Annotated in this window: 59 protein-coding genes, 1 tRNA gene and 1 pseudogene (2 of these 61 only partly in view); 35 read left to right on the forward strand and 26 right to left on the reverse strand. The window is 61.0% G+C overall.

The window, feature by feature from the left end; translation table 11 throughout:
• The 4 genes from LB519_RS19515 to LB519_RS19530 form a co-directional block, all read left to right on the forward strand.
• Window positions 1-431: the 3' portion of a phosphoketolase gene (locus tag LB519_RS19515; RefSeq protein ID WP_024505216.1), read on the forward strand. The gene continues 1981 nt to the left of window position 1, outside the view; 431 of the gene's 2412 nt are visible here — the last part of the coding sequence; the start codon falls outside the window, past its left edge; the stop codon is at window positions 429-431.
• Window positions 428-1606 carry an acetate/propionate family kinase gene (locus LB519_RS19520; RefSeq protein ID WP_013531533.1) on the forward strand — a complete coding sequence of 393 codons (1179 nt, stop codon included), beginning with the start codon at window positions 428-430 and terminating at the stop codon, window positions 1604-1606. Before LB519_RS19515 ends, LB519_RS19520 begins: the two co-directional genes overlap by 4 nt.
• A 206-nt stretch (window positions 1607-1812) precedes the next feature.
• Complete coding sequence (locus LB519_RS19525) at window positions 1813-2052, forward strand: hypothetical protein (RefSeq protein WP_013531534.1); 240 nt, start codon at window positions 1813-1815, stop codon at window positions 2050-2052.
• A 49-nt stretch (window positions 2053-2101) separates the two neighbouring features.
• Window positions 2102-2356 (forward strand): DUF6894 family protein, encoded by a 255-nt coding sequence (locus LB519_RS19530; RefSeq protein ID WP_013531535.1) that lies wholly within the window; start codon window positions 2102-2104, stop codon window positions 2354-2356.
• A gap of 57 nt (window positions 2357-2413) precedes the next feature.
• Here the strand turns inward: LB519_RS19530 and LB519_RS19535 are convergent, their stop codons facing one another.
• The 4 genes from LB519_RS19535 to LB519_RS19550 all read right to left on the reverse strand — a co-directional run bounded on the left by LB519_RS19535 (window position 2414) and on the right by LB519_RS19550 (window position 3831).
• Window positions 2414-2578: a hypothetical protein gene (locus LB519_RS19535; protein ID WP_013531536.1), complete on the reverse strand. Its 165-nt coding sequence runs from the start codon at window positions 2576-2578 to the stop codon at window positions 2414-2416.
• Between the two features lie 164 nt (window positions 2579-2742).
• On the reverse strand, window positions 2743-2943 hold the full coding sequence (locus LB519_RS19540; RefSeq protein WP_013531537.1) for a KTSC domain-containing protein: 201 nt from the start codon (window positions 2941-2943) through the stop codon (window positions 2743-2745).
• A gap of 80 nt (window positions 2944-3023) precedes the next feature.
• A complete protein-coding gene (locus tag LB519_RS19545; RefSeq protein ID WP_013531538.1) occupies window positions 3024-3458 on the reverse strand; it encodes a GFA family protein in 435 nt (144 codons plus the stop codon).
• A gap of 73 nt (window positions 3459-3531) precedes the next feature.
• Window positions 3532-3831 carry a PRC-barrel domain-containing protein gene (locus LB519_RS19550; RefSeq protein ID WP_013531539.1) on the reverse strand — a complete coding sequence of 100 codons (300 nt, stop codon included), beginning with the start codon at window positions 3829-3831 and terminating at the stop codon, window positions 3532-3534.
• Between the two features lie 571 nt (window positions 3832-4402).
• Between LB519_RS19550 and LB519_RS19555 the strand changes: the two genes are divergently transcribed.
• The 4 genes from LB519_RS19555 (at window position 4403) to LB519_RS19570 (ending at window position 8070) form a co-directional block, all read left to right on the forward strand.
• Window positions 4403-5152, forward strand: coding sequence for a Crp/Fnr family transcriptional regulator (locus LB519_RS19555; protein ID WP_013531540.1), 750 nt, complete (start codon window positions 4403-4405; stop codon window positions 5150-5152).
• Between the two features lie 390 nt (window positions 5153-5542).
• Complete coding sequence (locus LB519_RS19560) at window positions 5543-6160, forward strand: alpha-ketoglutarate-dependent dioxygenase AlkB (RefSeq protein ID WP_024505220.1); 618 nt, start codon at window positions 5543-5545, stop codon at window positions 6158-6160.
• 132 nt (window positions 6161-6292) lie between these two features.
• A complete protein-coding gene (locus LB519_RS19565) occupies window positions 6293-6733 on the forward strand; it encodes a DUF2231 domain-containing protein (RefSeq protein WP_050580528.1) in 441 nt (146 codons plus the stop codon).
• Complete coding sequence (locus LB519_RS19570) at window positions 6730-8070, forward strand: PQQ-dependent sugar dehydrogenase (RefSeq protein ID WP_024505222.1); 1341 nt, start codon at window positions 6730-6732, stop codon at window positions 8068-8070. Before LB519_RS19565 ends, LB519_RS19570 begins: the two co-directional genes overlap by 4 nt.
• A 26-nt stretch (window positions 8071-8096) precedes the next feature.
• Here LB519_RS19570 and LB519_RS19575 read toward each other — a convergent pair whose 3' ends face one another.
• Window positions 8097-8933: an alpha/beta fold hydrolase gene (locus tag LB519_RS19575; protein WP_024505223.1), complete on the reverse strand. Its 837-nt coding sequence runs from the start codon at window positions 8931-8933 to the stop codon at window positions 8097-8099.
• A gap of 307 nt (window positions 8934-9240) precedes the next feature.
• Here LB519_RS19575 and LB519_RS19580 point away from each other — a divergent pair, with 307 nt between their 5' ends.
• On the forward strand, window positions 9241-9858 hold the full coding sequence (locus LB519_RS19580) for a flavodoxin family protein (protein WP_024505224.1): 618 nt from the start codon (window positions 9241-9243) through the stop codon (window positions 9856-9858).
• A 156-nt stretch (window positions 9859-10014) separates the two neighbouring features.
• Window positions 10015-10179: a DUF3309 family protein gene (locus LB519_RS19585; protein ID WP_013531546.1), complete on the forward strand. Its 165-nt coding sequence runs from the start codon at window positions 10015-10017 to the stop codon at window positions 10177-10179.
• Window positions 10180-10308: 129 nt separating this feature from the next.
• Here LB519_RS19585 and LB519_RS19590 read toward each other — a convergent pair whose 3' ends face one another.
• The gene (locus tag LB519_RS19590) at window positions 10309-11055 is read right to left on the reverse strand and encodes a DUF1236 domain-containing protein (RefSeq protein ID WP_224620909.1); all 747 of its coding nucleotides are present in this window, start codon (window positions 11053-11055) and stop codon (window positions 10309-10311) included.
• 193 nt (window positions 11056-11248) lie between these two features.
• On the opposite strand from LB519_RS19590, the gene LB519_RS19595 reads away from it, so the two are divergent.
• Window positions 11249-11701: a membrane protein gene (locus LB519_RS19595; protein WP_013531548.1), complete on the forward strand. Its 453-nt coding sequence runs from the start codon at window positions 11249-11251 to the stop codon at window positions 11699-11701.
• A gap of 91 nt (window positions 11702-11792) precedes the next feature.
• Window positions 11793-12029, forward strand: coding sequence for a DUF6894 family protein (locus tag LB519_RS19600; RefSeq protein WP_027161660.1), 237 nt, complete (start codon window positions 11793-11795; stop codon window positions 12027-12029).
• Window positions 12030-12039: 10 nt separating this feature from the next.
• Here LB519_RS19600 and LB519_RS19605 read toward each other — a convergent pair whose 3' ends face one another.
• Window positions 12040-12297, reverse strand: coding sequence for a hypothetical protein (locus LB519_RS19605; protein WP_013531550.1), 258 nt, complete (start codon window positions 12295-12297; stop codon window positions 12040-12042).
• A 294-nt stretch (window positions 12298-12591) separates the two neighbouring features.
• Here LB519_RS19605 and LB519_RS19610 point away from each other — a divergent pair, with 294 nt between their 5' ends.
• From LB519_RS19610 to LB519_RS19625, 4 genes are all read left to right on the forward strand, one after another.
• A complete protein-coding gene (locus tag LB519_RS19610) occupies window positions 12592-12786 on the forward strand; it encodes a DUF2934 domain-containing protein (protein ID WP_032808298.1) in 195 nt (64 codons plus the stop codon).
• A gap of 89 nt (window positions 12787-12875) precedes the next feature.
• Window positions 12876-13052 carry a hypothetical protein gene (locus LB519_RS19615; RefSeq protein WP_013531552.1) on the forward strand — a complete coding sequence of 59 codons (177 nt, stop codon included), beginning with the start codon at window positions 12876-12878 and terminating at the stop codon, window positions 13050-13052.
• Window positions 13049-13945: an alpha/beta fold hydrolase gene (locus tag LB519_RS19620; protein WP_224620910.1), complete on the forward strand. Its 897-nt coding sequence runs from the start codon at window positions 13049-13051 to the stop codon at window positions 13943-13945. Before LB519_RS19615 ends, LB519_RS19620 begins: the two co-directional genes overlap by 4 nt.
• 123 nt (window positions 13946-14068) lie before the next feature.
• On the forward strand, window positions 14069-14479 hold the full coding sequence (locus LB519_RS19625; protein ID WP_013531554.1) for a DUF427 domain-containing protein: 411 nt from the start codon (window positions 14069-14071) through the stop codon (window positions 14477-14479).
• Window positions 14480-14522: 43 nt separating this feature from the next.
• On the opposite strand, the gene LB519_RS19630 is transcribed toward LB519_RS19625, so the two are convergent.
• Together LB519_RS19630 and LB519_RS19635 are read right to left on the reverse strand one after the other, a co-directional pair.
• Window positions 14523-14942 carry an HD domain-containing protein gene (locus LB519_RS19630; protein ID WP_024505532.1) on the reverse strand — a complete coding sequence of 140 codons (420 nt, stop codon included), beginning with the start codon at window positions 14940-14942 and terminating at the stop codon, window positions 14523-14525.
• A 24-nt stretch (window positions 14943-14966) separates the two neighbouring features.
• Window positions 14967-15362 carry a GFA family protein gene (locus tag LB519_RS19635; protein WP_027161657.1) on the reverse strand — a complete coding sequence of 132 codons (396 nt, stop codon included), beginning with the start codon at window positions 15360-15362 and terminating at the stop codon, window positions 14967-14969.
• 201 nt (window positions 15363-15563) lie between these two features.
• Between LB519_RS19635 and LB519_RS19640 the strand changes: the two genes are divergently transcribed.
• Together LB519_RS19640 and LB519_RS19645 are read left to right on the forward strand one after the other, a co-directional pair.
• Window positions 15564-16172: a cysteine hydrolase family protein gene (locus tag LB519_RS19640; RefSeq protein WP_013531556.1), complete on the forward strand. Its 609-nt coding sequence runs from the start codon at window positions 15564-15566 to the stop codon at window positions 16170-16172.
• Between the two features lie 100 nt (window positions 16173-16272).
• Entirely contained in the window at window positions 16273-17547 is a 1275-nt protein-coding gene (locus LB519_RS19645; protein ID WP_224620911.1) for a DUF763 domain-containing protein, read from the forward strand.
• A 23-nt stretch (window positions 17548-17570) separates the two neighbouring features.
• On the opposite strand, the gene LB519_RS19650 is transcribed toward LB519_RS19645, so the two are convergent.
• The 5 genes from LB519_RS19650 to LB519_RS19670 all read right to left on the reverse strand — a co-directional run bounded on the left by LB519_RS19650 (window position 17571) and on the right by LB519_RS19670 (window position 21530).
• Window positions 17571-18014 carry a PPC domain-containing DNA-binding protein gene (locus LB519_RS19650; protein ID WP_024505528.1) on the reverse strand — a complete coding sequence of 148 codons (444 nt, stop codon included), beginning with the start codon at window positions 18012-18014 and terminating at the stop codon, window positions 17571-17573.
• 43 nt (window positions 18015-18057) lie between these two features.
• The gene (locus tag LB519_RS19655) at window positions 18058-18375 is read right to left on the reverse strand and encodes a hypothetical protein (RefSeq protein ID WP_013531559.1); all 318 of its coding nucleotides are present in this window, start codon (window positions 18373-18375) and stop codon (window positions 18058-18060) included.
• 117 nt (window positions 18376-18492) lie between these two features.
• Entirely contained in the window at window positions 18493-20088 is a 1596-nt protein-coding gene (locus LB519_RS19660; RefSeq protein WP_411909258.1) for a DHA2 family efflux MFS transporter permease subunit, read from the reverse strand.
• Complete coding sequence (locus LB519_RS19665; protein WP_224620912.1) at window positions 20085-21260, reverse strand: HlyD family secretion protein; 1176 nt, start codon at window positions 21258-21260, stop codon at window positions 20085-20087. Before LB519_RS19665 ends, LB519_RS19660 begins: the two co-directional genes overlap by 4 nt.
• A gap of 99 nt (window positions 21261-21359) precedes the next feature.
• Entirely contained in the window at window positions 21360-21530 is a 171-nt protein-coding gene (locus LB519_RS19670) for a hypothetical protein (RefSeq protein ID WP_082826673.1), read from the reverse strand.
• A gap of 182 nt (window positions 21531-21712) precedes the next feature.
• Here LB519_RS19670 and LB519_RS19675 point away from each other — a divergent pair, with 182 nt between their 5' ends.
• Genes LB519_RS19675 through LB519_RS19690 form a run of 4 tightly spaced genes read left to right on the forward strand, consistent with a single transcriptional unit; the run spans window position 21713 to window position 26122 of the window.
• Window positions 21713-22330, forward strand: a complete 618-nt coding sequence (locus tag LB519_RS19675; RefSeq protein WP_063172165.1) for a (2Fe-2S)-binding protein — start codon at window positions 21713-21715, stop codon at window positions 22328-22330.
• A gap of 1 nt (window position 22331) precedes the next feature.
• A complete protein-coding gene (locus LB519_RS19680) occupies window positions 22332-23354 on the forward strand; it encodes an FAD binding domain-containing protein (RefSeq protein WP_063172164.1) in 1023 nt (340 codons plus the stop codon).
• A gap of 3 nt (window positions 23355-23357) precedes the next feature.
• Complete coding sequence (locus LB519_RS19685; protein WP_063168018.1) at window positions 23358-25637, forward strand: xanthine dehydrogenase family protein molybdopterin-binding subunit; 2280 nt, start codon at window positions 23358-23360, stop codon at window positions 25635-25637.
• Window positions 25638-25660: 23 nt separating this feature from the next.
• Window positions 25661-26122: a RidA family protein gene (locus tag LB519_RS19690; protein ID WP_027161650.1), complete on the forward strand. Its 462-nt coding sequence runs from the start codon at window positions 25661-25663 to the stop codon at window positions 26120-26122.
• 46 nt (window positions 26123-26168) lie between these two features.
• Here the strand turns inward: LB519_RS19690 and LB519_RS19695 are convergent, their stop codons facing one another.
• Complete coding sequence (locus tag LB519_RS19695; protein WP_063168016.1) at window positions 26169-27878, reverse strand: HAD family hydrolase; 1710 nt, start codon at window positions 27876-27878, stop codon at window positions 26169-26171.
• 234 nt (window positions 27879-28112) lie between these two features.
• Between LB519_RS19695 and LB519_RS19700 the strand changes: the two are divergent.
• Window positions 28113-28629: pseudogene (locus LB519_RS19700) on the forward strand (ferritin-like domain-containing protein).
• A 59-nt stretch (window positions 28630-28688) separates the two neighbouring features.
• On the opposite strand, the gene LB519_RS19705 reads toward LB519_RS19700, so the two are convergent.
• The 3 genes from LB519_RS19705 to LB519_RS19715 all read right to left on the reverse strand — a co-directional run bounded on the left by LB519_RS19705 (window position 28689) and on the right by LB519_RS19715 (window position 30853).
• On the reverse strand, window positions 28689-28838 hold the full coding sequence (locus tag LB519_RS19705; RefSeq protein WP_013531568.1) for a hypothetical protein: 150 nt from the start codon (window positions 28836-28838) through the stop codon (window positions 28689-28691).
• Between the two features lie 40 nt (window positions 28839-28878).
• Window positions 28879-29850, reverse strand: a complete 972-nt coding sequence (locus tag LB519_RS19710; protein WP_024505521.1) for an SDR family oxidoreductase — start codon at window positions 29848-29850, stop codon at window positions 28879-28881.
• 307 nt (window positions 29851-30157) lie between these two features.
• A complete protein-coding gene (locus tag LB519_RS19715) occupies window positions 30158-30853 on the reverse strand; it encodes a TetR/AcrR family transcriptional regulator C-terminal domain-containing protein (protein ID WP_013531570.1) in 696 nt (231 codons plus the stop codon).
• A gap of 192 nt (window positions 30854-31045) precedes the next feature.
• Here LB519_RS19715 and LB519_RS19720 point away from each other — a divergent pair, with 192 nt between their 5' ends.
• Window positions 31046-31528 (forward strand): RidA family protein, encoded by a 483-nt coding sequence (locus LB519_RS19720; protein ID WP_027161647.1) that lies wholly within the window; start codon window positions 31046-31048, stop codon window positions 31526-31528.
• Window positions 31529-31946: 418 nt separating this feature from the next.
• The gene (locus LB519_RS19725; RefSeq protein WP_224620913.1) at window positions 31947-32591 is read left to right on the forward strand and encodes a GNAT family N-acetyltransferase; all 645 of its coding nucleotides are present in this window, start codon (window positions 31947-31949) and stop codon (window positions 32589-32591) included.
• A gap of 4 nt (window positions 32592-32595) precedes the next feature.
• Here LB519_RS19725 and LB519_RS19730 read toward each other — a convergent pair whose 3' ends face one another.
• From LB519_RS19730 to LB519_RS19760, 7 genes are all read right to left on the reverse strand, one after another.
• Window positions 32596-33423, reverse strand: a complete 828-nt coding sequence (locus tag LB519_RS19730; RefSeq protein ID WP_013531573.1) for an MBL fold metallo-hydrolase — start codon at window positions 33421-33423, stop codon at window positions 32596-32598.
• A gap of 3 nt (window positions 33424-33426) precedes the next feature.
• Complete coding sequence (locus LB519_RS19735) at window positions 33427-34221, reverse strand: TatD family hydrolase (protein ID WP_224620914.1); 795 nt, start codon at window positions 34219-34221, stop codon at window positions 33427-33429.
• Window positions 34221-35771, reverse strand: a complete 1551-nt coding sequence (gene metG, locus LB519_RS19740) for a methionine--tRNA ligase (RefSeq protein ID WP_224620915.1) — start codon at window positions 35769-35771, stop codon at window positions 34221-34223. Before metG ends, LB519_RS19735 begins: the two co-directional genes overlap by 1 nt.
• Before the next feature lie 90 nt (window positions 35772-35861).
• Entirely contained in the window at window positions 35862-36917 is a 1056-nt protein-coding gene (locus tag LB519_RS19745) for a DNA polymerase III subunit delta' (protein ID WP_063168013.1), read from the reverse strand.
• Window positions 36914-37588, reverse strand: a complete 675-nt coding sequence (gene tmk, locus LB519_RS19750; protein ID WP_027161641.1) for a dTMP kinase — start codon at window positions 37586-37588, stop codon at window positions 36914-36916. Before tmk ends, LB519_RS19745 begins: the two co-directional genes overlap by 4 nt.
• Before the next feature lie 140 nt (window positions 37589-37728).
• Complete coding sequence (locus LB519_RS19755) at window positions 37729-38895, reverse strand: D-alanyl-D-alanine carboxypeptidase family protein (protein WP_027161640.1); 1167 nt, start codon at window positions 38893-38895, stop codon at window positions 37729-37731.
• Between the two features lie 103 nt (window positions 38896-38998).
• The gene (locus LB519_RS19760) at window positions 38999-40231 is read right to left on the reverse strand and encodes a septal ring lytic transglycosylase RlpA family protein (protein WP_013531579.1); all 1233 of its coding nucleotides are present in this window, start codon (window positions 40229-40231) and stop codon (window positions 38999-39001) included.
• Window positions 40232-40608: 377 nt separating this feature from the next.
• Here LB519_RS19760 and LB519_RS19765 point away from each other — a divergent pair, with 377 nt between their 5' ends.
• From LB519_RS19765 to LB519_RS19810, 10 genes are all read left to right on the forward strand, one after another.
• Window positions 40609-40944 (forward strand): hypothetical protein, encoded by a 336-nt coding sequence (locus tag LB519_RS19765; protein WP_013531580.1) that lies wholly within the window; start codon window positions 40609-40611, stop codon window positions 40942-40944.
• A 474-nt stretch (window positions 40945-41418) separates the two neighbouring features.
• Window positions 41419-41508 (forward strand) — tRNA-Ser (locus LB519_RS19770).
• A 229-nt stretch (window positions 41509-41737) separates the two neighbouring features.
• The gene (locus LB519_RS19775) at window positions 41738-42862 is read left to right on the forward strand and encodes a helix-turn-helix transcriptional regulator (RefSeq protein ID WP_224620916.1); all 1125 of its coding nucleotides are present in this window, start codon (window positions 41738-41740) and stop codon (window positions 42860-42862) included.
• A gap of 227 nt (window positions 42863-43089) precedes the next feature.
• A complete protein-coding gene (locus LB519_RS19780) occupies window positions 43090-47700 on the forward strand; it encodes an autotransporter domain-containing protein (protein ID WP_224620917.1) in 4611 nt (1536 codons plus the stop codon).
• 177 nt (window positions 47701-47877) lie between these two features.
• Window positions 47878-48675 carry a sterol desaturase family protein gene (locus LB519_RS19785; RefSeq protein WP_224620918.1) on the forward strand — a complete coding sequence of 266 codons (798 nt, stop codon included), beginning with the start codon at window positions 47878-47880 and terminating at the stop codon, window positions 48673-48675.
• Between the two features lie 102 nt (window positions 48676-48777).
• Window positions 48778-49476 (forward strand): DUF2161 domain-containing phosphodiesterase, encoded by a 699-nt coding sequence (locus LB519_RS19790; protein ID WP_024503270.1) that lies wholly within the window; start codon window positions 48778-48780, stop codon window positions 49474-49476.
• Window positions 49477-49532: 56 nt separating this feature from the next.
• The gene (locus LB519_RS19795) at window positions 49533-49940 is read left to right on the forward strand and encodes a DUF930 domain-containing protein (protein ID WP_032808257.1); all 408 of its coding nucleotides are present in this window, start codon (window positions 49533-49535) and stop codon (window positions 49938-49940) included.
• Between the two features lie 181 nt (window positions 49941-50121).
• A complete protein-coding gene (locus tag LB519_RS19800; protein WP_013531644.1) occupies window positions 50122-50784 on the forward strand; it encodes a TerC family protein in 663 nt (220 codons plus the stop codon).
• A gap of 136 nt (window positions 50785-50920) precedes the next feature.
• Window positions 50921-52234, forward strand: coding sequence for a 30S ribosomal protein S12 methylthiotransferase RimO (gene rimO / locus LB519_RS19805; protein ID WP_224620919.1), 1314 nt, complete (start codon window positions 50921-50923; stop codon window positions 52232-52234).
• Between the two features lie 108 nt (window positions 52235-52342).
• Complete coding sequence (locus LB519_RS19810) at window positions 52343-53449, forward strand: acyltransferase family protein (protein WP_224620920.1); 1107 nt, start codon at window positions 52343-52345, stop codon at window positions 53447-53449.
• Window positions 53450-53496: 47 nt separating this feature from the next.
• Here LB519_RS19810 and LB519_RS19815 read toward each other — a convergent pair whose 3' ends face one another.
• Window positions 53497-54473 carry the 3' portion of a BMP family ABC transporter substrate-binding protein gene (locus LB519_RS19815; protein ID WP_013531647.1) on the reverse strand. The gene runs 91 nt beyond the window's last position, so the window shows 977 of its 1068 coding nt (coding positions 92-1068); its start codon lies off the right edge, out of view — the gene reads right to left on this strand; its stop codon occupies window positions 53497-53499.

Here is a 54473-nt window from a genome sequence, read left to right on the forward strand (position 1 = left end):
ATGTTGTCGACCTGATGACATTGCAGTCGAACACGGAGCATCCGCACGGCCTGCCCGACGGGGACTTCGACGCGTTGTTCACGAAAACACGGCCCGTCATCTTCGCCTATCACGGCTATCCCTATCTCATTCATCGCCTGACATACCGCCGCGCCAACCATGACAACATGCATGTGCATGGCTTCCGCGAGGAGGGCACCACGACGACGCCATTCGACATGGTGGTGCTCAATGAACTCGACCGCTACCATCTCGCGCTCGCCGCCATCGAACGCGTGCCGGGACTGGCCGAAAGGGCCGAAGGGCTTGCCGGCGAACTCCACGGCAGGTTGGCGAAGCACAAGGCCTATGTGCGCGAGCACGGCGAAGACATGCCCGAAATCCAGAAATGGAGCTGGCCCGACAAAGCCGCGACAAAGGGGCGCCAATGATGCGTCGGTCGATCCTGGCGCTGAATGCCGGCTCGTCCAGCATCAAGTTCGCGCTTTACGATCTTGTCTCATCACGGGATATGCAACTCGTTTCACGCGGCACGCTGGACCTGGGCGACAAACCCACACTGCGCGCAAAAGCGGCCGACGGAACGGTGCAGTGCGATCGGCCGCTCACCGCCGACAAGCGGCGTGACGCGGCCATAGGCGAGATGCTGAATTGGGTGCAGGGCGAAATTGGGGAAAGAAACCTGATCTGCGCCGGCCATCGCATCGTGCATGGCGGAAGCGAGTTCATCGAACCTGTCCGTCTGACCCCAGACATCATCGACGCCATCGACAAACTTACGCCGCTTGCTCCGCTGCATCAGCCTCGCAGTCTCGCGCCCGTCCGTGCAATAGCCGCCTTGCAACCGGACCTGCCACAGGTTGGCTGTTTCGACACCGCTTTCCACCAGACGATCGATCCGCTCGTGCGGCGCTTTGCCCTTCCGCGCCAGTATGAAGAGCAAGGCTTGCGCCGCTACGGGTTCCACGGTCTCTCCTATGAATACATCGCCGGGCGGCTCAGCGAGATATCGCCAATTTTCGCGGCGAAACACACGATCGTCGCCCATCTCGGCAATGGGGCAAGTCTTTGCGCCCTGCACGGGGGCAAAAGCATCGATACCACGATGGGTTTTTCGGCCCTGGATGGCCTCGTCATGGGCACGCGGTGCGGCGCCATCGATCCCGGCGTGCTGTTGTATTTCCTGCTGGAAAGAGGCATCGCGGCGGAAGAACTGCAGGCGATGCTCTACGAGAAGTCGGGCCTGCTCGGCGTATCCGGTATCTCCGGCGACATGAGGACGCTCGAAGCGAGCAATGATCCTCGCGCGCAAGAGGCGATGGCGCTTTTCGCCTTTCGCGCCGCGAGAGAGGCCGCGGCGCTTGCAAACACGATGGGTGGCCTTGAATGCCTGGTGTTCACCGCCGGCATCGGCGAACGGTCCGCGACCATCCGCAAGGCCATATGCGAAAAATTGACCTGGCTTGGCGTGGTGCTTGAAGATCGCGCCAACAACACCCACGCCGAGATCCTCAGTCGTCCCGAGAGCAAGGTGGAAGTACGGGTGATTGCGACCGATGAGGAAAGTGTCGTTGCACGTCACAGCCGCATGGTGATGCAAGCCTGAACGCTCGCCTCGGCATCGGAAAATCGGCTGTCGGTTCGGCCCGATGAAAGCGCGGGCAAGGGTATTCCCTGTACGAAAATTACCAAGCAAGCGGTCGGGGGAACCAACTGCCCATAGAAATATTGTGCGAGCAATCCCGGCTAACCCGAGATCGTCGGCCGATGATCAGGCCGACAGCCTTACTTCAGGCATTGGCTGAGGAATCCATGTTTACGGACGACGTTGCGGTGAGGCGCCTGAAAATCCTGGTCGAGCAATATGTCGAGACACGCAAGAAACGCCACGATGTGATCTCTACCGCCAAGGCCGGGACCGCAATTCGAGAGGTGATGCCAAGTTGCCCGCTTTCCGGAAAGGCCTTCGATGATCTGATAGCGGCCTGCGCCATCGAGCATGGCCTCGCTGTGCTATTCGACAATCCGGGGACATCAGGCACTGAAGTCTGAGGCTGGCGCTTCCGATGCCACCGTCGCGATGAGCAGGAGTTCAGTCGGCATGTCCAGGTACTTTTTCGACCTTCGAGATGAGAGCGGAAGCTTGCAGGAGGATCCCGAGGGCCAGGAATTTTCTGATCTCGCGAGCGCTGAGGAAAACGCGATGGCGTCGGCGAAGGAAATCCTTGCCGAAGAGCTGCTGCATGGCAGGCCGCTGCGTACCGGATTGACCTTCGAGATTTTTGACGAGAACCGCAACCTGGTGCTGCGCTTTCCTTTTGCGCTCGCGGCCGAAAAGGCCGGGGCACCCCCTTAATCCCGAATTTCCTGGCCGATCACCTGCAGGGGCCATACAGGTCGCCTCATGCGGATCCTATCCTTCCGCCTTGAAGTTTCTGGCTTCCTTCTCGACCTTGGGGTTGTCCTTGCCATGCTTTTGCATGAGCTCCTTGGCTTGCTTGGGTGAGACGTCGGTGGTCTCTGCCAAGCGCAATGCCTTCTTGTCCTTGCTTTCGGTCTTCTGCTTCTTGGCCGTCATGGCTCTTGAACTCCCTTGAAGCCTTTTCCGATCGATCTTTGCCGGTGCGAACACCTGAGCATGTCCAGATGAACACTGTCGTTGCCTGGCTTGCTTCGATGACGAGACGTCAACGAGACGATGCCGGTCAGGTTCCGTGCATCGCCTGCTCATGTCCAAACTTGTCACGCCACGCGGCGGTACCGATGGCGGTCGCGGATGAACTCATTGAAGAAGCGGCCTTTTGAGGAAGCTTTGGTGAAAGCGGCATAAGTTGCCGGTGCAACATCCTCATATTCGTAGCGTCTGCCGCTCGGCACAAACCAGACCGACAGGATCCTGGTGGCGGGATCGTATTGCGCATTTCGGATCACGGTCGATGGCATGGTCGCACCCGACAGGTCTGCCCGAATAACCCGTTAGCGATCGTCAGGTTCCGCCGATATCCTGGCGTCACGCACCCCGACTACCGGTCGCGCGGGTTGCCGAACTTCGGGTCGCGCTTCCTTGAATATCGGTCGATGCGTGGCAGGCTGTCATCAAACTCGATCCACGGCAGCCTCAGGTCCCAATAGGCATGGGCTTGCGGCCGAAACCCTTCAGGGTTGTCAAAGAAGCCGATCGTCACATAGAACTCGTCCGGCAGGCCTTCGTCGCTATAGCCTATCGAGCTTCCACAGTCTGGGCAGAACGTGCGGGTGACGCCTGGCGTTTGGGAAAAGGCCTTCGGCGTCCCTCTAAGGAGCTGAAATTGCTTCGGCCGGTAACCAACCCAGATCGTCAGCGGACTTCCGATGGCCCGGCGGCAATCGTCGTCGTGATCGTAGCATATCCAGAAAGGCTCTCCGTCCAGGGCTGCGGCGATCCCTCCGCAGAAGCAGGCTCCGGTTTCGCGCCGCATCGTCTGTCCACCCTGTTGCGCCTAAGAGAGAGCGGCCGAGTGGCCGCTCCCGTTCAAGGTGAAGTCCTTGAAATCATGCATCGTGATGCTCGGGCATGCTCTTGAGCTGATCCTTGGTCCAGTTCGTCACCGCGTGAACGTCGCCGTCTTCATCGCGCATGAATTCCAACTGGCTTGCGGGAACGGCCACCGGCTTGGCGCCAATGCCGAGAAAGCCGCCGACATCGATGACGACCTGACTGGCGGCTCCTGAGCCGTGCACATGCGAAACGCTGCCGACTTTGTTGTCGTCTGCGTCGTAAATCGTGGCGTCTTCGAGAATGTCTGGTGTCAGTTCGGTGCTTGTGAGGCGTACGTGGTTGGTGTGATCCATCTTTCGAGACTCCTGTTGGGTGGAATATTTGAACCTCTCAGCCGAGCAATCGTTCCGAACAATTCCGGGGGCGACGGACGGACGACGCAAGGACTCTAGAAGCCTCAACTCAGCCTCCGTCCGAATTGACTCGCAAAGCTCCGTACGGAAGCGTACAAAAGGAAATCGTCAGCAGCACAGTTGGGGCGCTGACGCTTGGGAGTGACCATCGCTCTTGCCCATCACGAGGCATGGTGTTGCACGGCGAAAGAGCCCGAGCACCCCGGTCTGCCAGTGGGCGCGATGACCGCGCTGGCGCGGGATACAGGCGCCACTGAACAACAGATACGCGAAATCATATCGCTCCTCGGGTTCGATCGCGCCTCTATCCTGCGGGAGGCTCGTTTGCTGGCGAAAGATAGTCAGCCAACAAGGCCTTCGAGTCTTCAGCAGTAACTGTCGGTTTCATACCAACGCGCCCGCCCGTCTAGTGCTGCGCGAGACGAAGTCTATGGTTCGTTACCGTCCGCTCGTTCGACGGGCGCGGCCGGCTAAGAGATCCCAGTGCTCTTGCCCAAGGGAAAAGAGTCTCGTGGATTACCAGACACTGCAAGCCAAGAGCGAATTGCTTCGCCGGATGAGCGCGGACGATTTCGCGCGGCTACGTCCGCATCTGGCGAGTGTTTTTCTTGAGTTGCGCGCGCCGCTGGAGACCGCGGGGCAGAAGATCGAAGCCGTCTATTTTCTGGAAAGCGGGCTGGCCTCGGTAGTGGCGAGGACTTCGCCTGCGACCGAAGCCGAAGTCGGAATCATCGGGTTCGAAGGAATGACCGGTTCGGCCCTGGTCATGGGGGACGACCAGGCCAACTTTGATTGTTACGTCCAGTCGACATGCGAGGCTCTCCGGATAGAGGCTGCCCCCTTCGTCGAAGCCCTGGAGGACAGCCCTACATTGCGGTCGTTCCTGTTGCGCTATGTCCAATATTTCCATGTTCAGACAAGCTATACGGCATCGATCAACGCGCGGCAGAGCCTGGAAGTTCGACTGGCGAGATGGCTTTTGATGTGCAGCGACCGCACTGTCGGCGACAGGCTTATGATAACCCATGAATTTCTGTCCATCATGCTTGGTGTGAGGCGTCCGGGGGTTACCGTCGGCCTCCAGATGATCGAAAGTTATGGTTATATCCGAGCGCGCCGCGGAGAGATTACGATCCGCGATCGAGACGGTCTCATGACGTTGGCGCGAGATTCTTACGGTCCACCCGAAACCCAGTACCGCCGGCTGGTCGGAGATTTGGGCTCGAAGCATCCCGCGAGGCAGGAGCGGCCTCTCGTTTGAGCGCGCCGGGCCAACGGAGGCTTCTCCGCCACTGAGCCGACAACAGGACATTTCGAGTGGCCGGCGCGATGATGCCGGTGAGACACCGTTGCCTAAACCCGCGCCGGCCACTGCGGCATGTTTTGGGGATGCCGCGTTGCCAATCTAGTTGCCGACAGGCAACTGGCAACGAAGGCTCACGGTTTGGTAAGAACCGTACGTACATGCACGCAACTCCCTCGGTCGCGTTCAAGGCATGCTCGCGAAATCCTGAGTTGAATACAGTCCCTCGATAAAGTCCGGATTGGCAGGCCCTGTCCGTCGTTGGGGTGACGTCCGCAGGGTGGGTGCAGATTGGCTGGCCAGGTTCCGATATTGCCAGGCGGGCTGGCCTTCACCATCTTAGCTGGGATGGCGACACCCAAATCGAAAACACTCGACTCCGGCTCATCCGGGCTTCAGCACGATCTCTTTGGTGCTGCCGACGACCTGCCGGAAGGTTTCTTCTATCAGCCCGAGTTGATCACGGCGCAAGAAGAAACGGAACTCGCCCGGCATCTGGAAGGCCTGCCGTTCGAGGCGTTCGATTTCCATGGCCATCTGGCAAACCGGCGCGTCGTCGGTTTTGGCCTGCGTTACGACTACGACAGACGCCAGGTCGTCGAGGCGCCGCCGATCCCTGACTTCCTGCTGTCCCTGCGCGACAAGATCGCAGCGTTGGCAGGCCGGCCCGCCAACGCCTTCGCGCAAGTGTTGATCAACGAATACCGGCCCGGCGCCGGCATCGGCTGGCATCGAGACAAGCCTCATTTCGAAGACGTTGCGGGTGTTTCGTTGCTGGCGCCTTGCAGCTTCCGGCTCCGGCGGAAGAATGGCACCAAATGGGACCGCCGGACCATCGTCGTCGAACCAAGGTCGGCGTATCTCATGACCGGACCATCGCGCATGGAATGGGAGCACAGCATTCCGGCGGTTGACCTGCACCGCTACTCGATCACCTTGAGGACATTGCGCGTCAACTCCGCATGAGCATCGCGCGCCGAGCCGTTCTGTGCCATTGCCAGCGCCATCACGAGTTCTTGAACGCAAAACGGTTCCGGGAACCTCCCAACCACAAGTTGGTTTGGAGGACAGGTACAGCTTCAAAGGTGGAGAATGTCCATGGCCCGTGCCCGATCCGTGTTGGTGGCAGCCAGGCGTCCGTTCCATAAAACGCCGATGGCGGTCGCAAACGCATGTTTCGTCGGCACATTGCTGACCGACGTTGCCTATTGGCGAAGCGCTGAAATGATGTGGGCAGATTTTTCCGCCTGGCTGCTCCTTGCCGGCCTGGTTGTAGGCGTGCTCGCGGTCCTTGCAGCACTTGTCGATTTGTCTACCGGCCGACTTGCCCGTCAAGCCGGGCCTGCATGGCCATATCTCCTTGGCAGCCTCGTCGTGCTCGTCATATCGCTCTTCAACGCACTGGTGCACAGCCGTGATGCCTGGACCTCGGTCGTGCCGACGGGGCTCATCCTGTCCGCCGTCGCCGTGATCGTTATCCTCTTGCTGGGACTGCTGGGATGGAGTTCCGGCCACACTCAAGTGGAGGTGGTCGAATGAATGTCTCCGCCAGACATATCCGGCGTATCGCGAGCCTCGGTCTGCTGTTCGGATCGATTTTGGCGCTGCCCGCATGCAGCGATAACGAACCGGATCCCACCGATCAGGTCGGAGCAAACCCGACGCTGCCTGAACCTATTCAGTATCTGGTGCCGCCCATGCATGTCGCGTCGGTCGTCGGTTGGAAACAAGACGAGGAGCCGACCGTCGCCAAGGGTTTGCAAATCCAGGCCTTTGCCAAGGGCTTGAGGCATCCGCGCTCGCTTTACACATTGCCGAATGGTGACGTCCTGGTGGTCGAATCCGTGGCGCCGCCCGGTGCCGCGATCAAGCGGCCGAAAGACCTGATCATGGGCTGGATCGAGTCGATGGCGACCTCGGGCGGCGGCACCGAAGGAAGCAACCGTATCACCCTGCTGCGGGATACGAACGGCGATGGTCTGCCCGATGTCCAGGAGGTCTTCCTCGATCATCTCAATTCGCCCTTTGGCGTGGCCCTGGTCGGCAACGATCTCTACGTCGCCAACACCGACGCCATCGTGCGTTATCCCTACACGTCGGGCGACACCAAGATCACCGCGCCGGGCGCCGTGCTGACGCCATTGCCCGGCGGACCTATCGATCACCACTGGACAAAGTCTCTCGTGGCCAGCCCCGACGGGTCTCGGCTGTATGTCGGCATCGGATCCAACAGCAACATCACCGAGAACGGCATCCAGGCGGAAAAGGACCGGGCCGCCATCTGGGAAGTCGACAGGGCCACTGGCCGCTATCGTATTTTCGCGAGCGGCCTGCGCAATCCCAACGGGCTGAGTTGGGAGCCGCAGAGCGGCGCGCTGTGGGCTGTGATCAACGAGCGCGACGAGCTCGGTCCTAACCTGGTTCCCGACTACATGACCTCGGTCAAGGACGGCGCGTTCTATGGTTGGCCGTACAGCTACTATGGTCAGCATGTCGACCCGCGCGTGATGCCGCAGCGGCCGGACCTCGTCGCCAAGGCGATCCCTCCCGACTATGCCTTGAGTTCCCACGTCGCACCTCTGGGCTTGACGTTCTACACTGGAACCAATCTGCCGGAGCTCTATCGCAACGGCGCCTTTGTTGGCGAGCATGGTAGCTGGAACCGCAAGAGCTTCAACGGCTACAAGGTCGTTTTCGTGCCGTTCAAAGACGGTCATCCAGATGGCAAGCCGCAGGACGTCGTCACCGGTTTCCTCGGCAAGGACAACAAGGCGCACGGGCGGCCCGTCGGCGTTGCCGTCGACAAATCCGGCGCGCTGCTGATCGCCGACGATGTCGGGAACACGGTCTGGCGCGTAACTTCCACGAGCCAGTAGGCACCTGCATAACGCTGATCGCTTCACTATCTCGGTGCGAATTCCACCAGCGCCTTGACGAATTCTGCCGGTGCCTCGATCGGCAGGAATTCGCCGCAGTTGGCGATCATGTGACCTTGCAGGTTCTTTGCGCCAGACATCCTTAGACCTTCGAGGTAATCGTCGATCGATCCAAAATCCGCGTCGCCGCGGATATAAAGGATCGGAACTTCGATGCGCGCCGGGGCATTGGCCTCGGCATCCTGCTTGAACGCGCGATACCAATCAAAGCCGGCCTTAAGTGCCTCCGGCCTCGCATAGGCCTGCGTCAACGTCTCCCGCATTTCATTGGTCAATGCTTCGGGACGGCCGGCGAGCAGATCGAAGAAAAAATCGAAGTAGGCGCGTTGATGGCCCGTCACCAGCAACTCCGGCAACTCAGGCACCGCATGAAACGCAAAGTGCCAGATGCTCGGGTTTGCGACTACCTTCGTCCATGGATGAAGGCCGGGGATAACCGTATTCATCGGCACCGCGCCGACGATGCGACCGCCATGATGGCGAGCAGCAGCGAAGGCAATCATGCCGCCCACATCGAAGCCTGCAACGACGATGGATTTGGCCCCAAGCGCCTCGGCGGCTGAAATCACAATATCGGCAAGAACCTTCTTTTCCGCCGACGGCGGAGTGCCACGCGATTCACCGATCTCCGGAAGATCGAAAGCCAGCGTAAAGTATCGCGTGCCGAGTTCATCGAGCACACCATCATAGATTTTCCGGGAATGGGGCCAGCCGTGCAGAAGGATCAAGGCCGGTCGGCGCGGATCGCCGGCCGTGGATACCGCCAGCTGCATATCGCCTGCTTCGAGGGTCTGGACGAGCATCGTCTATCCATTTTCGGGAACTCAGAAGAAAACGAAGAGCGAACGAATAGGTTGCCGCACCAGTTCAGTCTGCGTCGCTCGCCGCTGTCCGTTCTCCAACGTCTGTGCTCAAGGACCAGCCCGCTTTCTGAGCCGGCTCGACCGTCACCAAGTAGGAGGAGGGGGCCATCCACCGGCCCTGTTGGTCCGCCTGCGGAACAAGCATTTAACCCTGGCGTTAGAATGCCGGGCGATCCCGCAACGGGCGAATGGGCAGTCGCGAAGTCGTCGCGGCGGTTTGCAATTAGGACAATGCAGGGAGATTCACATGCCGCTTACGGCCTTCGCACTCAATTGCTCGCTCAAAGCTTCGAACGACAGGGAAAAATCCTCCACCGATCGGTTGCTCGCCGATGTCCTGGCGGCGTTGATGCAATACGATGTGAAGGGCGAGATCGTGCGTGCGCTCAGCCACGATATCAAGCCCGGCGTGCTCTCCGACATGGGCGAGGGCGACGATTGGCCGAAACTCAGAAAGAAGATACTGGCGGCCGACATCTTCGTGCTCGGGCTTCCGATCTGGCTTGGCCAGCCCTCGAGTGTGGCCAAGCGCGTCCTGGAGCGGATGGATGCCTTTCTCGAGGAGACGGATGACAGAGGGCGAATGCCGGCAGCAGGAAAGGTGGCCCTGGTGGCCATCGTCGGTAATGAGGACGGTGCGCATCACTGCCACGCGGAATGCTTTCAGGCATTGAACGATGTCGGCTTCACCATCCCGGCCAATGGCGGGGTCTACTGGGTTGGCGAGGCGATGGAGGACGTCAACTATGTCGACCTGCCGGCAACTCCGGAAAAAGTCTCGGGTGCGATCGAAATGGCAGCCTCAAACGCCGCCCATCTCGCTGGATTGCTGAAAGACCGGGGCTACTCGGGCGTCTCGGGATGACCTTTGTTCGCCTAAACAACTTTGAGCGGCCAGACCTTGCAGCGTCGATGAGGTCTCAATCGGGAACAGGAAGGCTTGTAGCGAGTTCATATTCTCATCAGCCGGCGACCGCCGCTCCGTCTACACGGCGCGAAGCCGCAAACAGGAGAGCAAGTCATGGGTCTCGGCACAATTCTTATCATCATTCTGATTATCGCATTGCTTGGCGGCTTTAGTGGACTTGGCGGCGGGCCATTCTACGGCACCGGCTATTACGGGGGCGGCGGCCTCGGTCTTCTGCTGCTTATAGTCATAATCCTGGTTGTGCTCGGCCGTCTCTAGCCGAGTCCGCCATGCGGTGGCAGGATTGTATCACCTGCCGCTTGCGGTTCTCTCCGGAGTTGCTTTGAATCCATAGCAGTCCGGCAATGACGGTCCGCCCTCTGGAGGGCGGACCACTCGTCGGACATATCAGGTCAAAATCAGCACGATCTTGAACGTATCCGGATCAACGATGACGATCCGACCGTCCGCAAGCACGAAATACTCGTAGCTTTCGTAAGCGGGAACGATCTTGACGATACGAGCCGGCAGCCGATGCAGCCTGACCTTGTGCCGCGGAACTTCGACGCCGACGCTGATGTCAAAATTGACATTGGACACAGGCTCGACCTTCGTCTCCCGGATAATCTGAGTGACTTGGGTTTTCTGCTCCACCGTCACGTTGTTGATGGAACCGGTCGACGTCGTATCCTGTGTCGAGGCCTTGCCCTGGGCCTGCTGGTCGGTGGTGGTGCCGGTCTTGCCCTGAGCCTGCTCGTCGGTCTGCATCTTGGTCTTGCCCTGGGCCTGCTGGTCGGTGGTGGTGCCGGCCTTGCCCTGAGCCTGCTCGTCAGTCTTCAGCTTGGCTTTGCCCTGGGCCTGCTGGTCGGTGGTGCTGGCCTTGCCCTGAGCCTGCTCATCGGTCTTCAGCTTGGCCTTGCCCTGGGCCTGCTGGTCGGTGGTGGTGCCGGCCTTGCCCTGAGCCTGCTCGTCGGTCTTCAGCTTGGCTTTGCCCTGGGCCTGCTCGCCCATCTTGGAGCCGTTCTGGCAGTCAGCCTGCCCGGAAGCGCAGTTGGCGTCTGCGCCAGATTGGCTTTCGGTCTGTTGTGTCTGAGCCACCGCCGTTCCACAGCCGAGCCCGATGGCCAGCATGCTGGTAATGAGAACACGTTTCATGGGAAATCTCCCTGGGTAAGGTTCGTCCCTTCACTGGGTAGAACCAGCACCCAAAAAAAATGTTCCGAGATAGATGCGTGAGTGCTAAAAAACGACCCCGCTTGAGATCATACGATCGCGGGCGGAAGCCGCCGTTAAAGCGACCTTTTCAACCTTGGCGATTGCCCTAGCTGTCTCCTGAGAGGAGACCGACATGGCAATCTATAGTCTGAGAGTGGTCAGCTTCATTTTCGTTGCACTGGCTTTCGCTCCGGCCGCCGCGCATTTCTTCGCCATGTTCAACAAGATGAAGCTCGACGGGCCAAACTATCTGGCTGCGCAGCGCGCCTATGATGGATGGAGCCTGTTCGGCATCGTGGTGCTGGGAGCATTGCTCTCCACGGCCGCCCTGGCGATCCTGCTCTATCGAGCGAGCGCATCTTTCGGCTTGGTTGTTGTCGCCTTTCTAAGCATCGGCGCCACGCAGTTTGCCTTCTGGACGCTGACCTATCCAATCAATCAGGCGACCCGGAACTGGACTGTCCTCCCTGAAAACTGGGAGCTGCTGCGGCGCCAATGGGAGTATTCGCATGCCATCGCCGCAGGCCTCAACGCCTTGGCGTTGCTGGTGCTTTTCATATCGGCGCTTCGCCCTGCGGTGCGTTGAACGACCACGTCGTCACCAGCACGGCCAGCGGGCAGGAACCACCATGAAGCGGAATCATTGAAACGCCAGATGTTCCAGCGCGGCAGGAAAAATGAAACGGTACTATTTTGATCTTCAAAACGGTGACGGCGCGGTACCCGACGATGACGGGCAGCTGTTCGAATCCCGGGAACAAGCCAGAGCGGAAGCAATTCGTATTTTGCAGGATGTCGCCCAAGACGAAATGCCCGACTGCGATTTCGTCAAGATAACCGTCAAGGTACGCGATGAGATCGGTGCGCAGATGTTTGAGGCGTCGCTTGTTCTGACCTCCGGATGGAGCGTTTGATGTCGCAGTGCTAGCGGCGATACCGCACCGGGATTTGCACGACATTCTCCGATCCAGGCAGATCAAAGGCCATGGCCAGCTGACGTACGGAGGCCATCTCCACGATCAGTTCTTCAATCGAAAGGTCTGGCAGGCCGGTCTTCACCCTCTGCCTCACCCTGGCCGCAAGTTCATGAACCCGCACCGGGACGAAAAGCGGGCTGTCGTCCAGCAGCTTGCTTATTTCGATGACCACATCGGCGTCGATGTCTTTCGGCAATTCCCGCATGAGCGTCACCTCCAATCGAAGCAACAGCCCGCCATGTCGATGCGACGGGCGATCCGGCTTTGAGCGCCGGGCAGTGGGATCGGAGAGGGACGTGCTCGGCGCTGGCCGATAGCCTGATTCATAAAACTGCGAGCATAGGTGTGTCACGAAAAAATATCGGTACGAAATTTACCAAGCCGGTCATTCCATGCAATCCACAAGGGCCTTCCCGAAATCCGGCAGCGGCTGTTGCCGACAGAGGAGGAACAAAAAAAATGGTCCGGAATTGAGACTGACGAATTGGAGGATCTAGCCATGGACAGCAGGGAAGAAAAGATCAAACGACGGGCCCATGAAATCTGGGAACAAGAGGGCCGGCCGGTAGGCCGCGAGCAGGAGCACTGGGATCGGGCCGTGCAGGAGATCGAAGCTGAGGGTTCGGAGACTGAACGTGGCCCGGTTCTGCCTGACCCGACAGTTGCGGCCGATTCCAATAGCTCGAAGCGTTGATCGGCAATCCCATGGCGTCTTGAGGACCCCGGTCGGGCAACCAAATTGGCGGAACCTCGTTTGCCGGGCATCAACCAGAGGAGGTTTCGATGAAGAGGTTCTTTTCATTCCTGGTCTTGGCCGCTGCCCTTGCGCTCGGCGCCTGCGACAACAACACCGAGCCGATGAAAGCCACCAGCAACAAGAACCCACAGGTTGATCAGGCCGCCAGACCAGGCCCCACGACTGGCGGCGACCAGCCAGCTACGGTGCCTCAGAGCAAATGAACTCCGTCTCACATTGCGACACACCTCTGCTGCGCGTCGCCTATCTCGATGGTGGACCGCAGGACGGCGCCCCGGTTGTCCTGCTGCATGGCTGGCCCGACGACGCGACGACATACGCTCGTATTTCGCCGGTCCTTCATGAAGCTGGCTTCCGTACGTTTTCCCCTTGGTTGCGAGGCTTTGGGCCGACATCGTTCCTGTCGAAAGAAACCATGCGCTCGGGCGAGATTGCCGCGATGGCGCAGGATGTGCTGGATTTTGCAGATGCGCTTGGCATCAGCCGCTTTGCAGTTGTCGGACATGATTGGGGCGCTCGGATATCCTATCTGCTCGCGTCGGTTTTTCCGGACCGCATCAAGTGCTGCGCTGCGCTGTCCCTCGGCTGGCAACCAGGCAAACCAGCAACGCCGACGCCCGAACAGGCGAAAGCATTTTGGTATCAATGGTTCATGGCGACCGCACGGGGCGCCGAGTTCGTACGAAAGAACGGCAAGGAATTCGCCAGGTATCAGTGGGACAGCTGGGGTCCATCAGGCTGGTTCGACGACGCCATTTTCGATGGCGTTGCGAGCTCGTTCGAAAATCCTGACTGGGCGGATGTGACGTTGCATTCCTATCGGGTCCGGTGGGAAGAGGCCGAGCCCGATCCGCGTTATGCCGAACTCGCCCGCCGGCAAGCAACGGTCAAGATCATCACGGTGCCGATCCTGACGCTTCACGGTGGTGACGACCGCGTTGTGTTTGCCCAGTCTTCAGAGGGGCTCGAAGAGCATTTCACCGCGTTCTTCAGGCGGGTGGTGCTGGATGGCATCGGACACTTCCCGACGCGTGAGGCTTCTGATCAGGTTTCGCGAATGTTGGCTGCGTTTCTCGATAGCCATGGCACGCGCTGAAGGAGGGGCCCCATCGACCCCATAGTAAAGACCGGAACCTGACGCATCGCCGCGCATTTCGTCTCCATGCATGACGAACCGAAATGCGGTCTCGCAATCAATCGGCAGCCAGGGAGAATTTGGATGCAAGCTTCAGGCGCAATCTCAAGACACCATGCTGGCCAGTTGGCCATAGAACCGTTTGCGGGCACGGTGACGGTACGATTTTCCGACGCCATAGTCGCTGCCACGGAACGGGCGAAAGTGCTTCAGGAAGAAGGACATGAGCCCGTGTTCTATATCCCTTTCGAAGACATCTATTTTGACCTTTTCGAAAAAACGAACACCACCAGCCGCTCCCCTTTGAAAGGTACCGCGAGCTACTGGCGCGTCCATGCCGTGGGCAGCTCGGCTGACGATTTCATGTGGGCGTACGAGACGCCTGAAACCGCGGCGCGGGCCATTGCACGTCATGGTGCATTCGATCCGGAAAAGGCGCGCATCGATGTCGAGCCCGCGGAGGACAGAAGGCATACGCCCCACGTCACGGAGTAGATTGCCCGTTCTCATCGGCGCGAGCTGAAATTCAAGGCAGCTGCTAACCGCGTGGAAACTCTTCATCAAGGATGCGTAGTGCCTCCTCGTATCTGACGGTTGATGCCCCAGCCTGTCGTGCCTGCCAGATATTGTCCGCCAGATCCGCGCGCTTCACCGGCAGCGCCAATGGATTCGATGCCGCTCGTCGCACGAACGCGAAGTAATCCTCGCCGTCCCTGCGCGACATGGCGTCGACGGCCGACGTGATCGTCGGGCCAAAACCGGCCTCTTCCAACCTGGTCCGGTCCCAGCCTTCGCCCTTTTCCAGGACGTCATGGAGATAGGCGACGACCTTCTGATCCTTGGTTTCGACCGCGTCAACGACACGGCGACAGTGCTCGATATAAGGTCGCCCGGTCTTGTCGCGCTGTGCCTGGTGGACCTCTTCGGCAATCTTGGCCGCCCGGTAAAACATGCTCATCAGGCTTCCCCTTCAGACATGGTTTCACCATCGCTCCTCGGTGTCGTGGTGCGGCAGGTCCATTCCGCAGCAAACCCAGCCAAGTCGCTGCCTCGATCCATAATTGTAGCGCGGCTCCAGGCGAGCCGGATCGTCGAACGTTCCGACATGAAGCGCGATCTCTCCCGGCGATGCGTCATAGGCGAGGCTGAGCGGCGATCCGCAGGCGGAGCAAAACCCCCTGCAGGCAATCGGCGAAGACCTGCGATAGGTCGGCGTCGCATCGGTCCAGGTCACGCTTTGGGAAGGTACCCAGGCCAGAACCGCGAACGCACTGCCGGTCGCTCGCCGGCACATATCACAATGGCAGTAATGCACTCTCGGTTCGCTTCCAACGCGGAAGCGGATCGTGCCGCAGAGACATCCTCCGCTCAGTTCCATTTTGGCGCCCCGGTTGACTTGCGGCTCCAACGCCTCTCGCGCGGTCTCATGCGAGCACCTCCATTCATCACAGCGAAAACGCCGGTCATTTGCGTCGGTTCCTGTTGGCTATCTCAGGAACCAGTGCTTGCGCGCGGCGTTGCGTGTCTTTGCTGGCAAAATGAGGAGTCAGGGAATGCTTGGCCGGTCGGAGACGCACTGATGTCGATGCCGGGGCTGGCATACGGTCCCCTGGGCGATCGATGCATGCATGTCTGCGTGGATATGCAGCGGCTGTTTGCCGAGCCGTCTCAATGGGCAACACCCTGGATCACCCGGGTTCTCCCGCAGATCGAGACGCTGGTCGAAAGACGCGCGCCGCAGACGGTCTTTACACGCTTCCTGCCAGCCAAGAAGCCGGGGCAGGGCGTCGGCACATGGAAGCGCTATTATGAGCGCTGGGCTTCACAGACGATCGAGACGATCGGGCCTGAAATGACCGAACTGTTGCCGTCTTTAGCCGGCTACTGCCCGCCAGCGGCGATCATCGACAAGCACATCTACTCGCCCTGGTTCGAAGGGCGCCTCAGAGCCTTCCTGGTGGAGCGCGGCATCGATACGCTCGTCATCACCGGTGGCGAAACGGATGTTTGCGTTCTGGCCACGGTGCTCGGAGCCATCGATTTCGGCTATCGCGTGGTTCTCGTCACGGACGCGCTATGCAGTTCTTCCGATGCAACCCACGACGCACTGCTGACCGTTTACCACCAACGTTTCGCGCAGCAGGTCGAGACGGTTGAGATGGAAACGGTTCTCTCGAACTGGACTTGACGTTCGCCAACTCGGCTCGGCGGAAAGTGTCCATGCTTCCTTGCGCGGTTTGGCTGCCTATCTGTTAAGAGAACAACGGACACCAGAACGGATAGCAGACGTGACGCAACGATCGGGAAGTGCTGATCTTCCACTCCATGGCGGGCGCGTGCCAAAATGGCTCGGCGACCGCATGACGCGTCTTGGCGCCGTGATGTGCGAAGCGATCATTCATCACTATGGTCGAGACGAACTGCTGCGACGGCTGGCGCATCCGTTCTGGTTCCAGTCCTTTGGTGCTGTCATGGGCATGGATTGGCATTCGTCGGGGATCACGACCAGCGTCGTGGGCGCTTTGAAGCGTGGCCTCACGCCGCTTTCCGGCGAGCTCGGCATTCATGTCTGCGGTGGTCGCGGCGCGCATTCGCGAAAAACCCCGCATGAACTCGAAGCCATCGGCCAACGCGTCGGCTTTGACGGAGCGGGCCTGGCCACCGTCAGCCGTCTTGTCGCCAAGGTCGACAGCGCCGCAGTCCAGGACGGTTTCGATCTTTACCTGCATGGTTTCATCGTCACCGATGACGGTCGCTGGGTCGTGGTGCAGCAAGGCATGAACGGTGACAGCAAGGTGGCGCGCCGCTACCATTGGCTCTCCGAGGGGCTCAAGAGTTTTGTCGACCAGCCGCATGCCGCCATCGAGGGCATCAATCAAGGCGAGATCGTCAACCTGACCGACAGGCGCGCCGACGCGTCGCGCCAAGGGCAACTGAACCTTTTGCAGGAGCTCGGACCCGATCGCATCCTGGGCGAGCTTGCGGCATTGGAGCGTTGCGCGGAGCCGAGGCGCCGGCAGGAACCGGAGCACCCGCTGCTGCCGCATTTGGTCATGCCGGCCCATCATGACGTTCGCGAAAGCGATGTCGTCATGCATCGTCTTCACGGCAATATCGCCGCCGCCGCGGACCGCGGTCCCACCGATTTCGCCGAGCTCCTTCTGGTCCCCGGCGTCGGCGCGCGCACGGTGCGCGCGCTGGCCCTCGTTGCCGAGGTGGTGCATGGCGCGCCTTGCCGCTTTTCCGATCCCGGCCGCTTCTCGCTGGCGCATGGCGGCAAGGACAGGCATCCATTTCCAGTGCCGCTGAAGGTCTATGATGAGACGATCGGGGTTCTGAAGTCGGCCGTGCAAAAGGCAAAGCTCGGTCGCGATGAGGAAATCGGTGCCTTGAGGCGGCTCGACGATCAGTCGCGGCAAGTCGAACGATACGCAACCGGCCCCAGCCTGAAGGAAATTGTCGCGGGAGAATTCGACCAGTCGCATCTGCTTGGCGGGCGCAGCGTGTTCGGGTGGGAAACGGCCCCGGACACAGCACCTGCTGAGCGGAGCAAGAAGGCCTGAGAACGAGCCAGAGCGGCTGGAGATCAATCGTCCAGATCGATGAGCGCGACACCGAGATCCGGGCGCTTGCTGCGGCGCAGATGGCCGGGCGCTTCCACCAGGGTGATTTCGAGCGTTGGCCGAACGATGCCATCAAGCAGATGTCCACCCCGGGTGGTGCCATCGCTCAATCCCAGCACCGCATGGACGTGCAGGCTGGGCTTATCGTCATCGCCCAGTGCGACATCGCCGATCGCGCTCAGAACCTCGCACTGTTCGTCGATAGGGATTTTGCGGTAGGTCTTCGCGTCCGGATCAAACCAGCCCACGGTGGCTTTTTCGAAAGCCCCTATGGCGGTCAGGGACGCGCTGCCGATCTTCTGGTCGACCGCGAAGGCCGTCAGTGCCGCGAACGCTTCTTCGCGCGGGTCGAGCACCAGGACAAATGTCCTTTGTCCGCCGATCTCATTGACGAGCTGCGATTTCATCCCTGTCCTTCCATCGTTCGGCCCCATTGAGCGCGGCCTCAGATCAATGGGCGCGGTGTTCCGCATTGCGCTTGCGGGTCGCTGCAGCTTTCTTTGCCGATTCCGATCGGCTTGCGGCAGACCGTGATGCCGATGCCTTGCCACCGCTTTTGCCGCCTTTGTGCGCCGCCGGATGGCCCGTGTGTTTGCCGCGGCCGGAACCGCCTTCCTTCTTGCCACCGCCATCGTCCTTGTTGACGGTTGCCCATGCGCGCCGCTCTGCCTCCTTGTCGGAAACCCCGCGCTTCTCATAACCTTCGGCAATGTGGTCGGCTTTACGCTCCTGCTTGTCAGTGTACTTCGATTTGTCGCCTCGTGGCATGGCCAGCTCCTCCTGTTGAACAAGGGCTGAACGTCGACTCGACGCGCTGGTTCCAACGGAAGTTCGCGAAGCCGAAGCCGCATGGCAGGGCAGCGCCATACACCGCCGCGGCGCGAGCTAACGCTTTTCGGGCCGGGGAGAGCGCAGCAGCAAGGCGAGGGGAACGAGCAGTGCGGTCGCTACCGCGCAATACCGAAAGACATCGATATAGGCGAGCAATGAGGCCTGCCGCGCTATCAACTGTCCTATCCAGCCGACCGCCTGCTGTTTTGCGTCGATCATCGGCGAGCCTTGAGCCACGAAGTGCTCGGTCGCCTGACGCAGAACCTGCTGGTAGGCCGGTGACGACTGTGCCGTGTGGCCGACGAGGTTTGCCTGATGGATTTGCGCGTTCTGGGCTATCACTGTGTTGGACAGCGACACGCCGATGCTTCCGCCGATGTTGCGGGCAACGTTGATGAGTGCCGACGCCTGGTTCGTCTGCTGCGGAGCAAGACCGACGTAAGCCGCCGTCGAGATGGGGATGAACAGGAACGGTAAACCGATCATCAGGAAGATGCGCGCGAAGGCAAAGAAGCCGAAACTGACGTCCGGGGTGAGCGATGTCATATGCCAGAGCGCGACAGCGACGACGGACATGCCTGCCATGATCAGGTATTTGGGCTGGACGATGGCGCCGGCAAATCCGGAAATCGGCATAAGCATCAACATTGCGATGCCACCTGGCATCATCGACAGGCCCGACAGGGTCGCCGTATAGTTGAAGGCGGTCTGCTGCAGTTGCGGCATCAACTGGGTGGTGCTGAACAGCACGGCGCCCACTGCCATCATCACCAGGAACGATGTGCCGAACTGACGGCTGAACAGCAGTCGGACGTCGACGATCGGATCGCGGTGACTGAACTCCCACGGGATCAGCAGCAGGAATGAGACCGCCGAAATCGCCGCGAAGGTCACGATGAAACCTGATGCGAACCAGTCGTTGCGCTGGCCCTCATCGAGAAAGATCTCCAGGCAGCCAAGTGCCGTGGCGACCAGGATGAAACCGACCCAGTCTATTCTGAGGCCGCCCTTCAACCGTTCCTGCCGTTCGCGCTCGAGCACATCAGGCTCGACCACCAGCCACTGCACCAAGGCAAGCGACATGATGCCGAACGGGACATTGATGAAGAATATCCAGTGCCAGGAGAAATGGTCGGTCAGCCAACCGCCGATGGTCGGCCCGACTGTCGGTGCGACGATGACGGCAATGCCGTAAAGAGCAAATGCCTGGGAGCGTTTTTCGGGTGGAAAGGTGTCGGCGAGAATGGATTGTTCGCTGGGTGCCATGCCGCCGCCCCCGAGGCCTTGCAGGATCCTGAAGACGATGAGCATTTCCAGATTGGGCGCCAGGCCGCACAGCAGCGACGCTATGGTGAAGATCGCCACGCAAAGCATGTAGTAACGCTTGCGGCCGATGACGCTGGCCAACCAGCCGCTAACTGGGATGATCACGGAATTCGCGACCAGATAGGTGGTGATCACCCAGGTGCTTTCGTCCATCCCGGCCGCGAGGCTGCCGGCGATGTTGCGCAGCGCCACGTTGGCGATCGAGGTGTCGAGCACCAGCATGAAGGTGGCGATCGAGACGACGACTGCGATCAGCCACGGATTGCGCCCGCCGGCGGCGGACCGGCTTTCGCTCCGTTCACCAGCCATTTCGACGGCGCTCATCTCACCTTGACTGTCGGCACCACCGACAGGCCTGGACCCAGCTGCACGCCCGGCGGTCGGTCGAAGACGATCTTCACGGGCACGCGCTGCACCACCTTGACGAAGTTGCCGGTGGCATTCTCGGCCGGCAGCAGGCTGAAGGCGGTGCCACTGCCCGCCTGGATGCTGTCGACGCGGCCGTGGAAGTTCTTTTCGGGATAGGCGTCGATATCGATGTCGACGGGCTGTCCCGGCCGCATCAGATCAAGCTGGGTCTCCTTGAAATTAGCCTTCACCCAGACCTCGTCGGGAACGAACATCATCAGCACCTGACCAGGCTGGGCGTAGGTGCCCTTGGCGGCCGTGATACTGGTGGCGCGACCGGTGACAGGCGCGGTTATGATGGTGCGCGACAGCATGGTGCGGGCCTGCTCCTGGCTGGCCTTGGCTTGATTGAGCTTTGCTTCCGCGCTCTTGGTCTGTGCCTGCAGAACAGTGACCTGGCTTTTCGCGGCAGCGACGTTTGCTCCGGCGCTGTCGAGGGCGGCCTGGTCCTGGCGCAGGGTAGAAGCGGCCTGTTCCGCCTGCTGTTGGGTGGAGGTTCCCTTGGCCAGCAGCTCACGGTTGCGCTTGTCCTCCGCTTTGGCAAACTCGAGCGCGGCCTGGGCCTGCGCCACCTGCTTCTGTGCCGCATCGATCTTGGCGTTTTGTGCTTCGATCTGTGCACCGACATCGACGATCTCGGCCTGCGCCGAGGCCACACCGGCGTCGGCTTCCGCCAGGCTTGCCTGATAGTCGCTGTCGTCGATGCGCAAGAGCACGTCGCCGGCTTTCACAGACTGGTTGTCGGTGACCGCGACATCGGTGATACGACCCGATATCTCGGCACCGATCGTCACCGTGCGGGCGTCGATGAAAGCATCGTCGGTCGATTCATACTGACGCGCGTCCAGCCACCACAAGACCAGCCCTACGGCAATCAACAGCACTGCGAGCAGGATGGCGATCGATATGTAAGGGTGCCGCCGAGGGAAGCTCAGCAGGCTGGGCTTTGGTTCTCCGGCCTGCTTGTCCTGCTTGTGCTCCTGACCGACGTCTTTCCGGTGTTTTGGCGACGCGTCTGAGGTGGCCCTGCGTGACGCAGCGTGCGTGTCGCCGGTTTCAGGTTCTTCGGTTTGGGTTTTCGCGTCCACGGGAGAACTCCCAGGAGTTTTGACCGTGGCCAGTCAACGACAACTGGTCGTAAAAGGTTCCTGGCGACCGGGCACGGTTTCGCGCCTGGCGGAATTGGTTCAGCCGATTGCCAACCTGACCACGATGGCCAGGATCACGATACCGACCAAGCCGGCTATGAACATAACCCGACGCGTGCGCGTTCGCAGGATGATCTCGCCCTGTCTCGCCTGCTCCGCAGAGAACACAGGTCCATTGTCACCGTCCTTGTCATGCCGACCATCGCTCATGATCGCCTCCTTCCGGCCCTTGGCACACACCGGCTCTTGGCACACAACCATCGCTCGACAGGTGAGGTTCCGGTTACATCGATCCCGCCCACAGAAAAAAGGATCACAGGCTCGTGAGGAGGGAACTTTGTCCTCCGCGACTGGTTTGGGCCGCTTGAGACCCAGCCAGCCCGGAGCCAGCCATGTCCGATGCCAAGATGTCCAGTGGCCTGAGCAGACGCATGTTCATGACGGCCTCTGTTTCGGCGGCGGCGGCGATGCCGCTTGTGAATTCCCCGACGAGAGCTGCCCAGCCAGCGTCCGCAAAGCCAGCCGAACCGCGCGACTTGTCGGCGGTTTCAATGCGTATCAACAAACAGACCTACAATCTCGCGCTCGACAATCGAACCAGCCTGCTTGACGCTCTGCGCGACCACGTCGGCCTGACCGGCACCAAGAAAGGTTGCGATCACGGTCAGTGCGGCGCCTGCACGGTTCTGATCGATGGAAAGCGGGTACTGTCCTGCTTGAGCTTTGCCGTCATGAACCAGGGGCGGGAGATCACAACGGTGGAAGGCCTGGCCTCGACGGACGGGGAACTGCATCCGGTCCAGCAGGCCTTCGTCGACCACGATGCCTTTCAATGCGGCTATTGCACACCGGGTCAGATCATGTCCGCAATCGGTTGCATCAACGAAGGCCATGCTGGATCGGAAGATGACATTCGCGAATATATGAGCGGCAATCTATGTCGCTGTGCGGCGTATCCCAACATCGTTGCGGCGATCGTCCAGGCGCGCGACGAGATCAGGAGGGCTTAGGATGCGCCCCTTCGTTTATGAAAGACCAACCAGCGTCTCCGCTGCAATCGCCATGGCATCCCGTGTCGATGCCGTGCGCGTTCCGCCAACCGGCGCCGACACGCAATTCATCGCCGGCGGCACCAATCTGGCCGACTACATGAAGCTCGGTGTCGCGCGGCCGGACCGACTGCTTGACCTCAACACTCTTGCCGAGCCAGCCTTGCGGCAGATCAGGATAAACGATGACACGATCCGGTTTGGTGCACTGGTCCGCATGGGTGAAGCAGCCGACAACGATGACGTCCGGCGGCGTTGCCCCGCCCTTGCCGACAGCCTGAAATTCGCCGCCAGCGGTCAGCTTCGCAACATGGCGAGCCTGGGCGGCAATGTGCTGCAACGTACGCGCTGCGAGTATTTTCGAGAGATTTCCTGGCCGTGCAACAAGCGCGAACCCGGCTCCGGTTGCGCTGCGATGGAAGGGTCCAATCGCCAACACGCCGTGCTGGGTACGAGCGATGCCTGCATCGCCACGTATCACGGCGATTTCGCGCAGGCGCTGGTTGCGCTCGATGCCACCGTCGAGATCGAAGGTCCGCGGGGAAGGCGCACGCTTGCATTTGCCAAGCTGCACAAACGGCCGGGCGACACGCCCGACATCGAGACGGATCTCGCCGCCGACGAGCTCATAACCGCCATCGAAGTGCGGCTCGAACGGTGGAGCAGCCGGTCGCGCTATCTGAAGATTCGTGATCGCGAATCCTACGCGTTTGCGTTGGCGTCCGCGGCTGTTGCGCTCGACATGGATGGCGAGACGGTAAGGAGTGCGCGCATTGCGCTTGGTGGTGTGGCGACGGTGCCGTGGCGGGCGCGCGAAGCAGAGGACGCGCTACAGGGCAAAGTGCTTGACGAAGCCGCGGCGCAAGAGGCTGCCGAGGCTGCCTTCGCCGATGCCAGACCGCGCGAGCATAACGCATTCAAGATACCGCTCGGCAAGCGCACGCTGGTGCGGGCGCTGCTCGAAACCCGGGATATGAAGGGCTGAGCCATGAACCAAGCTGCACCCGCCCCCAGGGAAAACCAGGGCGATCCGGTTGTCCGCATTGACGCCCGGCTAAAAGTTACCGGACAGGCCGGCTATCCCGCCGACATCGTCACGGCCAACGTCGCCTACGGTGCCCTTGCCACCAGCAGCATTGCCCGGGGCAAGGTTTCGGGACTTCACACGAAAGACGCCCGGGCCGTACCCGGTGTGCTGGACATCGTCACCTATGACGATATGGACAAGACCGACACGCCGAAATTCGGCAACACCGGCGCAAGTTCGATCGGGCCTTTGCACGACAAGACGGTTTTTCACGACGGTCAGATCATCGCTCTGGTGGTTGCCGAGACCTTCGAGGCGGCGGAGGAAGCCGCAATGTTGATCCGCGCCGACTATGAGGACGAACGGCCCGCCGCCAGCTTTGATTCCAAGGGCGTGAAGATGGAGCCGGCTGCCGGCAAAAACCCTATGTTCAAGGAGGATGCGAAGGCCGGTGATTTCGATGCCGCCTGGGCGGATGCGACGGTAAAGATCGACGAAAAATATTCGACACCGACCCAGCATCACAATCCGATCGAACTGTTTTCGACCACCGCAATATGGCAAGGCGACCAGTTGACCATACACGAGCCCAGCCAGAACGTTACCGGCTGGAAGGTGGAACTGGCACGCCAGCTGAAGCTCGATCCGGCCAATGTGCGGATCGTCAGTCCCTATATCGGCGGCGCCTTCGGCTCCAAGGGGCCGATGACGGCACGCACCGCTATCGTTGCCGTCGCGGCGCGACGCATTGGCCGCCCGGTTCGTTGCGTCGTCAATCGCATGCAAGCCTTCGGTACGCAGACCTATCGCGCCGAAACGCGGCATCGGATCCGCATGGGCGCCGGCAAGGACGGCCGCATCACGGCGTTCGGACATGAGGCCTGGGAGGTGACGTCACGCCCCGACCCTTATGTCGTCGGCGGCACGTCCGCCACCGCGCGCATGTACAATTACGGCGCCGTTCTGACGCATGTTTCGCTGGTTCATGCCGACCGCAACACGCCTGGCTACATGCGATCGCCGCCGGAGACGCCTTATGTCTACGCGCTGGAAAACGCCATGGACGAAATGGCCGTGGCCCTCGGCATGGATCCTGTCGAGTTTCGTCGCATCAATGAACCGGAGAAGGAGCCCATCGGAGGCAAGCCATTTTCCAGCCGCTCACTCATCAAGTGCTACGACCAGGCGTCGGAGGCCTTTGGCTGGTCGAAGCGCGATCCCAAGGTCGGCTCGATGCGCGACGGCGACTGGCTGGTCGGGATGGGCTGTGCGACGGCGATCTATCCGACTGCCGCCGCGCCCTGCGCGGCCCGGGTTCGTCTCACCGCCGACGGCGAGGTTCGGATCCAGTGCGGCTCGCATGAAATCGGCACCGGCGTTCGCACCATTGCCGGCCAGATGGCGGCCGAAAGACTGGGCATCGGCATGGACAAGATCAGCGTCGAGATGGGCGACAGTGCCTTGCCGCCGGCTCCCGTGTCGGGCGGATCGATCTCGACCGCCAGTGTCTGCTCGGCGGTCATGAAAGCCTGCGACGCGATACGCGAAAAGCTGTTCGCCGCCGCTGCGGGCAGGGGGGCTCCGCTGGCCGGTTCGGGCAATGCGAAGCTGGACTTGAAGGACGAAGAGGTCGTCACCGAGACCGGCAAATCCGCAAAGCTGGCTGATGTCTTCAAGGCTATGCAAGTCGGCGCCATCGAGGAATATGCCGAGTTTGCGCCGAAGGGTTCTTCGCCTGAAGCCCTCAGCAAACTCTATGCCGGACAGTCGGAATTTCATGGTGGAGAGAACGACGAAGATTCGGTCAAATATGCCTTTGGCGCCGAGTTCGTCGAAGTGCGCATCAACAGCTATACACGCGAAATCCGGGCCCCGCGCATCGTCGGGGCCTTCGCCGCCGGGCGCATCATGAACACGCGCACCGCGCGCAGCCAGCTGATGGGTGGCATGATCTGGGGTATCGGCCAGGCGTTGCACGAGGCGACGGAAATCGATCAGCGACACGCGCGCTACGTCAACCGCGACCTGCAGGACTATCTCGTACCGGTCAACGCCGACATCAAACAGGTCGACGTTATCCTGGTCCCCGAAATCGACCATCAGGTCAACCCTGCCGGCGTCAAGGGTTTGGGCGAACTCGGCAATGTCGGAACGGCTGCTGCCGTGGCGAGTGCCGTCTATCATGCCACCGGCAAGCGCATTCGCGATCTGCCGATCAGAATAGACGATTTGATAGGCTGACGATCAAGAGTTCTGGACGAAGCATGGAACTCGTAACCCATAAGAAATTCAAAAACGGAAAGTTGATGCCGTGGGGAAAAGGCACGGTCGTCTCCGGAGCAAGGGGATTTGTCTACCTTTGCGGAAATACGGCAACCGCCGAAAATTATGATCCGACCGGAAAGAGAGGAGGGGGATTCACTGGCGATGCGGCGGCACAGTGGCGTGCAATTCTGGCGAACATCAAATCAGATCTGGAAGAACTCGGCAGCGCGCTCGACTATCTCATCCGGCTGACCTTCTTCATCAAGGGGCCATTTCCCGATGGCGGCGTTCTGAGTTCACCCAATTTTCGTCTCGACGTACTGGACGAGTTCTTTGCCGAGCATTGCCCGAAGCACTGCAGCTATAACAACCCGCCGCCTTCGGAGGTGATCGGAGTTGCAGCGCTTGCGCAAGCCGACATCGTCGTTGAAATTGTCGCGGTGGCGGCGTTGCCTGACTGAAGAATTTCGCATGCAGCGCTGGCTTGATTGCCTTGGCTCTCGCGTGTCACTCCGGGGCTGTGGCGGGAGCCGTGTAACGGCGGCGCACGGCATCAAGCACCCGCTTGCGGCTCTCCTCCGCCGACAGGGTCTTGTCCTCTTCCGCCTCGGCGGTTTCGCGCGCCAGGTCCTTGTCCCTGATCTGATGTCGAAACCATTTGGAATAGTCGCCGGTGCGCAAATGAAACTCCCAGGTCTTGTCATCTATGCCCTCGGCGATCTGAGCGAAGATCATCAGATTGTGAGCCCTGAGATTCATCGCATTCTCAGGGCCATGGAAATAGAAGCTGCCGGCTTCGTCGAGCTGGCCTTCGGCATATTTCCGGCTGTGCCGCTTGAGTGACTGACGTGGTTCGACCACTTTGACCGTCTTGACTTTTTTGCCTGCCTGCGGCCGCCAGAACAGCACGCGCGCACCTTTCGGGCTGGGGATGACCTTCGGCGGCTCAATGCCGGTTTCACGGCAGAAGACCTTCACGACGTCCTTTGCCTTGGGGCCAAGCGCAATGATGGCTGTCACCAGGCGCAAGGCGTCTGTCGAGATCGCCTCGGGGTGAACGGTGATCAGGATTGTGCCAGGCAATTCCAATGACAGAACCGCCCGCGTATCGTCGCGCCGCTTGGGCAGAAGATGATGCGCTTCATCGATCACGAGCCAGTGCGGTCTCGCGGTGCGCCGGCGGAAACTGCTGAGGCCAGGCAGCAGGTCGGCAAAGAAATCCGGCCTCTCGTCGACCCGCAGGGCCAGTCCATTGACGACTATGTTGCTGTCGGCCTTGGCGATCAGATCGAGCACTTGCGCCTTTGTCGGCGCGCTTGAGCCGTCTCCCAGGCGAACGGCGCCTTCGAGGCCATCATAGTCGCCTTCGGGATCGAAGACACAAAACTGAAAGCCGCTTTCGACGAAGCGTTCGGTCAGCGCGGTGGCCAAGGTGGATTTACCGATACCGGAACTCCCGGCAATGAGGATCGTGTCGCTCGGCGACAGGTAGGTATCATCGCCGCCAGATGATCCAAGAACGATGCCGTCATGGCGCTTCGGCACTATCGCGTGATCACGCTTTATCAGCTTTGCGATCAGTTGCTCCACGCCTTTGCCTCGGGCGCCAGGCATGATCAGGTTGGCTGTATCCTTGACCGCCGGAATTGCATTGTCGACGGCGACGCTGCAGCCACAGGCTTGCAGGAACGCATGATCGTTCTCGGCGTCGCCGACGCCGACGACGTTGTGCGGCGAAAGTCGAAGGTCCTGAAGGGCCGCGGCGAGCCCGGTGGCTTTGTTGATGCCGCTCGGCAGGATCATCACCGCGCCCTTGTTGAAGATGATTTCCAGTTCGAGACCCATCTTCTTGATGACCTCAAGCACGGTCGCTTGATGCGGTTCCCAGGTCGCGACGATCGATCGTCCGACCGAAAGCGGCTTGACGCCCTGCCTCTTCAACCTGGCGACGAATTTGGGCTCGGGCGGCGGGGCGATCACCCGCTCTTCCTCGCTGGCCGGCGTGTAGATCATCGCGCCATTCTCAGCGACGACCTTGTCGAAGAGGCTAAGCTCGGGAAAGACGCCCTTGAGATCGGGCAGTTCACGCCCGGTGACGAGAACCAGCTTGCGGCCGCTTTTCTTGAACCGCTCAAGCGCAGTGAGCGTTTTCTTGGCGACGACCCCATCATGAGCCAGCGTGCCGTCATAGTCAGTCGCCAATGCAATGAAATACATTCCGCCAACCCTTCTCGGTTCCGATTGCTCTGCGGCTAGAACGTGTGATCGAGACAAAGGCTCCCCGCCGACCGGATCGAGGTCTTGGAGAAGGGGGAACGGTCCGCCCTCGGAAATCAGGAACTCCTTCGGTGCCGGCACGTTGACCAGAGAAGCCGGGAACCGTCCCGGTCTTTGTTGGCGGCGCAAACCCCGTCGCCGAAATCCACACCAAGCGCAATGAAAGGTAAGGCCATGGGCTTCTTTTCGAAGGACATAAAGACACTCGACGATCTCTTCGTGCACACGCTGCGCGACATCTATTACGCCGAAAAGCAGATCGAGAAAGCGCTGCCGAAGATGATCGACAAGGCAACCGACCCGCAATTGAAAGCCGGATTTGAAAAGCACCTCGATCAGACGAGAGGCCATGTCGAGCGCGTCGAACAGGTGTTTGAGTTGCATGGCGTCAAGGCCAAGGAGGTCAACTGTCCGGCAATCGACGGCATTCTCGAGGAGGCCGACGATGTGAGCGGTGACGTCGATGACAAGGAGGTTCTCGACGCGGCGCTGATTGCTTCGGCGCAGGCCGTCGAACACTACGAAACACTACGAGATGACGCGCTACGGCACGCTCATCGCCTGGGCCAAGCAGCTTGGCCGCACCGACTGCGCCAATGTGCTGGCCAAGAATCTCAAGGAAGAACAGGCGACAGATCGCAAGCTCACCGAAATGGCGGAAAGCAAGATCAACCTGCAGGCAGCCGAATAAGGCTGCAATCCGGCCGGCTGGTAACTCGGCCGGCCGGATTGCCGGTAGGTTCCATCCCGTCAGCGAGACGGGTCGACGCCCAGTGCCGCTGATTGCTTGCGCAGCGCCTCACCGTCATCCTGCGGCACATGCCGAGCAGACCCTGCGGTTTCCGTGTAGATGCGATACGCTACACAAGCGAACGCCACCATGAAAAGCAGACGGCCCATCCATCCTACTCCTTCGTTGCGGACTTCGTTTCGGCCATCCTCAGTACCCTCCGACGACGGGCAAGATTTCGCCGGTGATGTAGCTCGAGCAATGCGGCGAAGCGAGGAACACATAGGCCGGCGCGAGCTCTTCCGGTTGCGCTGGTCGTTTCATTGGCGTGTCGGCGCCGAATTTCGAGACGTCGTCAGCTTCCTTGTCCGACGGATTGAGCGGCGTCCACACCGGACCCGGTGCTACCGCATTCACCCTTATGCCCTTGCCGATGAGATTGCCCGACAGGGCCCGCGTGAAAGCATGAATGCCGCCCTTGGTCATCGAATAGTCGACCAGCTGTTTTGAACCGTCGATACCGGTTACCGAACCGGTGTTGATGATCGCCGAACCGGGTTTCATGTGCGGCACCGCTTCCTGCGCCATATGAAAATAGCCGTAAAGATTGGTCTTCAACGTCGTGTCGAAATGTTCTTCGGTGAGCTCGCCGAAGTCGCTGGAATGGATCTGGAACGCAGCATTGTTGACCAGCACGTCGATGCGGCCGAATTTTTCAACGGTCTCCATGACCGCCTTGTGGCAGTGGCTGCGTTCGCTGACATCGGCCTTGACCAGGAGGCAGCGTCGTCCCTCCTTTTCCACCGCGGATTTGGTCTCTTCAGCGTCCTTGTCCTCGGCCAGATAGACGATCGCGACGTCGGCGCCCTCGCGGGCGAACAACACCGCCACCGAGCGGCCGATGCCCGAATCGCCGCCCGTGATGAGCGCTACCTTTTGGTTGAGTTTTTTCGATCCGAGATAGTAAGGCGCATCGTACAGCGGCGCCGGCTCTATGGCCCATTCATGTCCCGGTTTGGGCTGATGTTGCTCAGGGAAGGGGGGCTCGGGATATTCGCGGGCGCCAGCCTGCATGGCGCCTTGAAGCTTCCCATCGCCTTTCGATTTGTCCTTGGCATCGATGCCACGTTGGATATGGCGCTGCTTGGCCGCTTCACCGGCTATTTCCGACTTCATCTGCATGATCGTCTCCTTGGCTTGGAGAGAAAACAACGCATGTCGGCCAAAAAGGTTTTGCGCAAAAGATCGACTGCAGAGAGGATTCCGACCAGCGGTTGGCAATGCGTGGCGACGACATCGCCAACTGCAACAATTCAGCTGCAATGCAGCCGCACCAGCCACCGCCGCGATGGGATCGAGCATCTGGGGCTTGCCCGCTGCCTGCGCCGCCTTGGCGGCGAGCCAAACGTGATGATGTGGACTGGGAAGCTCTTGCGTCGCGTGCGCAAAGCAGCGCCATCCGGTCTGCTCCGGGCGGAGCGCCGGAATTCTATCTTGGCGAGAGGCCGTCGAGCAGGAAGTCGAGGCCTCTTCGGAAGGCGCCATCCCAATCGTTGTCCAACAGCAGACGAGAGCGTTCGATTGTCGGGTAGTGTTCGCTGAGATGTGTAAGACGCTGCTGTGCGGCTGCCCTGTCTTCTTCCGAGAGATCGAAGCTTGCCCGGGTGAGGGTGGCGCCCATCACATAGTTCCAGAGCGACCATATCGCGGCGTTCAGATCCGCGTCCGCAACACCGGCTCTGGACAAGGTCTTGCTCAGCATTTCCAGGCGACCGAGAATGTTCCGACCGAGCGCCCGGCGCGGCAACAGCGATGCCGACCAAGGATGGCGCAACATTCTGGCGCGCCAGTCTTCGAGCATATGAACGACGTCTCCGCGCCAGTCCGGAGACTCACCTGTTTCAGGCGATCCGCGATGTTCGAGCACCGAATCGACTGCTAGATCAAAGACATCCTCCTTGTTGTCGACGTGCCAATATAGACTCATCACACCCGAGCCGAGGCGATCGGCCAGCCGACGCATTGTCAATCCGTCTATGCCCTGGGCGTCCAGCAGTTCCACCGCGGTCGCCACGATACGCTCTCGAGACAGCGGCGGCTCGGTGCTCGCTTGCTGCACGGGCTGGAGCGACACGCTTATCCGTTGATCCCCTTTGCTCCGGGCGCCGCTGCGTTTGGCTACCATCCGTCGTCCTCGCTTTTTCAGAACATCGATTTTGACCGGCAACGCGACAAATGTCGATCTTGAGCGATTGACTCGTACGACGTACCATACGATGACTCGTACATCGCACGATTCACGTAGCGATTAGGTTAAAGTTCAATCTGCAGGCGCCAGGGTAGGTTGCTCGCAGGCTGCGGAGCCAAGCGAAAAACCATGTCACGCGCAATCAAGCATCTGCTTATCGGAGGGCTAATCATCATGACCATTGCAGTCCCCACTGCGTCGCCGGCGAACGAGTTCAAGCTGACTATTGTCAATCCACAGGCACTCTACGACCCGTCGCCGAATGGCTACAGCACCGCCGTAATCGCACCGCTCGGAGCTCGGATCGCCTACATCTCCGGGCAGGGCGGCCAAGACAGCACAGGAACCTTGTCACCGGATTTCGCCGTCCAGGTGAAGCAGGCCTACGCAAATTTGCATGCTGCGCTTGAGGGCATCGGCGCCAAGCCGGATCAGGTGGCGAAGCTCACGGTCTTCGTGGTCGACCACGACATGTCCAAGCTCGAGGTGTTGACCAGGAACGTCAAGGACATGTTCGGCGAGGCGCTGCCGGCGCAGACTCTGGTTCCCGTTCCCAAGCTTGCAATCGATCCCATGCTTTTCGAGGTGGAGGCCACCGTTATTCTGGAATAGTCGCTCCGATTGACCCGATCGTTCGAACAAAGAGTCGAGCGCGCTGCCGACGGCTGCGCGCTCACAATATCGAGCGGATGTTTCCAAGCCTCACGTGTTTCCAGGCTGAAGCCTCCAAGGGAACTGGAAAGTGAAGTCGGGGACCGCCGCATCCATGCCGCTCGCCGTATCCAAAAGTCGCATAAGATAGATTATGGAACTAACGCATGGGCCAAGAACTGTAAATTGCCGCTGATTCTCATAGGCTTGAGCCGATTGTGGCGTATTGCCTTGAGCGGATCGCCAACGCTAGGCTGTTGAAATGAAGATGGCAAACAGCGAGATCGAAGCGGCAATCGAAGTGTTCGTGCATGGCTTCAGCGCTGATAGGAGCCGCACCTTTCCTTACGAGGCCAGCCGCGTTGGACCATTGTGGCTGATGCGCGATGCCGAACGCAAGAATCCTCGCGATTACCGCGGCGAAGAATGGGTCGTCCATGACGTCGCCGCTCAAGAGACCGATGCCGTCGTGCGGCAGCATGCGCGGCCGGGCTTTGCCATTTCCGTTGTGATCGCGAACGACGATCCGGACGGGCCGACACGAACCGCCTACAAAGCTCTCGGCTACCGGCTGCTGCGGACCGAAGGCTTTTTCGTCCACCGATTGCACCGGATTCCGAACCCGCCATCGGTTGCTTCGGTCGAACGCGTGCAGACGGCCGAACGGGCGGCACAGTTGGGAAAGATCATCCGCAGGCAGCCGATCCCAGACGATTTGCTCGGCGACACCGCGCCGTTCCGCCAGTATGTGGCAATCGACGGCGCCGACATCGTTGGGCGCGTTCGCAGCCTGGATGCCGTGGGAGCCACCTGGTGTTCGAGCATGTATGTCGAGCCGTCGCACCGGCGTCGCGGCATTGGTCAGGCTTTGATATCGAAAATGTTGCACGACGATCGCGCGCGCGGGTCAAGGTACTCGGTGCTGGCAGCAACCCATGCCGGGGCGCTGCTTTATCCCCGGATGGGCTACGAGCGGATCGGAACGCTGCTGATATTTGCACCAAGGAGCCGAAAGCCCTCATGAAGCTCTATTCGCATCGTGCTGATTCATAAGGGATTTCTATAACCATGCCGTCATAGGCGGGTTCGACATTGGCTGGTGTCTCGGCCATCACCGAGACGTAGTCGAGCGGCACGTGCATATGTGTCAGCACCGCATGTATCGGCGCCAGCCGCTGGATCCATTCAAGCGCTTCGCCAAGTGACAGATGACTTGGATGCGTCCGGTACTGCAGCGCGTCGATGATCAGCACGTCGAGGTCGCCCAGCCGTTCGGCGGTGGGTTCCGGAAAGTCGCTGATGTCGGGGCAATAGGCGAGACCGCCAATGCGGAAACCGAGCGATACGATGTCGCCGTGGATCTGCGGCAGCGGCTCGAGGGTGAGGGTACCCCCCTCTCCTTCGACGACCACCGGCCTGGTGTGGTCGATGAGATGCGGCCTGACGATCGGCGGATAGGAACTGCCTTGCGGCGTCTCGAAACAGTATCCGAACGCTTCCCGCAGCCGAAGCATCGTCGCCCTGTCGGCATGGACGTCGATGAGCTGGCGCTGATCGAGGACGAAACCGCGCAGATCGTCGATGCCATGGATATGGTCGGCATGCGGGTGGGTATAGACGACCGCATCGACACGTTTGACGCCGGCCAGCAGCATCTGCTGCCGAAAATCCGGCCCCGTGTCGATGACGACAGTCGTTCGGCTGCCGTTCGCCGCAATCCGCTCGACGAGCGCGGCGGCACGGGTGCGCCGGTTCCTGGGGTTGTCGGGGTCGCAATTGCCCCAATCGCCGGTGATGCGCGGCGTACCTGGGGACGAGCCGCAGCCGAGAATGGTGAGGCGCAGCCGGTCAGTCATCGTTCAGGTACTTTGCTCTGCAGGCCGCGGCATCTTGCCGAACAGCCGGAAGAAATTATCTGTGGTCAGATCGGCGATTTCAGCTTCGCTTACCCCGATCGTTTTGGCCAGCACTTTGGCGGTATGGGCGACATAGGCGGGCTCGTTGCGTTTGCCGCGAAACGGCACGGGCGCCAGATAGGGCGCATCGGTTTCGACCAGCAATCGGGCATGCGGGACATCGGCGGCAATGGCACGCAACTCAGCTGAATTCTTGAAGGTCAGGATGCCCGAGAACGACACGTAGCCACCGAGAGCGACGCCCACCTCGGCAAGCCGGCGCCCGGAAGAAAAGCAATGCAGGATGAAGGGGAAGGCGCCCTTCCCTGTTTCGTCCTCGAGAATATCAGCCATGTCGGCATCGGCATCGCGCGAATGGATGACCAGCGGCAGCCCCGTTTCACGGGCGGCGGCGATGTGATTGCGAAAGCCTTGCGCCTGTGCATCGCGTGGCGCCTTGTCGTAAAAATAGTCGAGACCGGCCTCGCCGATGGCCACTACTTTTGGGTGCGCGGATAGCCGCACAAGCTCCTCGACCGTGATATCCAGTTCTTCGGCCGCATTGTGCGGATGAGTGCCGACAGAGCAATAGATTTCGTCGAAAGTTTCAGCGATCTCAAGTACTTGCGGAAACCGCTTCACGCGTGTCGAGATCGTCACCATACGGCCAATTCCGGCGGCTAAAGCGCGGGCGACGATGGCCGCCCGCTCCTCGGCGAAATCTGGAAAATCCAGATGGCAGTGGCTGTCGACGAGCATCAGATGTTCGCGTCCGGCTGTTCGACGTAACGCGGAAACACGCCTTCCGGCACCGGCAACGCAGTGCCGGGCACAAGCGCGTGATCCGCGTGGACATGCACGAAATCGCGGCTCTCCGCCGGCACCGCCAGCAGGTCGAGCAGTTTCGCGGCCGAGCCCGGAGTGAAGGGCTGACACAGCACCGCCACGCGGCGCACGACTTCGGCGGTCGTCCACAGCACCGTTTCCATGCGCGCCGGGTTGGTCTTCTTCAGCGCCCATGGTGCCTCGCCGGCGAAGTAGCGATCGGCTTCCGCCACCACGCCGAAGATAGCTGCCAGCGCCAGATGGATGCCCTGCTCGGCGACCGCCTTGCGCGCGGTGTCGAGCGCGGCGGCGGCCTGATCCAGGATCGCTCTGTCTGCATCCGTCAGCTCGCCGCGCTGCGGCACCACGCCGCCGCAGTTCTTGGCGATCATCGACAGCGAACGCTGCGCCAGGTTGCCGAGACCGTTGGCAAGATCGGCATTGGTGCGGTTGACGATCGCGTCATGGCTGTAGCTGCCATCGTTACCGAACGGCACCTCGCGCAGGAAGAAGTAGCGCACCTGGTCGAGACCGTAGTGCTCGACCATCGCGAATGGATCGACGACGTTGCCAACAGATTTCGACATCTTCTCGCCGCGGTTGAACAGGAAGCCATGCGCGAAGACGCGCTTTGGCAACTCGATGCCCGCCGACATCAGAAATGCCGGCCAATAGACCGCATGGAAGCGGACAATGTCCTTGCCGATGATGTGCGTGGCCGGCCAATAGTGCCATTGCTCGGCCTTTGTGTCGGGATAGCCGGCGGCGGTGATGTAGTTGGTCAAGGCGTCGACCCAGACATACATCACATGCTTGTCGTCGCCTGGCACCGGCACGCCCCATTTGAAGGTCGTGCGCGAGATCGACAGATCCTTCAGCCCCGACTTGACGAAGCTGAGCACCTCGTTGCGGCGCTCGGTCGGACCGACAAAGTCGGGCTGGCTCTCATAAAGCGCCAGCAATTTGTCCTGATAGGCGGAAAGCCGGAAGAAATAGCTTTCTTCCTCGTTCCATTCGACCGGCGACCCAAGCGGTTCGCGGCGCACGCCGTCGTCGCCGAGCGTCGTCTCGCTCTCGTCGAAATAGGCTTCCTGGCGCACCGAATACCAGCCGCTATAGCGGTCGAGATAGATGTCGCCATTGGCGGCCATCGCTTTCCAGATCGCCTGACAGGATTCGTAGTGGCGCGGTTCGGTCGTGCGAATGTATTGGTCATTCGAGCCGCCCATCGCCTCGGTCATTGCGTGGAAAATCGCCGAATTGCGGTCGGCCAGCGCCAGTGGCGTTATACCTTCCTTCTCGGCAGTTTGCTGCATCTTCAGGCCATGCTCGTCGGTGCCGGTCAGGAAGAAGACGTCCTTGCCGTCCAGGCGCTGGAAGCGTGCCAGGGCGTCGGTTGCAATGACCGTATAGGCGTGGCCGATATGCGGCTTGCCGTTCGGATAAAAGATCGGGGTGGTGATGTAGAATTTGTCGCGTGACATGAATGAACCGTCATGAATGTCTGAATGGAAAGGCGTGGCGGTGGATATCGTATCGAGGCAGCATTTGCCATCCCGATCCAGGAAACCCAGTCACATTCGCATTGCAGAATTCAGGCGGTCGATCATGATCAAGGCGTGCTGCTTCTTATCGAGATTGTAAGTATCGGTCTCAGATATAGCGTCCAGCGCCTCATGCCAAGTGTCCGACAGCGTTTTGGCTCGTGCGAGATCGCCAGCCAGTGCTGCCTGGCTTGCCGCGTCCGACAACAGGTCTAGCACCCGGCGGTTGAAGATATCGAACTGGATCGCCTGATCGCGGCCGGCCACGGCTTCGGCGAGGCGGAACGCGCCGCCGACATCGCTCTTTTTCCCGGTGACCAGAGCGTCGAGCGTCGAAGCGATCTCCAACCCGCCATACTGCGTCAAGAGGATCGCGGTGCGGGCGCTGCCCCCTGCCCGCTCGGCCAGTGCCGCGCGCGCCGCCGGATCCTCAGGCGGCGCCGGCTCGGTCGTTTCCAGCACCGTCATCAGGTCGTCGGCGTCGAGCGGGTTCAATCTCACCACCTGACAGCGCGACCGGATCGTCGGCAGCAGGCTGCCCGGCGCGTGGACAATCAGGATGAACAGAGTCCGTGCCGGCGGCTCTTCAAGATTTTTCAGCAAGGCATTGGCGGCATTGGTGTTCATGTCGTCGGCGGGGTCGACGATGACGACCCGGTAGCTGCCGTCATGCGAGGTCAGCGACAGGAAGCGGCTGACCTTGCGGATCTCATCGACGGTGACGACCGTCTTGAAACTCTTGGTCTTGTCGTTCAGCGGCCGGGTCAGATGCAGCACGGAAGGATGCGCCCCGGTGGCGATCTGGCGAAACAGCGACGACGCCGGATCGGGAGCGGCAAGGCTTTCCGGCGCCTGCGCGAAATCCGGGTGCTTCAGCAGATGATGCGCAAGGTGGAAGGCGAGCGTCGCCTTGCCGATGCCGACTGGCCCGGAAAAGATCAGCGCATGCGGCAGCTTGCCGGCGCGATAGGCGGCGGTGAGCACGCCTGCAGCCTGGCCGTGCCCGACCAGAAGGGGCGTTTCGGAGGGCTCCGGCACGCCGTCGAGCGTGTCATGCTGCTCGGGTGCGATGCGCTCGAAGATCATGCCGGCGTTGCCTGCCTGTCGCGTGCCGGCGTTCTCGCCGCCAGCGCCGCGAACACCGCCGCGGTGACGACGTTCTCAACCGCGTCGGGCTCGGCGGCTGCGTCGACGACGATGCAGCGCTCCGGCTCGGCCTTGGCGATCGCCAGAAACGCCTCGCGGCGGGCCTGGTGGATCGCCAGCGTCTCCTTTTCGAAACGGTCGGCGACTGCCTCGGCGCCGCGCCGCAGCGTTGCGCGCCTCAGGCCTTCCGCTGGGTCGATGTCGAAGATCAGCGTCATGTCCGGCATCATGCCGTTGATGGCGACCTGTTCCAGCGCATCCATGAACGCCGGATCGATGCCGCCGGTGACGCCCTGATAGACGCGTGAGGAATCGAGGAAGCGGTCGCAAAGCACGATGGAGCCACGCTCGACCGCCGGCCGGATCACCTGCTCGACATGATCGGACCGCGCGGCGGCGAAAAGCAGCGCTTCCATCTTCGGCCCGAACGGTTCGGCTGCGCCCGACAGCAGCACATGCCTGACCGCTTCGGCGCCCGGCGAGCCGCCGGGTTCGCGGGTAAGCAGCACGTCGTATTTCTTGGCGCGCATCTTCCTGGCCAGCCGCTCGATCTGCGTCGACTTGCCTGCCCCCTCGCCGCCTTCGAAGGTGATGAAAAAACCGCGTGCCAACCGAGAGGCCTTCTTGTCCATGGCTGAATGGGATTGTAGCGCTCTAGATAGTCCGCGTTGGGCCAAACGTCCATGCCGTCGATTTTTTGCCCTTATGCATGTCGTTCCCCAAAACCATGGCTGGTTTTGAGCGACATGCGTTAGCGCAGCCAGCCGATCGCCAGTTCCTTGACTGCATCGAGCGCGCGCTGCGGCAGCGTGCCGACGCCGATCGATTCGGCTGCGAAAAGCGGCGTCTCCTGGCTCAGCGTATCGCCGATCCAGACGCGCAGCGCACCCACCGGCTGCCCCTCCTCCACCGGTGCTGCAACCGGGCCGTCATAGACGATCCTGGCCGTCAGCTTGTCGCGGTTGGTGATCGGCAGGAAGATGTCGATCGGTCCCTTTGCCTTCAGCGTCACCCCGGATTTGGCGCCGCCGAAAACCTGGGCTTCTCCAACCACCTCGTCCCTGGCGAAAATTTCAGTCTTCTCGAAGGAGCGGACACCCCAGTCGAGCAGCTTTCGCGCTTCCTCGGCGCGCTCCTTGTCCGAGGCCAGCCCGCTCATCGCCGCGATCACGCGGGTACCATTGTGGCTGAGCGAACCGACGATGCCGAAACCGGCTGCCTCGCTCGCCCCGACCGCCAGGCCGTCGGCGCCGATGTCCATCGCCAGCAGCGGATTGCGGTTCCTCTGTGAGATCTTGTTCCAGGTGAAATCCTTTTGGGCATAATAGCGATAGAAATCCGGATAATCGCGCCACAGGTGCAGGGCGAGCTGCGCCAGCTCGCGCACGGTCGTCTGCTGACCATCCGCCGGCAGGCCGGTCGAATTGACGAAAGTCGACGTCTTGAGGCCGATCTGGCGGGCGCGTTCGGTCATCTGCGCGGCAAAATTGTCTTCGGATCCCGACATGCCTTCGGCGATGACGATGCAGCCGTCATTGGCCGCCTGCACGGTCACGCCCTGAATCAGGTCTTCGAGCCGGATCGACGACTTGAGCTTGGCGAACATCGTCGATGTTCCCGAAGGCGCGCCACCCTTGCGCCAGGCGTTCTCGCTGACCACGAACGTATCGTCGAGCTTCAGGCGGCCGGATTTGATGGCGTTGAAAACCACTTCCATGGTCATCAGCTTGGCCATCGAGGCCGGCGGTATCGGCTTGTCGGCCTCCTTGGAAAACAGCACCGTCCCGGTCTCGGCATCGATCATGAAGGCCTGCGCGGCCTTGGTCTCGAACAGCTGTGCACCGGCCGGAGCCTGGAAAAACAGCAGCAAGCCTAAAACCAGAAGCCCGGCGAGAGGCGGGAGCAAGCGAAATTGCATGATGTTCGACCCGTTGGCCGGCACCGCCGGCAAGCCCGCGAAAAGTATCAGGCTTTTTGCGCGGCGGATCAACCGCGCAGCGGAAATCCCATCAGGCTTGCGCTCAGTTGCGCACAGCCAGCGCATCGGGCGCGCCATGCGACCAGGCAGCCTGCAGCAAATCATCGAGATTGCGGTGGCCATCGGGATAGAGATTGACCGAATACCAATCCTCGCCATCGAGTTCCGAACGCTGGATCTCGATCTTGCCGTATGCGGCAAGCTCAGCGGCAACACGCTTGGCCTCCGCTGCATCCTCGAACGAACCAGCCGCGACGTAGTCAGTGGACGGACCGGCCGTTGGCGGCTGCCGTTTCCATGATTGGAGCACATCGGCCGGCGACATGCCGTCGCCACCCATCGCGGCGAAGGCATTTGAGGTGCGTTCGACCCGCTCGTCGGCATAGGACAGCGAGGCCACGGCAAACGGCGATTGCGGCGGCAGATTGATCTGCGGACGCTCCGGCACGATCGGGCCGAAATCCGGAAGCGCCAGATCGCCATAGGCCGACGACTGCGTCGACATGATCGGCTGGACAGAACCGGAATCGGTCAACTGGCCCGGAAACGGCACGGCAGCAGTGCCGGCAGGCAGGCTTGGCGACGGGCCGTTCATGGCGACCATGACGCCGGTCGGCAGTCCATCCGACGGGTCCGGCGCCCTGTTGCCGGGATGATAGGAGGCCATCAGATACTGGTCGTCATCGCCGTCGAGCGGCGCGCGGCCGACATATTCGACCTTTACCTGAGCGGTGCCGGTGTTGGCATAGTCAAGCATCTGGGCAGCGCGCTCCGATACGTCGATGATGCGGCCTTCGTGATATGGGCCGCGATCGTTGACGCGAACGATGACCGAACTGCCGGTCTTGAGATTGGTGACGCGGGCATAGCTTGGCAGCGGCATGGTCGGGTGCGCCGCCGTCAGATGGGTCATGTCGTAGACTTCGCCATTGGCGGTAAGCCGGCCGTGGAAGGCATCGCCATACCAGGAGGCCAAGCCGACCTTGGCGTAACGCTTGTCTTCCTTCGGGTAATACCACTTGCCGCGGACCTGATAGGGTTTGCCAAGCTGATCCCTGCCGCCGCCACGTTGGATGCGCCCGTTCCGGGAGATCACACGCGGGCTTGCCTTCACGCCATATTCGGATTCGGCGAAATATTCCTTGGAGCGGGTCTTCTTGTTGACCATCGCTTTCGGCTCAGGCTGCGACGCGCAGGCAGCCAGCAAGGCGGCCGACATGGCGAACAACGCGACGGTAGCAGCGCGACGAAGACGCGGTGGCGTCACAGCCTGCATTTTCCTGATGTCCCCTTCAGTCTCAACTCAAGGCGTCGCCTTCAACCACCAGAGGAGCCAAAACACTCACCCGACAATACCAACGACGCTTAAAACCCCGATCCTTTGTGCGCAGGAATTGCTTATCACGGTATTAACCGATTGTGGCCGCAACCGGGCAAGATTGTGGCGTCTCCACCGTAAGAGCTCTCTGAAAAGTAACGGTTTTCGTGCTTCCACGCGAGAGATGTGATGCCCTCTGCCACAGAAAGCCTGGCTTCGCTCCTGCCCGCCGTGTCTGCCGGTTGACCGGGCTTTGTCGGGCAGCGGACCCACCGCCGGAACAAAGAAATGCGCCGCTAGTTTCATCCGCAGGGCACTCGAACAGAAGGACGAGCATGATGAAAATGACTTCATTGATGGTCGCGATCGCGATGTCGCTTTCTGCCGGGTCTGCGATCGCCGCATGTCCGGACAAGTCAGCTTCGAACACCGGGACCGATGCCGGACAGACCGCCGGTATTTCGAAAGATGGAACCCACGCGCCTTTAGAGACTCCGAAGGCCATGGGCAACGCGAACAAGCCAGCCGCCAAGGATGGCACCACGATGCCATTGGCGGGCGCTGAAGGCGGCGGCGACAAAAACCTTGCAACCTCGCAGCAGGACATCGAGGCGCAGCAGCACGGTGATAAGGCCGCGGCGGCAAAGGCGGACGAAAATTGCAAAGACTGAGGACCGTACAGGCCGGAGCCGATTTGCAGCTTCGGCCTTCCTCACCAGTAGCTGTTCCCTTGGCGAAAGTTAAATTCTGCGGGATACCGCAGCTGTCCCAAGAGGCTGACCCGTAGGGATTCCCTCCGCTCAATTCCGAGGATGGCTTGGTCGGTAGGTCGCGCCCTCGGTTGGGCCTGCACGAAAGCCCTCCAGCGTCAGGCTTCTTGTGTTCGCGCGCAAACCTGTACATCGCCAGTCGGCGGGCTCCTTCTTCATCATGCACCAATGCGATAGCGAGTTCCGGTGCTCGATTCCGACAAACTCAGAGCCTGCAACGACGGCAGGAACCGACACAGTGGTGGTTGACGCAGCCCTCAATGCCGCTTTACAGGAATGAGGCGTGAACCAGCCGGGAGCGCCTTCGGTGCCAATCCGGTGCCACAGGCCAAACGAGTTGGCCCCGCGCTGCCCAAATGGTTGAAAAACCACGATGGAGGAATGGCCGAGCGGTTTAAGGCACCGGTCTTGAAAACCGGCGTGGGTGCAAGCTCACCGTGGGTTCGAATCCCACTTCCTCCGCCATTCGATCGAGAAGGGCAGCATACAGAGCATACAGAACATACAGAACTGAGTACGCCGATTTCCGCCTCCGTGGACGTAAGGGCGAAGCGTCAAACATCATGTCTGCTTTCTCCTGACCTTGGGCGTCAGCACTGGTAACCCCCCTGCTCATTCGACGTTCTATCCCTTGCATCGACCGCAATCAGAGGTATGCTAACACTTCATTCTGGTTGTATATTTCGCAAGGCTTATGGGATATTCGATCTCTCACGAGCGCCTGTCGGTAGTGATCGGTCGCATATATGAGGCCGCCTACGATCAATCGATTTGGCTTGACGTGGTCCTTCAGTTGCAAGCCATGTTTCATGGCTCCAGAGCCTGTTTCTCGGGCATCGACTGGGCCAATGTCGAGGATAGCTTTTGCGTCTCACCGAGCCGCGACCCCTATTGGGACAGGATTTTCCTTGACCATTTCGCGACCAACGAACTCTTTGCGCCGCGTGTGGCCGCGCCGCTTGGCCGGGTTTTTAGCGACACCCAGTTGATTGGGCGGCACCGTATTGAACGCACCTCCGTCTGGAACGAATGGATGATGCCGCAGGACATGTATGACGGCATGTTCTGCAATCTGCGCGCGTCGGAAAAGAACTACTGGTTTTTCGACGTGCAGCGAGGCCGAGGGCAGCCGGCGTTCGACGCCGATGATCGTACGATGCTCGCCCTGATCACGCCTCATCTGCAGCGCGCTGCGGGTTTGGGCCGACATTTCGAGGCGCGACCTGTGCTCCGATCGCTGCTCGGCCACCTGCCCTTCGCCGGCTTTATCGTCGATCCGCGCCTGCGCATCCTTGACATGAATGACGCCGCGCAAAGACTTTTGGTACAGCCGATCACTCTGCTGACGGCGAACGGTGGCCATCTGGCCACCTCCGATTCCACGCAAACCCAAATGCTGCAACGTGCGGTCGCACGAGTCTGCCGGGTGGACGAGAGCGAGTTTCCCATTTCGGCTGCCGATTTGATCTTGCGGTCGGAGCGCGGCGACCAACTGGTATTGTCGATTGGATTGTTGCCCGACGGCGAGATGTTCGGCCTGTCGGCTGGACCTTGCGCGGTGGTGCTGGCGCGCGAATCACGTTTGGCCCTGTCGACGAGCTTAGCCGATCAACTGCGAAAAACCTTTGGGCTGACAGGGAAAGAAGCTTCCGTCGCGCTCGCGCTCGCAAGCGGATTGTCCTTGAAGGAAATAGCGATCAGGGAAAACATGGCCTACGGCACCGCACGCGTTCATCTGGACAAGATTTTTCGCAAGACAGATACGCAGAGGCAGAGTCAGCTCATTGCGCTGCTGAATGCATTTCGTCTTCTGCCCTAACAAGCTGCAATAGCACATTAAGGTTCTTCGAGTGCAGGGCGTTGCGACTGTGGCGAGCCAGCGACAGTGCGCCACTCTTTGGCCGGTCTATGGCATTTGATATATATATCGCCCACCCATCATCCGTTATTGCGAATCTGAAGCACTGATTTGCTCGAAGCATTGCTTTGCTTGGGCTGTTCTGATGACGGCAGATTGCATTTATTGGACGATGGGGCGGGCCTATCATGAGACTCTACGGTTTTTCGGCAGACAAAGCCTACCCACTCGTTTCCTTGCGCGCGCAACTCCTCTCGCAGGCCAGTCGCTCGGCACTGCGTTTCGCAATCGGCATGGCCGGTTTCGTCGGCTCGGCTGTTTTCTTTTCCCCGCAGGCGCAGGCGGCATGTACGGTCACTCTGGGAACTGATGTGCAGTGCGGCACCACCTCCACGGTCAATGCCGTCAATCCGGCTGCTCCTCCCAACGACCGGGGCTATTCATTTTCTTCACCGTTTACGGCCCACCTCGCGATCGATGCCGGGGCGACGGTCAGCGGATTTGGCCTCGCGATCGAGAATACCGGCAATGGCGCCGTCATGGTCGTCAACAACGGCACGATCAGTGTCGATGCGGGCAACACGCCAACAGCCGGCGGGACCGCGGCACTCAATATCGATGCCGCCTCCAACCTGATCACGTACATAGGCAGCGGCGCGATCACCAATAACGGCAGTGGCGATGCCTTCGCAATAAAGCAGAATGGCCTGGGCTCGATCGATGTCGATGCCACCGGCGATATCACGGCGGCTGCCGGCTCAGGCATTGTGGTGCGTAACACGGCGGCGAGTGGCTCCATCGATGTCACCACGGGCGCGGTGACGGCGCTGGCTGCTGGCATGTTCGGTATCGACGTCCAGTCGTCTTCGACGGCAGGCAATCTCACGATCGTGGCGAACGGCGATGTGAAGGCGGGCAATACCGGTATCTTGGGTCGAGTTTCCTCCACAGGAACTGGCAACATCGGTATCACGGCGAACGGCGCCATCGACGCAGGCAACGGCATTATCGCGCAGAACTTGGGCAACGGCTCGACGACGGTGAAGGCGATGGGACCGGTCACCGCGACAATGGCGTCGGGCCTTGGCGTCTTCGCTCAGGGCCGGGGCGATGTCTCGATAACAACGGGTGCGGTGACCTCGACGGGCGGTCAGGCGGTCTATGCAATAGGGACCGGCACAGGCACAGGCACAATCGATGTGACGACCAACGGCAATGTCTCGGGCACTGGAGGCATCCTCGCAGGTAACTCCGGCACGGGCATGATCAGCGTGATCGCCAATGGTGCGGTGACCGGCACATCCTTTGACGGCATCGTCGCGAACGGTGGTGGCGCGGTGGACGTGCAGGTCGCCGGCACGGTGATGGGCGCGCGTTCCGGCCTGACCTTGATTGGTGGTGGCGGCGGCACGGGCAACATCTCGGTGACGGGCACCGGCGGCTTCGTCGGCGGCAGCGGCGATGCGGCGAACATTCAGAACAATGGTTCGGGCACGGTCACGGTCGATATCTCGGGCGCCAGCAACTCGACGGCGGGCTCAGGCATTGTGGTGCGTAACACGGCGGCGAGTGGCTCCATCGATGTCACCACGGGCGCGGTGACGGCGCTGGCTGCTGGCATGTTCGGTATCGACGTCCAGTCGTCTTCGACGGCAGGCAATCTCACGATCGTGGCGAACGGCGATGTGAAGGCGGGCAATACCGGTATCTTGGGTCGAGTTTCCTCCACAGGAACTGGCAACATCGATATCACGGCGAACGGCGCCATCGACGCAGGCAACGGCATTATCGCGCAGAACTTGGGCAACGGCTCGACGACGGTGAAGGCGATGGGACCGGTCACCGCGACAATGGCGTCGGGCCTTGGCGTCTTCGCTCAGGGCCGGGGCGATGTCTCGATAACAACGGGTGCGGTGACCTCGACGGGCGGTCAGGCGGTCTATGCAATAGGGACCGGCACAGGCACAGGCACAATCGATGTGACGACCAACGGCAATGTCTCGGGCACTGCAGGCATCCTCGCAGGTAACTCCGGCACGGGCATGATCAGCGTGATCGCCAATGGTGAGGTGACCGGCACATCCTTTGACGGCATCGTCGCGAACGGTGGTGGCGCGGTGGACGTGCAGGTCGCCGGCACGGTGATGGGCGCGCGTTCCGGCCTGACCTTGATTGGTGGTGGCGGCGGCACGGGCAACATCTCGGTGACGGGCGCGGGCGGCTTCGTCGGCGGCAGCGGCGATGCGGTGAACATTCAGAACAATGGTTCGGGCACGGTCACGGTCGATATATCCGGCGCCAGCAGCTCGACGAGTGGCGGCGGCATCGTGGTGCGCGACACGGCGACGGGCGGCAACATCGGCGTCACGACGGGCGCGGTGACGGCGCTGGCTGCCGGCAGGATCGGCATCGACGTTGAGACGCTGTCGGCGACGGCCAATGTGACGATCGTGGCGAACGGCGACGTGAAGGCGGGCGGCGCCGGTATCTTCGCTGGCCTTTCCTCGGGAAACGGCAACGTCGATGTCACGGCGAACGGCGCGATCGACGCGAGCAGCGGGATTGTCGCAGGGACTGTCGGTACAGGTTCGGTGACCGTGAAGGCGGTTGGTCCGATCACCGCGACGACTGGTCGAGGTATCGACGCTGAAAGCTCGGCCGGCAATGTCGCGGTGATAACGGGTGCTGTGAACGCAACTGCGGCTACGGCGATCTTCGCGCTCCAGGACAATCCGGTGGGCGCTGGCACGATCAATGTGACGACGAATGGCAATGTCTCGGGTACGACAGGTATCCAGGCAACCAATCTTGGCACGGGCGCGATCACGGTGATCGCCAATGGCGCGGTGACCGGAACGTCGGCCGAGGGCATCGTCGCGACGGGCAACGGCGTAGTGGATGTGCAAGTCGCCGGCACGGTGACGGGCGCGACGCGTGGCCTGACTTTGACTGGTGGGACGGGCGCCATCAACGTCGCCTCGTCGGGCGCGATCCGTAGTCTTTCCGGACTGTCCAGCGATGCGGCGATCGAGACCAATGCCGCGACGATGGCGCTCACAAACGCCGGTTCGATCGTCGGTACAGCGCAGTTTGCCGGCGGCGCGACACTGTTCGCCAACGACGGGAACTGGAACGGCGCCGGTGGAACCAGTGATTTCGGCGGTGGCGCCAGCAGGCTGGTCAACGACGGGACCGCCGTCGGTGGAAACTCCGCCGGCGTCGCGGAGACGACGCAATGGACCAATCTGTTTCAGTTCACCAATCAAGGCACCTTGACAATGGCCGACGCTGGCGCCGGCGATGTGATCCGGCAAACCGGCGGCAATGCCGCTTTCGCGACTGGCAGCATCATGGCGATCGATATCAACACGGCCGGCCAGGCCGACAGGTTCAGCACCTCCGGCACCGCGACGATCACTGGCGCGACGCTGACCGTGAACGCCGCGGGCGGCATTGCGGTGCCGGGCACCCGCTATACGGTGTTGACCGCCGATGCCGGGCTGACCGGGCAGTTCGCTGCCTTGACTGGAGTTGTCAACACCGCCTTCCTCAGGCTTGTCGATACCTATGACACCAACAACGCCTATCTCGACATCCTGAAGTACCGCAACTTCACCGACGCAGCCTTGACCCGCAATCAGATCGCAACCGCTGGGGGGCTCGAGAGCCTGCCGACATCCGGATCCCTGTACAACGTCATCCTCAACCTCGCGACCGACGTGCAGGCACGTGATGCCTTCGACCAGCTCTCGGGCGAGGTGTATCCCTCGGCGCAGACTTCCCTCATCGAAGATAGCCGTCTTCTGCGCGACGCGGCGACGAACCGCATCCGGGCCGCTTTCGGTATCGTCGGTGCATCGGCCGCTCCGGTCATGGCCTACGCCGATCAGACCTATGGCGGTGCTGCGGGCGCCTATGTCTCGCTCGATCCCAATACGACCGCTGCAGTGGCGTCGGACACCGATCGCTTCGCCCTCTGGAGTCAGGGCTTTGGTTCATGGGGCCATACTGGCAGCGACGGCAATGCTGCCCGCGTTGACCGCTCGACTGGCGGTTTCCTGGCTGGCGGTGACGCCGCCATTTTCGACACCTGGCGATTGGGTATCATGGCGGGATACAGCCGCACCAACCTCGATGTGAAAGACCGCGCCTCGTCGGGCTCGAGCGACAACTATCATCTCGGCCTCTATGGCGGCACCACTTGGGATGTTGGGGGCGGCACGCTCGGCTTGCGCACCGGTACATCCTATACATGGCACGACATCGCGACGAGCCGCTCCGTCACTTTCCCCGGTTTCAATGACAGCCTCAAGGCAGATTATCGCGCCGGAACGGCGCAGGTGTTCGGCGAACTGGGCTATGGTATCCATGCTGGAAATTTAGGCTTTGAGCCCTTCGCCAATCTCGCCTATGTGAACCTCCGGACTGACGGCTTCACCGAGACAGGCGGCGCGGCGACGCTGACAAGCGCTTCGGCAATCACCGATGCGATCTTCACCACGCTCGGCCTACATGCCTCAGGCGAGTTCACCGTCGGCGAGATGGCGGCGACGGTTCGCGGCACGCTCGGCTGGCGCCATGCCTTCGGCGAGACCGTACCGCTGTCGCGCTTCGCATTCGCCGGCGGCGCATCATTCACCGTCGCGGGCGTGCCGATCGCCAAGGACGGGCTGATACTCGATGTCGGGTTCGACATCGCCATCGCACACAATGCCACGCTCGGCCTCACCTATGGGGGACAATTCGGCAGTCGCGCCGCAGACCAGAGCGTGAAAGCCAATCTCGCGGTCAGGTTCTAGTTGGGGGATGGGCCACACGCCGCAGGACGAGCCCGCATTCGCGTCTCCTCGTCCGCCCGCGTTCCATTCACAATCCGCGTTTGCCGCCGCCACTTGCGCAAAAGGTAGAGCCTTTAGCCTTTGGAAAGGGAGATGTGGTTCCTCTCAGAGGCGCGGACTGCGCGCTGAGGCGAATCGATGGATATCTTTGGCATCAAGGCACTTCTGATCTGCGCCCTGATCTTCATTCCGTTTGAACATCTGTTTGCCGAGCGGCCGCAGAAGATCTTTCGCAAGGGCTTCGCTGTCGATCTGATTTATCTGCTGTTCAACGGCTTCATCATAAAGCTGGCCATCGTCATGATGGCGGCAGGCGCGCTCGGTGCCGCTGCACTCCTGGTCCCGCAAGCGATAACGCATGCCGTCAGCGGCCAGCCCGTCTGGCTGCAGGTTGCCGAAATCATCGTGATCTCCGATGTCGGCGTCTACTGGACACATCGGGCCTTTCACAAAATCCCGGCGCTTTGGAAGTTCCATGCCGTTCACCACGGCATTGAAGAACTCGACTGGCTCGGGGCCTTCCACAATCATCCCGTCGACGCCATCGTCACAAAGGCAATATCGCTGACGCCGATCTTTTTCCTCGGCTTCTCGGAAGCGTCGATCGCCGTCTTTTCGACTCTCTACCTTGGACATACGCTGCTTGTGCATTCAAACGTGCGGACTCCGTTCGGCCCCTTGAAGTGGCTGATCGCCAGCCCGCAGTTCCATCGCTGGCACCATGCCAACCAGCGCGAAGCCTATGACAAGAACTTCGCCGGGCAGTTGCCTTTCCTCGACGTGCTGTTCGGCACCTACAATCCCACCGGTGACAAGGTGCCGGAGAAGTACGGCGTCGACGATCCGATCCCTTCCACCTATTTCGGCCAGATCGGCTATCCGCTCCTGCGCCGCAGGAAGCTGCCGAACCGGGCGGTGCCGAACGCCGAAGCCTGACGGCTGGCCCGGCGTTGCGGTATCCACACCGGTCCCCTTTCGAGCCGCAGGACGCCGAACCACCGGAAGGCTTTTCGCCTCGAATCGGCTAAACCTTGCGCCATGAACGAGACCTCACTCTATGCGCCGGTGAAGCGGTTCCTCGAAAGCCTCGACTTTGTCGTCAAAGGCGAGATCGACGGCTGCGATGTTGTTGCGTTGCGCGAGGGGGAGCCGCCGGTTGTCGTCATCTGCGAGTTGAAGCTGCAGTTCAATCTCGAACTGGTGCTGCAAGGTGTCGATCGTGCGGCGGCCTGCGACGAGGTGTGGCTGGCCGCGCGCATGTCGGCTCGCGGCAAGGGACGCGAAAGCGATGCCAGGTTCCGCAATCTCTGCCGCCGGCTTGGCTTCGGCTTGCTTGGCGTGACCGCGACGGACCGGGTCGAGGTGCTTCTCAGCCCGATCGCGCTGGCGCCGCGCAAAAATGCCCGCCGGCGCTCCCGCCTGGTCGATGAGCACCAGCGCCGTCGCGGCGATCCCGTTGCCGGAGGAGGATCGCGCAATCCGATCATGACCGCCTATCGCCAAAGCGCCCTCGCCTGCGCTGCCGCCATGGTGGATGGCCCCAGGCGGCCGCGAGATCTGAAGGCGGTGACGCCGATCGCGCCCAAGATCCTGCAGCACAATGTCTATGGCTGGTTCGCGCGCGTCGACCGCGGCCTGTACGATCTTACCGATGCCGGCCGTGCCTCTTTGGTCCGTTGGCCGCAGGCATCGCACGACGAATCCCGACACGCAATTTTGAACGCAGCAGCCATATGATTGAAGATTCCCGCAGCGTCCGAGGCGGTCCGCTCGGTTGATTTCTCCGACAAAATATGTTGCTTGTCCCGCCCATGAAGAAGCTCTGCATGACCGCCTTGGCGTCAGTGACACTGAGTTTTCCAGCCAGCGCAATGGACAATGCATTGCGCGCCGGACTGATGAAACTCGATCCCCAAACTCGCCTTGAACAGCGTTGCGACGCCGAAGTGCTCGACCGCATCACCCATGACGATCGCAAGTTCAAAGCCGATCGCGTCGTCGCCTACGCCTTTGCCACGCCCGAGATGGGCGCCGATGCCATCAAGAGCCCGGGTGCTGCGTTTCGCAGCAAGGGGCAGTGGTATAGGCTGAAATTCAAGTGCCAGACCGGGCCGGACCATATGGAAGTCTTGCAACTCCGCTACCGGATCGGCGACGAGATTCCGGAAGCCGACTGGGCAAAGTATAATCTCTACGATTGATTTGCGATCGGCCATGGTTTTGCCTGGCTGTCGGCGAGTGCCGCGAGCATTGGATCTGGCTTGACGTAACGATGCTTCGGTGATGGCGCCACGCGTGATCCCTTGACGCCAAGGGACCACCAAGTTAGGGCCTCTGGGTAATCGACGAACACTCGGCAAAATCAGCAAGGGCTTCCGGTCGATGGACATTTTTTTCAGCGCTGCCAGCCTGACCGCCCTGCTCCAGGTCATCGCCATCGACCTCGTGCTGGCCGGCGACAATGCGATCGTCATCGGCCTTGCCGCTGCCGGCCTGCCGGCTGACCAACGCAAGAAGGCGATCCTCATCGGCGTGATTGCGGCAACGGTGCTGCGCATCGGTTTTGCCGCAATTACCGTCAAGCTGCTGGCGATCGTCGGCCTGCTGCTGGCCGGCGGCATCCTGCTGCTGTGGGTCTGCTGGAAAATGTACCGCGAGCTGCGCACGTCACATGCCGATGAGCTGGAAGCGACCGAGGCGCTGTCGAATTCGGACCTCAACAGTGACCAGGCAGTCGCCGGCAAGTCGAAGCGCAAGACCCTTGGCCAGGCTGCCTTGCAGATTGTCGTCGCCGATGTGTCGATGTCGCTCGACAACGTGCTGGCGGTGGCTGGAGCGGCGCGTGATCATTTTCCGGTGCTGGTCATCGGCCTTGTGCTGTCGATCGCGCTCATGGGGCTGGCTGCGACCTTCATTGCCAAGCTGCTGCATCGCCACCGCTGGATCGCCTATGTCGGCCTGCTGATCATACTCTATGTCGCGCTGGATATGGTCTATCGTGGCGCGGTGGAGGTCTGGCCACATGTGAACAACGTGGTCGGCTGAAGCTGGCGGACATCCGCGTCTTCACTCCGTCGAAGCAAGACCGCCGTGCGTTTTGCCGCATCGCGGGCCTGCCCATACCAATGCCGCAATAAGTGTGGTACTGCGCCGGCAATCCTGAAAAGCCCGGAAACCCTCTATGTCCGCTCCCCGCGTGAGTTTTGTCAGTCTTGGATGCCCGAAGGCCCTCGTGGATTCGGAGCGCATCATCACGCGCCTGCGCGCCGAAGGTTACGAAATCGCACGCAAGCATGACGGCGCCGACCTCGTCGTCGTCAACACCTGCGGTTTTCTCGATTCCGCCCGCGACGAGTCGCTCAACGCCATCGGTTCCGCGCTTTCGGAAAACGGCCGAGTGATCGTCACCGGTTGTCTGGGCGCCGAGCCGGACGTCATTCGCGAAAAGCACCCCAATGTGCTGGCGATCACCGGGCCGCAGGCCTATGAGAGCGTGATGGCCGCGGTGCATGAGGCCGCACCGCCGTCGCACGATCCCTATATCGATCTCCTGCCGCCGCAGGGTGTCAAGCTGACGCCGCGTCACTACGCCTATCTCAAGATTTCCGAAGGCTGCAACAACCGCTGCACCTTCTGCATCATTCCCGCACTGCGTGGCGACCTCGTCTCGCGGCCGGCGGCAGATGTGCTGCGTGAGGCTGAGAAACTGGCCAAGGCTGGCGTCAAGGAACTTCTGGTCATCTCGCAGGACACCAGCGCCTACGGCATCGACATCAAGTACCAGACGTCGACGTTCGGCGACCGTGAAGTGCGCGCAAAATTCCTCGATCTTTCGGAGGAACTGGGCAAGCTCGGCATCTGGGTGCGCATGCACTATGTCTACCCCTACCCGCATGTCGCCGACGTCATCCCGCTGATGGCGGAGGGCAAGATCCTCCCCTACCTGGATATCCCGTTCCAGCATGCCTCGCCGCGGGTGCTGAAAAACATGCGCCGGCCCGCGCATGGCGAAAAGACGCTCGAGCGCATTCGCGGCTGGCGCGAGGTCTGTCCGGATCTGGCCATCCGCTCGACCTTCATCGTCGGCTTCCCCGGCGAGACGGATGACGATTTCGAGATGCTGCTCGACTGGCTCGATGAAGCCAAGATCGACCGCGCCGGCTGCTTCAAATACGAGCCGGTCCGCGGCGCCCGCTCCAACGATCTCGGTCTCGAACAGGTCCCGCAGGAAATCAAGGAGGCGCGCTGGCACCGCTTCATGCAGCGTCAGCAGAAGATTTCGGCGACACAGCTGGCCAGAAAAGTCGGCAAGCGCCTCCCGGTGCTGATCGACGAGGCGCATGGCACATCGGCAAAGGGCCGCACCAAATACGACGCGCCCGAGATCGATGGCTCGGTGCACATCCAGTCGCGTCGTCCGCTGCGCCAAGGCGATATCGTCACCGTCAAGATCGACCGTGCCGACGCCTATGACCTCTATGGTTCGGCGGTCTGACGCCTCGTTCCGCGTAAATTTACTACATCTGGCGATAATCTAGGCCTCTTAACCCGCTCAGCTGCGATCCGCTCTATGGTTTGCCGACCGTAGATGCGGGAAATGCGGATGAACACCAGACCTGCGGAACAAAATTACATTGCGACGCTGGACCTGCTCAGGCTGGTCGCGGCGATGGCTGTCGTGTTCTTCCACTATTTCTTTCGCGGCGCGGCTGCCGAGGGCATTCTGGCTGAGGGTTATCCGCTTGCGGCACCGTTCGCCCTCTACGGCTATCTCGGCGTCAATCTGTTCTTCCTGATCAGCGGTTTCGTCATTGCCTGGTCGGCGGAAAACCGCAGTTGGGACCAGTTTGCGGTCGCGCGGTTCGTTCGCCTCTATCCGGGCTTCCTGCTCTGCATGACGATCACCTTCGCGATTGTCTTCCTTGCCGGGTCGCCGCTGCTTTCGGCCTCTTTCGTTCAGTATGCCGCCAATCTGTCGATGTTCGCGCCGGCGTTCGGCCAGCCCTTCATGGACGGCGTCTACTGGTCGATCGTTCTTGAGCTGGTGTTCTACGGCTGGGTGACGCTGGCGCTGCTCACCGGGCTGTTTCAGAGACGCAAGCTGGAGCTGATCTTGATCTGGCTGGCGATCTCGGCCTTGAACGAGTTCTTCATCGGCAGCGGCGCCGCCAGGCTGCTGTTCATCACCGAGTTTGGACCGTTCTTCGCCGCCGGCGTGCTGGTCCACCACCTGCATGCGCATGGCCGTTCACTGCCTGCAATGCTGCTGCTTGCCGCGGCGTTCCTGATCTCCTGCGGCACGCTGTCGGTGACGCAGCACTGGATGCTTGGCCACTACGGCATTGCCGTTTCGTCGGCCAATCTCGTCATCGCCAACGTCGTCATGCACGCGGCCTTGATCGGTGCGGTGCTGCTGCGCGGCCGTATCAGGGCATCGGGGCTCACCCTGGCGCTGGGCGGGCTGACCTATCCGCTCTATTTGCTGCACCAGGACATCGGCTATCTCGTCATCAATGCGGCAACGCCCCTTATCGGCAAATGGTTTGCCGCCTTTGGCTGCGGCGCACTTATGCTTTTCGTTTCGTGGGCAATCTGGCGCGCCTGCGAACGACCCGCACAGCGGTTGCTGAGGATTTGGCTCGGCCGCGCGGTCGATGCTGGCCTGGCACGGTTTCGTCGCGTCTCAGCCGGAGCGCAGCCCGCCGAATGAAAAAGGGCGCCTCGCGGCGCCCTCCTCATTTCGATCTCTTGTGCTGCCTACTGCGGCAGCTTGTCGTCGACACCCTTCACATAAAAATTCATGCCGAGCAGCGTGCCGTCATCGGCGACTTCGCCATCCTTCAGCCACGGCGTGCCGTCCTGCTTGGCGATCGGCCCGGTGAAGGGGTTCCAGCCGCCGGCGATCTTCTTCTCGGTGGCCTCCGCCATCGCCTTCACGTCGTCGGGCATGTTGGTGTAGGGGGCGAGCTTGACCGCGCCGTCCTTGATGCCAAGCCAGACATTGTCCGGCTTCCAGGTGCCGTCGAGGGCTGCCTGGACCCGGCTGATGTAATAGGGACCCCATTCGTCGGTGAGCGAGGTCAGCTGCGCGTTCGGCGCGAACTTGATCATGTCGGAGGACTGGCCGAAGCCGTGCAGCTTGCGCTCCTCGGCCACCTGCAGGGCAGCGGTCGAATCGGTGTGCTGGACGATAATGTCGGCACCCTGGTCGAACAGCGCCTTGGCGGCGTCGGCTTCCTTGCCCGGATCGAACCAGGAATTCACCCAGACGATCTTGGCCTTGAAGTTCGGGTTGATCGACTGCGCGCCGAGCATGAAGGAGTTGATGCCCATCACCACTTCCGGGATCGGGAAGGAAACGATGTAGCCGGCAACGCCTGCCTTCGATTCCTTGGCGGCGATCTGGCCGAGCACATAACGGCCTTCATAGAAACGCGCATTGTAGATGCCGAGATTGTCAGATGTCTTGTAGCCGGTGGCGTGCTCGAACATCACCTTCGGGAATTTCTTGGCGACCTTCACTTCCGGGTCCATGAAGCCGAAGGAGGTGCCGAAAATGATCTTGCAGCCTTCGCGTGCCAGGCGCTCGAAAGCGCGGTCGGCGTCGGGGCCTTCCGAGACGTTTTCAAGATAGGCGGTTTCGACCTTGTCGCCGAGCGCCTTCTCCACTTCGAGACGGCCCTGGTCGTGCTGGTAGGAATAGCCGAAATCGCCGATCGGGCCGGTGTAGACCC

Origin of the sequence: Mesorhizobium sp. AD1-1 (genome assembly GCF_020164655.1) — a bacterium.
In the GTDB taxonomy this organism is placed as follows: Bacteria; Pseudomonadota; Alphaproteobacteria; order Rhizobiales; family Rhizobiaceae; genus Mesorhizobium; species Mesorhizobium ciceri.

Bases quoted from the DNA above. Each gene is read 5' to 3' on its own strand.
- LB519_RS19630 (WP_024505532.1), bottom strand. From the start codon at position 14,942: ATGAGCATGTTTTACCGGGCGGCCAAGATTGCCGAAGAGGTCCACCAG.
- LB519_RS19775 (WP_224620916.1), top strand. From the start codon at position 41,738: ATGGGATATTCGATCTCTCACGAGCGCCTGTCGGTAGTGATCGGTCGC.
- LB519_RS19680 (WP_063172164.1), top strand. From the start codon at position 22,332: ATGCGCCCCTTCGTTTATGAAAGACCAACCAGCGTCTCCGCTGCAATC.
- LB519_RS19625 (WP_013531554.1), top strand. From the start codon at position 14,069: ATGCAAGCTTCAGGCGCAATCTCAAGACACCATGCTGGCCAGTTGGCC.
- LB519_RS19560 (WP_024505220.1), top strand. From the start codon at position 5,543: ATGGCGACACCCAAATCGAAAACACTCGACTCCGGCTCATCCGGGCTT.
- LB519_RS19635 (WP_027161657.1), bottom strand. From the start codon at position 15,362: ATGGAACTGAGCGGAGGATGTCTCTGCGGCACGATCCGCTTCCGCGTT.
- LB519_RS19720 (WP_027161647.1), top strand. From the start codon at position 31,046: ATGTCACGCGCAATCAAGCATCTGCTTATCGGAGGGCTAATCATCATG.
- LB519_RS19525 (WP_013531534.1), top strand. From the start codon at position 1,813: ATGTTTACGGACGACGTTGCGGTGAGGCGCCTGAAAATCCTGGTCGAG.
- LB519_RS19715 (WP_013531570.1), bottom strand. From the start codon at position 30,853: ATGGTAGCCAAACGCAGCGGCGCCCGGAGCAAAGGGGATCAACGGATA.
- LB519_RS19530 (WP_013531535.1), top strand. From the start codon at position 2,102: ATGTCCAGGTACTTTTTCGACCTTCGAGATGAGAGCGGAAGCTTGCAG.
- LB519_RS19695 (WP_063168016.1), bottom strand. From the start codon at position 27,878: ATGTATTTCATTGCATTGGCGACTGACTATGACGGCACGCTGGCTCAT.
- LB519_RS19545 (WP_013531538.1), bottom strand. From the start codon at position 3,458: ATGCGGCGCGAAACCGGAGCCTGCTTCTGCGGAGGGATCGCCGCAGCC.
- LB519_RS19675 (WP_063172165.1), top strand. From the start codon at position 21,713: ATGTCCGATGCCAAGATGTCCAGTGGCCTGAGCAGACGCATGTTCATG.
- LB519_RS19605 (WP_013531550.1), bottom strand. From the start codon at position 12,297: ATGCGGGAATTGCCGAAAGACATCGACGCCGATGTGGTCATCGAAATA.
- LB519_RS19795 (WP_032808257.1), top strand. From the start codon at position 49,533: ATGTTGCTTGTCCCGCCCATGAAGAAGCTCTGCATGACCGCCTTGGCG.
- LB519_RS19785 (WP_224620918.1), top strand. From the start codon at position 47,878: ATGGATATCTTTGGCATCAAGGCACTTCTGATCTGCGCCCTGATCTTC.
- LB519_RS19575 (WP_024505223.1), bottom strand. From the start codon at position 8,933: ATGCTCGTCCAGACCCTCGAAGCAGGCGATATGCAGCTGGCGGTATCC.
- LB519_RS19600 (WP_027161660.1), top strand. From the start codon at position 11,793: ATGAAACGGTACTATTTTGATCTTCAAAACGGTGACGGCGCGGTACCC.
- LB519_RS19685 (WP_063168018.1), top strand. From the start codon at position 23,358: ATGAACCAAGCTGCACCCGCCCCCAGGGAAAACCAGGGCGATCCGGTT.
- LB519_RS19565 (WP_050580528.1), top strand. From the start codon at position 6,293: ATGGCCCGTGCCCGATCCGTGTTGGTGGCAGCCAGGCGTCCGTTCCAT.
- LB519_RS19765 (WP_013531580.1), top strand. From the start codon at position 40,609: ATGATGAAAATGACTTCATTGATGGTCGCGATCGCGATGTCGCTTTCT.
- LB519_RS19595 (WP_013531548.1), top strand. From the start codon at position 11,249: ATGGCAATCTATAGTCTGAGAGTGGTCAGCTTCATTTTCGTTGCACTG.
- LB519_RS19520 (WP_013531533.1), top strand. From the start codon at position 428: ATGATGCGTCGGTCGATCCTGGCGCTGAATGCCGGCTCGTCCAGCATC.
- LB519_RS19620 (WP_224620910.1), top strand. From the start codon at position 13,049: ATGAACTCCGTCTCACATTGCGACACACCTCTGCTGCGCGTCGCCTAT.
- LB519_RS19610 (WP_032808298.1), top strand. From the start codon at position 12,592: ATGGACAGCAGGGAAGAAAAGATCAAACGACGGGCCCATGAAATCTGG.
- LB519_RS19585 (WP_013531546.1), top strand. From the start codon at position 10,015: ATGGGTCTCGGCACAATTCTTATCATCATTCTGATTATCGCATTGCTT.
- LB519_RS19710 (WP_024505521.1), bottom strand. From the start codon at position 29,850: ATGCAGATGAAGTCGGAAATAGCCGGTGAAGCGGCCAAGCAGCGCCAT.
- LB519_RS19755 (WP_027161640.1), bottom strand. From the start codon at position 38,895: ATGCAATTTCGCTTGCTCCCGCCTCTCGCCGGGCTTCTGGTTTTAGGC.
- LB519_RS19535 (WP_013531536.1), bottom strand. From the start codon at position 2,578: ATGACGGCCAAGAAGCAGAAGACCGAAAGCAAGGACAAGAAGGCATTG.
- LB519_RS19650 (WP_024505528.1), bottom strand. From the start codon at position 18,014: ATGAAATCGCAGCTCGTCAATGAGATCGGCGGACAAAGGACATTTGTC.
- LB519_RS19730 (WP_013531573.1), bottom strand. From the start codon at position 33,423: ATGACTGACCGGCTGCGCCTCACCATTCTCGGCTGCGGCTCGTCCCCA.
- LB519_RS19690 (WP_027161650.1), top strand. From the start codon at position 25,661: ATGGAACTCGTAACCCATAAGAAATTCAAAAACGGAAAGTTGATGCCG.
- LB519_RS19790 (WP_024503270.1), top strand. From the start codon at position 48,778: ATGAACGAGACCTCACTCTATGCGCCGGTGAAGCGGTTCCTCGAAAGC.
- LB519_RS19660 (WP_411909258.1), bottom strand. From the start codon at position 20,088: ATGAGCGCCGTCGAAATGGCTGGTGAACGGAGCGAAAGCCGGTCCGCC.
- LB519_RS19810 (WP_224620920.1), top strand. From the start codon at position 52,343: ATGAACACCAGACCTGCGGAACAAAATTACATTGCGACGCTGGACCTG.
- LB519_RS19725 (WP_224620913.1), top strand. From the start codon at position 31,947: ATGCGCGATGCCGAACGCAAGAATCCTCGCGATTACCGCGGCGAAGAA.
- LB519_RS19580 (WP_024505224.1), top strand. From the start codon at position 9,241: ATGCCGCTTACGGCCTTCGCACTCAATTGCTCGCTCAAAGCTTCGAAC.
- LB519_RS19570 (WP_024505222.1), top strand. From the start codon at position 6,730: ATGAATGTCTCCGCCAGACATATCCGGCGTATCGCGAGCCTCGGTCTG.
- LB519_RS19615 (WP_013531552.1), top strand. From the start codon at position 12,876: ATGAAGAGGTTCTTTTCATTCCTGGTCTTGGCCGCTGCCCTTGCGCTC.
- LB519_RS19705 (WP_013531568.1), bottom strand. From the start codon at position 28,838: ATGGGCCGTCTGCTTTTCATGGTGGCGTTCGCTTGTGTAGCGTATCGC.
- LB519_RS19670 (WP_082826673.1), bottom strand. From the start codon at position 21,530: ATGAGCGATGGTCGGCATGACAAGGACGGTGACAATGGACCTGTGTTC.
- LB519_RS19780 (WP_224620917.1), top strand. From the start codon at position 43,090: ATGAGACTCTACGGTTTTTCGGCAGACAAAGCCTACCCACTCGTTTCC.
- LB519_RS19735 (WP_224620914.1), bottom strand. From the start codon at position 34,221: ATGCTCGTCGACAGCCACTGCCATCTGGATTTTCCAGATTTCGCCGAG.
- LB519_RS19800 (WP_013531644.1), top strand. From the start codon at position 50,122: ATGGACATTTTTTTCAGCGCTGCCAGCCTGACCGCCCTGCTCCAGGTC.
- rimO (WP_224620919.1), top strand. From the start codon at position 50,921: ATGTCCGCTCCCCGCGTGAGTTTTGTCAGTCTTGGATGCCCGAAGGCC.
- metG (WP_224620915.1), bottom strand. From the start codon at position 35,771: ATGTCACGCGACAAATTCTACATCACCACCCCGATCTTTTATCCGAAC.
- LB519_RS19550 (WP_013531539.1), bottom strand. From the start codon at position 3,831: ATGGATCACACCAACCACGTACGCCTCACAAGCACCGAACTGACACCA.
- LB519_RS19590 (WP_224620909.1), bottom strand. From the start codon at position 11,055: ATGAAACGTGTTCTCATTACCAGCATGCTGGCCATCGGGCTCGGCTGT.
- LB519_RS19540 (WP_013531537.1), bottom strand. From the start codon at position 2,943: ATGCCATCGACCGTGATCCGAAATGCGCAATACGATCCCGCCACCAGG.
- LB519_RS19760 (WP_013531579.1), bottom strand. From the start codon at position 40,231: ATGCAGGCTGTGACGCCACCGCGTCTTCGTCGCGCTGCTACCGTCGCG.
- LB519_RS19745 (WP_063168013.1), bottom strand. From the start codon at position 36,917: ATGATCTTCGAGCGCATCGCACCCGAGCAGCATGACACGCTCGACGGC.
- LB519_RS19655 (WP_013531559.1), bottom strand. From the start codon at position 18,375: ATGCCACGAGGCGACAAATCGAAGTACACTGACAAGCAGGAGCGTAAA.
- LB519_RS19640 (WP_013531556.1), top strand. From the start codon at position 15,564: ATGTCGATGCCGGGGCTGGCATACGGTCCCCTGGGCGATCGATGCATG.